59 protein-coding genes, 3 tRNA genes and 1 pseudogene (1 of these 63 running past the window's edge) are annotated in these 53993 nt (G+C 70.9%); 37 read left to right on the forward strand and 26 right to left on the reverse strand.

Going from position 1 to position 53993, the window contains the following annotated elements:
- Positions 1 to 295: 295 nt before the first annotated feature.
- From EXE48_RS15565 to EXE48_RS15580, 4 genes are all read left to right on the forward strand, one after another.
- Positions 296 to 754: a DUF5796 family protein gene (locus tag EXE48_RS15565; protein ID WP_137705297.1), complete on the forward strand. Its 459-nt coding sequence runs from the start codon at positions 296 to 298 to the stop codon at positions 752 to 754.
- A gap of 19 nt (positions 755 to 773) precedes the next feature.
- Entirely contained in the window at positions 774 to 1013 is a 240-nt protein-coding gene (locus EXE48_RS15570) for a DUF7508 domain-containing protein (protein WP_121599811.1), read from the forward strand.
- 79 nt (positions 1014 to 1092) lie between these two features.
- Entirely contained in the window at positions 1093 to 1449 is a 357-nt protein-coding gene (locus tag EXE48_RS15575; RefSeq protein WP_053770869.1) for a ferredoxin, read from the forward strand.
- A 45-nt stretch (positions 1450 to 1494) separates the two neighbouring features.
- Positions 1495 to 1579, forward strand: a tRNA-Leu gene (locus EXE48_RS15580).
- A 289-nt stretch (positions 1580 to 1868) separates the two neighbouring features.
- Here the strand turns inward: EXE48_RS15580 and EXE48_RS15585 are convergent.
- Complete coding sequence (locus EXE48_RS15585) at positions 1869 to 2087, reverse strand: hypothetical protein (RefSeq protein WP_053770867.1); 219 nt, start codon at positions 2085 to 2087, stop codon at positions 1869 to 1871.
- 57 nt (positions 2088 to 2144) lie between these two features.
- Positions 2145 to 2597, reverse strand: coding sequence for a MoaD/ThiS family protein (locus EXE48_RS15590; RefSeq protein WP_137711997.1), 453 nt, complete (start codon positions 2595 to 2597; stop codon positions 2145 to 2147).
- Between the two features lie 241 nt (positions 2598 to 2838).
- Here EXE48_RS15590 and EXE48_RS15595 point away from each other — a divergent pair, with 241 nt between their 5' ends.
- Positions 2839 to 5127, forward strand: coding sequence for a nitric-oxide reductase large subunit (locus EXE48_RS15595; RefSeq protein ID WP_137707168.1), 2289 nt, complete (start codon positions 2839 to 2841; stop codon positions 5125 to 5127).
- A 20-nt stretch (positions 5128 to 5147) separates the two neighbouring features.
- Here EXE48_RS15595 and EXE48_RS15600 read toward each other — a convergent pair whose 3' ends face one another.
- From EXE48_RS15600 to EXE48_RS15615, 4 genes are all read right to left on the reverse strand, one after another.
- Entirely contained in the window at positions 5148 to 5591 is a 444-nt protein-coding gene (locus tag EXE48_RS15600; protein ID WP_137712023.1) for a CBS domain-containing protein, read from the reverse strand.
- Between the two features lie 90 nt (positions 5592 to 5681).
- Positions 5682 to 6593 (reverse strand): 1,4-dihydroxy-2-naphthoyl-CoA synthase, encoded by a 912-nt coding sequence (locus EXE48_RS15605; protein ID WP_137711998.1) that lies wholly within the window; start codon positions 6591 to 6593, stop codon positions 5682 to 5684.
- A gap of 156 nt (positions 6594 to 6749) precedes the next feature.
- Complete coding sequence (locus tag EXE48_RS15610; protein ID WP_053770864.1) at positions 6750 to 6989, reverse strand: hypothetical protein; 240 nt, start codon at positions 6987 to 6989, stop codon at positions 6750 to 6752.
- Between the two features lie 100 nt (positions 6990 to 7089).
- Complete coding sequence (locus EXE48_RS15615) at positions 7090 to 7863, reverse strand: GTP cyclohydrolase III (RefSeq protein ID WP_053770863.1); 774 nt, start codon at positions 7861 to 7863, stop codon at positions 7090 to 7092.
- A 150-nt stretch (positions 7864 to 8013) separates the two neighbouring features.
- Here EXE48_RS15615 and EXE48_RS15620 point away from each other — a divergent pair, with 150 nt between their 5' ends.
- From EXE48_RS15620 to EXE48_RS15645, 6 genes are all read left to right on the forward strand, one after another.
- Positions 8014 to 8793: an HAD-IIA family hydrolase gene (locus tag EXE48_RS15620; protein ID WP_053770862.1), complete on the forward strand. Its 780-nt coding sequence runs from the start codon at positions 8014 to 8016 to the stop codon at positions 8791 to 8793.
- 273 nt (positions 8794 to 9066) lie between these two features.
- Entirely contained in the window at positions 9067 to 10401 is a 1335-nt protein-coding gene (locus EXE48_RS15625) for a DUF92 domain-containing protein (protein WP_053770861.1), read from the forward strand.
- A gap of 1 nt (position 10402) precedes the next feature.
- Positions 10403 to 10903, forward strand: a complete 501-nt coding sequence (locus EXE48_RS15630; RefSeq protein WP_241992029.1) for a GNAT family N-acetyltransferase — start codon at positions 10403 to 10405, stop codon at positions 10901 to 10903.
- A gap of 80 nt (positions 10904 to 10983) precedes the next feature.
- Positions 10984 to 11367 carry a phosphoribosyl-AMP cyclohydrolase gene (gene hisI / locus EXE48_RS15635; protein ID WP_053770859.1) on the forward strand — a complete coding sequence of 128 codons (384 nt, stop codon included), beginning with the start codon at positions 10984 to 10986 and terminating at the stop codon, positions 11365 to 11367.
- 3 nt (positions 11368 to 11370) lie between these two features.
- Positions 11371 to 12546 carry a DUF7118 family protein gene (locus EXE48_RS15640; RefSeq protein WP_137711999.1) on the forward strand — a complete coding sequence of 392 codons (1176 nt, stop codon included), beginning with the start codon at positions 11371 to 11373 and terminating at the stop codon, positions 12544 to 12546.
- Positions 12547 to 12617: 71 nt separating this feature from the next.
- Positions 12618 to 13016, forward strand: coding sequence for a DUF7975 family protein (locus tag EXE48_RS15645; RefSeq protein WP_053770857.1), 399 nt, complete (start codon positions 12618 to 12620; stop codon positions 13014 to 13016).
- A 60-nt stretch (positions 13017 to 13076) separates the two neighbouring features.
- Here EXE48_RS15645 and EXE48_RS18850 read toward each other — a convergent pair whose 3' ends face one another.
- Both EXE48_RS18850 and EXE48_RS15650 read right to left on the reverse strand, forming a co-directional pair.
- Positions 13077 to 13244 (reverse strand): hypothetical protein, encoded by a 168-nt coding sequence (locus EXE48_RS18850; protein WP_167551891.1) that lies wholly within the window; start codon positions 13242 to 13244, stop codon positions 13077 to 13079.
- 83 nt (positions 13245 to 13327) lie between these two features.
- The gene (locus tag EXE48_RS15650; protein WP_053770856.1) at positions 13328 to 13879 is read right to left on the reverse strand and encodes a hypothetical protein; all 552 of its coding nucleotides are present in this window, start codon (positions 13877 to 13879) and stop codon (positions 13328 to 13330) included.
- A gap of 140 nt (positions 13880 to 14019) precedes the next feature.
- Here EXE48_RS15650 and EXE48_RS15655 point away from each other — a divergent pair, with 140 nt between their 5' ends.
- The gene (locus tag EXE48_RS15655; RefSeq protein WP_137712000.1) at positions 14020 to 16740 is read left to right on the forward strand and encodes an AAA domain-containing protein; all 2721 of its coding nucleotides are present in this window, start codon (positions 14020 to 14022) and stop codon (positions 16738 to 16740) included.
- Between the two features lie 10 nt (positions 16741 to 16750).
- On the opposite strand, the gene EXE48_RS15660 is transcribed toward EXE48_RS15655, so the two are convergent.
- Both EXE48_RS15660 and EXE48_RS15665 read right to left on the reverse strand, forming a co-directional pair.
- Positions 16751 to 17467, reverse strand: a complete 717-nt coding sequence (locus EXE48_RS15660; RefSeq protein ID WP_053770854.1) for a DUF47 domain-containing protein — start codon at positions 17465 to 17467, stop codon at positions 16751 to 16753.
- 93 nt (positions 17468 to 17560) lie between these two features.
- Positions 17561 to 18607: a phosphoribosylaminoimidazolesuccinocarboxamide synthase gene (locus tag EXE48_RS15665; RefSeq protein WP_137712001.1), complete on the reverse strand. Its 1047-nt coding sequence runs from the start codon at positions 18605 to 18607 to the stop codon at positions 17561 to 17563.
- 168 nt (positions 18608 to 18775) lie between these two features.
- On the opposite strand from EXE48_RS15665, the gene EXE48_RS15670 reads away from it, so the two are divergent.
- Together EXE48_RS15670 and EXE48_RS19165 are read left to right on the forward strand one after the other, a co-directional pair.
- Entirely contained in the window at positions 18776 to 19411 is a 636-nt protein-coding gene (locus EXE48_RS15670) for a tRNA (cytidine(56)-2'-O)-methyltransferase (RefSeq protein ID WP_137712002.1), read from the forward strand.
- Positions 19412 to 19508: 97 nt separating this feature from the next.
- Positions 19509 to 19712, forward strand: a pseudogene (locus tag EXE48_RS19165) (PAS domain-containing sensor histidine kinase); the annotation flags it as partial.
- A 29-nt stretch (positions 19713 to 19741) separates the two neighbouring features.
- Here the strand turns inward: EXE48_RS19165 and EXE48_RS15680 are convergent.
- Positions 19742 to 20707, reverse strand: a complete 966-nt coding sequence (locus EXE48_RS15680; RefSeq protein ID WP_137712003.1) for a hypothetical protein — start codon at positions 20705 to 20707, stop codon at positions 19742 to 19744.
- A 150-nt stretch (positions 20708 to 20857) separates the two neighbouring features.
- Between EXE48_RS15680 and EXE48_RS15685 the strand changes: the two genes are divergently transcribed.
- The 6 genes from EXE48_RS15685 to EXE48_RS15710 all read left to right on the forward strand — a co-directional run bounded on the left by EXE48_RS15685 (position 20858) and on the right by EXE48_RS15710 (position 25975).
- Positions 20858 to 21382: a transcription factor gene (locus tag EXE48_RS15685; RefSeq protein WP_053770849.1), complete on the forward strand. Its 525-nt coding sequence runs from the start codon at positions 20858 to 20860 to the stop codon at positions 21380 to 21382.
- Positions 21382 to 22077, forward strand: coding sequence for a DUF2110 family protein (locus tag EXE48_RS15690; protein WP_053770848.1), 696 nt, complete (start codon positions 21382 to 21384; stop codon positions 22075 to 22077). The genes EXE48_RS15685 and EXE48_RS15690 overlap by 1 nt, the downstream gene beginning before the upstream one ends.
- A gap of 13 nt (positions 22078 to 22090) precedes the next feature.
- Positions 22091 to 22870: a DUF5803 family protein gene (locus tag EXE48_RS15695; RefSeq protein WP_053770847.1), complete on the forward strand. Its 780-nt coding sequence runs from the start codon at positions 22091 to 22093 to the stop codon at positions 22868 to 22870.
- Positions 22871 to 22945: 75 nt separating this feature from the next.
- Positions 22946 to 23644, forward strand: a complete 699-nt coding sequence (locus EXE48_RS15700; RefSeq protein WP_053770846.1) for a competence/damage-inducible protein A — start codon at positions 22946 to 22948, stop codon at positions 23642 to 23644.
- A 532-nt stretch (positions 23645 to 24176) separates the two neighbouring features.
- Positions 24177 to 25304, forward strand: coding sequence for an ATP-NAD kinase family protein (locus EXE48_RS15705; protein WP_137712004.1), 1128 nt, complete (start codon positions 24177 to 24179; stop codon positions 25302 to 25304).
- A gap of 107 nt (positions 25305 to 25411) precedes the next feature.
- Positions 25412 to 25975: a maltose acetyltransferase domain-containing protein gene (locus tag EXE48_RS15710; protein ID WP_137712005.1), complete on the forward strand. Its 564-nt coding sequence runs from the start codon at positions 25412 to 25414 to the stop codon at positions 25973 to 25975.
- 4 nt (positions 25976 to 25979) lie between these two features.
- Here the strand turns inward: EXE48_RS15710 and prs are convergent, their stop codons facing one another.
- Positions 25980 to 26840: a ribose-phosphate diphosphokinase gene (gene prs / locus EXE48_RS15715; RefSeq protein WP_121599828.1), complete on the reverse strand. Its 861-nt coding sequence runs from the start codon at positions 26838 to 26840 to the stop codon at positions 25980 to 25982.
- Positions 26841 to 27005: 165 nt separating this feature from the next.
- Here prs and EXE48_RS15720 point away from each other — a divergent pair, with 165 nt between their 5' ends.
- From EXE48_RS15720 to EXE48_RS15735, 4 genes are all read left to right on the forward strand, one after another.
- Positions 27006 to 27662 (forward strand): HVO_0476 family zinc finger protein, encoded by a 657-nt coding sequence (locus tag EXE48_RS15720; protein WP_053770842.1) that lies wholly within the window; start codon positions 27006 to 27008, stop codon positions 27660 to 27662.
- A 757-nt stretch (positions 27663 to 28419) separates the two neighbouring features.
- A complete protein-coding gene (locus EXE48_RS15725; RefSeq protein ID WP_053770841.1) occupies positions 28420 to 28623 on the forward strand; it encodes a hypothetical protein in 204 nt (67 codons plus the stop codon).
- 112 nt (positions 28624 to 28735) lie between these two features.
- Entirely contained in the window at positions 28736 to 30394 is a 1659-nt protein-coding gene (ggt, locus tag EXE48_RS15730; RefSeq protein ID WP_137712006.1) for a gamma-glutamyltransferase, read from the forward strand.
- Between the two features lie 210 nt (positions 30395 to 30604).
- Entirely contained in the window at positions 30605 to 32014 is a 1410-nt protein-coding gene (locus tag EXE48_RS15735) for an ABC transporter substrate-binding protein (protein ID WP_137712007.1), read from the forward strand.
- Positions 32015 to 32272: 258 nt separating this feature from the next.
- On the opposite strand, the gene EXE48_RS15740 is transcribed toward EXE48_RS15735, so the two are convergent.
- From EXE48_RS15740 to lipA, 5 genes are all read right to left on the reverse strand, one after another.
- Complete coding sequence (locus EXE48_RS15740; RefSeq protein WP_241992030.1) at positions 32273 to 33076, reverse strand: ABC transporter ATP-binding protein; 804 nt, start codon at positions 33074 to 33076, stop codon at positions 32273 to 32275.
- On the reverse strand, positions 33073 to 33984 hold the full coding sequence (locus tag EXE48_RS15745; RefSeq protein ID WP_137712008.1) for an ABC transporter ATP-binding protein: 912 nt from the start codon (positions 33982 to 33984) through the stop codon (positions 33073 to 33075). The genes EXE48_RS15740 and EXE48_RS15745 overlap by 4 nt, the downstream gene beginning before the upstream one ends.
- Entirely contained in the window at positions 33977 to 35326 is a 1350-nt protein-coding gene (locus EXE48_RS15750) for a branched-chain amino acid ABC transporter permease (protein WP_053770837.1), read from the reverse strand. Before EXE48_RS15750 ends, EXE48_RS15745 begins: the two co-directional genes overlap by 8 nt.
- Positions 35323 to 36444 (reverse strand): branched-chain amino acid ABC transporter permease, encoded by a 1122-nt coding sequence (locus tag EXE48_RS15755; protein ID WP_053770836.1) that lies wholly within the window; start codon positions 36442 to 36444, stop codon positions 35323 to 35325. The genes EXE48_RS15750 and EXE48_RS15755 overlap by 4 nt, the downstream gene beginning before the upstream one ends.
- 103 nt (positions 36445 to 36547) lie before the next feature.
- Complete coding sequence (gene lipA / locus EXE48_RS15760) at positions 36548 to 37486, reverse strand: lipoyl synthase (RefSeq protein ID WP_053770835.1); 939 nt, start codon at positions 37484 to 37486, stop codon at positions 36548 to 36550.
- Positions 37487 to 38081: 595 nt separating this feature from the next.
- On the opposite strand from lipA, the gene EXE48_RS15770 reads away from it, so the two are divergent.
- Positions 38082 to 38516 carry a hypothetical protein gene (locus EXE48_RS15770; RefSeq protein WP_137705283.1) on the forward strand — a complete coding sequence of 145 codons (435 nt, stop codon included), beginning with the start codon at positions 38082 to 38084 and terminating at the stop codon, positions 38514 to 38516.
- A gap of 193 nt (positions 38517 to 38709) precedes the next feature.
- Here the strand turns inward: EXE48_RS15770 and EXE48_RS15775 are convergent, their stop codons facing one another.
- From EXE48_RS15775 to EXE48_RS15790, 4 genes are all read right to left on the reverse strand, one after another.
- Positions 38710 to 38994: a type II toxin-antitoxin system RelE family toxin gene (locus EXE48_RS15775; RefSeq protein ID WP_053770834.1), complete on the reverse strand. Its 285-nt coding sequence runs from the start codon at positions 38992 to 38994 to the stop codon at positions 38710 to 38712.
- Positions 38987 to 39268: a ribbon-helix-helix domain-containing protein gene (locus EXE48_RS15780; protein ID WP_053770833.1), complete on the reverse strand. Its 282-nt coding sequence runs from the start codon at positions 39266 to 39268 to the stop codon at positions 38987 to 38989. Before EXE48_RS15780 ends, EXE48_RS15775 begins: the two co-directional genes overlap by 8 nt.
- A 357-nt stretch (positions 39269 to 39625) precedes the next feature.
- A tRNA-Thr gene (locus tag EXE48_RS15785) sits at positions 39626 to 39697 on the reverse strand.
- A gap of 97 nt (positions 39698 to 39794) precedes the next feature.
- The gene (locus tag EXE48_RS15790) at positions 39795 to 40460 is read right to left on the reverse strand and encodes a DUF7114 family protein (RefSeq protein ID WP_121600241.1); all 666 of its coding nucleotides are present in this window, start codon (positions 40458 to 40460) and stop codon (positions 39795 to 39797) included.
- Positions 40461 to 40519: 59 nt separating this feature from the next.
- Between EXE48_RS15790 and EXE48_RS15795 the strand changes: the two genes are divergently transcribed.
- From EXE48_RS15795 to EXE48_RS15805, 3 genes are all read left to right on the forward strand, one after another.
- The gene (locus tag EXE48_RS15795; RefSeq protein ID WP_053770828.1) at positions 40520 to 41227 is read left to right on the forward strand and encodes an enoyl-CoA hydratase/isomerase family protein; all 708 of its coding nucleotides are present in this window, start codon (positions 40520 to 40522) and stop codon (positions 41225 to 41227) included.
- Between the two features lie 89 nt (positions 41228 to 41316).
- A tRNA-Gly gene (locus tag EXE48_RS15800) sits at positions 41317 to 41387 on the forward strand.
- A gap of 154 nt (positions 41388 to 41541) precedes the next feature.
- Entirely contained in the window at positions 41542 to 42708 is a 1167-nt protein-coding gene (locus EXE48_RS15805; RefSeq protein WP_053770827.1) for an inorganic phosphate transporter, read from the forward strand.
- Between the two features lie 27 nt (positions 42709 to 42735).
- Here the strand turns inward: EXE48_RS15805 and EXE48_RS15810 are convergent, their stop codons facing one another.
- Positions 42736 to 43401 carry an undecaprenyl diphosphate synthase family protein gene (locus tag EXE48_RS15810; protein WP_053770826.1) on the reverse strand — a complete coding sequence of 222 codons (666 nt, stop codon included), beginning with the start codon at positions 43399 to 43401 and terminating at the stop codon, positions 42736 to 42738.
- Between the two features lie 79 nt (positions 43402 to 43480).
- Between EXE48_RS15810 and EXE48_RS15815 the strand changes: the two genes are divergently transcribed.
- From EXE48_RS15815 to EXE48_RS15835, 5 genes are all read left to right on the forward strand, one after another.
- Positions 43481 to 44041, forward strand: a complete 561-nt coding sequence (locus EXE48_RS15815) for a DUF8056 family protein (RefSeq protein ID WP_121600238.1) — start codon at positions 43481 to 43483, stop codon at positions 44039 to 44041.
- Between the two features lie 61 nt (positions 44042 to 44102).
- A complete protein-coding gene (locus EXE48_RS15820; RefSeq protein ID WP_053770824.1) occupies positions 44103 to 44573 on the forward strand; it encodes a DUF5812 family protein in 471 nt (156 codons plus the stop codon).
- A gap of 200 nt (positions 44574 to 44773) precedes the next feature.
- Positions 44774 to 45658: a protein translocase subunit SecF gene (gene secF, locus EXE48_RS15825; protein WP_121600237.1), complete on the forward strand. Its 885-nt coding sequence runs from the start codon at positions 44774 to 44776 to the stop codon at positions 45656 to 45658.
- Positions 45658 to 47262: a preprotein translocase subunit SecD gene (locus EXE48_RS15830; protein ID WP_137712009.1), complete on the forward strand. Its 1605-nt coding sequence runs from the start codon at positions 45658 to 45660 to the stop codon at positions 47260 to 47262. The genes secF and EXE48_RS15830 overlap by 1 nt, the downstream gene beginning before the upstream one ends.
- 62 nt (positions 47263 to 47324) lie before the next feature.
- Positions 47325 to 48026 (forward strand): TMEM165/GDT1 family protein, encoded by a 702-nt coding sequence (locus EXE48_RS15835; RefSeq protein WP_137712010.1) that lies wholly within the window; start codon positions 47325 to 47327, stop codon positions 48024 to 48026.
- Between the two features lie 277 nt (positions 48027 to 48303).
- Here EXE48_RS15835 and rnhB read toward each other — a convergent pair whose 3' ends face one another.
- From rnhB to EXE48_RS15850, 3 genes are all read right to left on the reverse strand, one after another.
- Positions 48304 to 49014 carry a ribonuclease HII gene (rnhB, locus tag EXE48_RS15840; protein WP_137712011.1) on the reverse strand — a complete coding sequence of 237 codons (711 nt, stop codon included), beginning with the start codon at positions 49012 to 49014 and terminating at the stop codon, positions 48304 to 48306.
- A gap of 50 nt (positions 49015 to 49064) precedes the next feature.
- Positions 49065 to 49436, reverse strand: coding sequence for a 30S ribosomal protein S8e (locus EXE48_RS15845; RefSeq protein WP_053770819.1), 372 nt, complete (start codon positions 49434 to 49436; stop codon positions 49065 to 49067).
- Between the two features lie 87 nt (positions 49437 to 49523).
- On the reverse strand, positions 49524 to 51161 hold the full coding sequence (locus tag EXE48_RS15850; protein ID WP_053770818.1) for a potassium channel family protein: 1638 nt from the start codon (positions 51159 to 51161) through the stop codon (positions 49524 to 49526).
- Between the two features lie 158 nt (positions 51162 to 51319).
- On the opposite strand from EXE48_RS15850, the gene EXE48_RS15855 reads away from it, so the two are divergent.
- The 4 genes from EXE48_RS15855 (at position 51320) to EXE48_RS15870 (ending at position 53366) form a co-directional block, all read left to right on the forward strand.
- Positions 51320 to 51712, forward strand: coding sequence for an ArsR/SmtB family transcription factor (locus EXE48_RS15855; protein WP_053770817.1), 393 nt, complete (start codon positions 51320 to 51322; stop codon positions 51710 to 51712).
- Positions 51709 to 51987, forward strand: coding sequence for a DUF7521 family protein (locus tag EXE48_RS15860; RefSeq protein WP_053770816.1), 279 nt, complete (start codon positions 51709 to 51711; stop codon positions 51985 to 51987). Before EXE48_RS15855 ends, EXE48_RS15860 begins: the two co-directional genes overlap by 4 nt.
- A gap of 64 nt (positions 51988 to 52051) precedes the next feature.
- Positions 52052 to 52753, forward strand: coding sequence for a helix-turn-helix domain-containing protein (locus tag EXE48_RS15865; RefSeq protein ID WP_053770815.1), 702 nt, complete (start codon positions 52052 to 52054; stop codon positions 52751 to 52753).
- A gap of 67 nt (positions 52754 to 52820) precedes the next feature.
- Entirely contained in the window at positions 52821 to 53366 is a 546-nt protein-coding gene (locus EXE48_RS15870; protein ID WP_137712012.1) for a DUF1684 domain-containing protein, read from the forward strand.
- A gap of 107 nt (positions 53367 to 53473) precedes the next feature.
- Here the strand turns inward: EXE48_RS15870 and dpsA are convergent, their stop codons facing one another.
- Positions 53474 to 53993, reverse strand: partial view of a DNA starvation/stationary phase protection protein DpsA gene (gene dpsA / locus EXE48_RS15875; RefSeq protein ID WP_053770813.1) — the 3' portion only. The gene runs 29 nt beyond the window's last position; the window shows 520 of its 549 coding nt (coding positions 30-549); its start codon lies off the right edge, out of view; it ends in the stop codon at positions 53474 to 53476.

Genomic DNA, 53993 nt, shown 5'->3' on the forward strand with positions numbered 1-53993 from the left:
TCGGGCGGGTCGCCGACGGGGTCGCCCCCGTCGCCCGCGGCGGCGTCGGGGTACTGGACGCCCTCGACGCCGAGACACCCGGCGGTCCCGGCGAGGGCGACGCCGACCCCGAGAAGCGCCCGTCGCGTCCGTTGCATGCCACGCACTCCCCGCGGCAGGAACTTAAATGTGGTACGCCGATTCTCGCGGCTGAGGCCGCCCCACCGCGCGGCGTTCGGGGCGGTTCGTCGACGGGCGCGCGTCGGCGCGAGGCCCGAGCGCGTCCCTTTTGAGGCCGGCACTCCGAGCGTCGCGTATGTCCGCGCCATCACGCAGCGACGTGCCGCCGACCTCGATCGGCGTCGACCTCCGCGAGGAGGGCGTCGTCGTCGAGTACCTCGACGGCCGAACGACCCTCTACCGGGGCGTCCCCGAGTCCGCCGAGGGGTCGGTGACCGCCGGCCCCGGCAAGGAGACCCACGTCCTCGTCACCGACCCCACGGAGACGGAGGGCGTGATGACGTACGTCAACGACTACAAGACCGACGACGAGATATTGGAGGAGTCCGGCGTCGGCCGCGTCATCGTTGAGGACGGCGAGCGTGACGAGGTGTTCCCCGGCGTGATCGTCGGTCGCGAGGGCCAGCGCAACGAGGTCGTCGCCGACCCCGAGATCGCCGGCGGGCGCGTGTTCGTCTTCGTCGAGGACGGCTGGACAGAGGGGAGCTACGAGATCGTCGCGGGCCCCGAGGACGGCCTCGACGCGCACCGGTGACGGGAGCGAGGGCGACGCCGTGAGCCTCGCGAAGCCCTGGCGCGACCTCGACCGCTCGACCGTCGGGAGCGCGCCGAGCCGCTACGCGCTGTACGAGCTAGGCGACGCCGACGGCGACACGGTCGGGTTCGGCACCGGCGTCCTCCGCGACGAGCTGAAGGAGGCGCTGGCGTACGGCGACGCCGCGAAGGTCCGGTGGGAACTCGCCGACTCGGCCGAGCACGCCGAGCGGCTGCTCGCGGACCACGTCGAGGAGTGACCGACTCGATCGCCCGGACCGTGCCGAACGAGCGGGAACGACCGACAGACGAAAGGCCCGCGACCGCCGAAGAAGCGACATGAGCGACGAGGCCGAGACCGACGGCGGCGACGAGGTGCTCCGCGCCAGCGACATCGGCGGCGAGGGACCGCCGATCGACGAGAAGCCGTACAAGATCGTCTTCGAGGCGAACAAGTGTTTCGGGGCGGGCAAGTGCGCCGAGGTCGCGGACAACTGGGTCATGGACGTGGTGAGCGGGATGGCGAAGCCCGAGGCGTACTACATCGGCGAGGAGGACCTCGAAGAGAACGTCCGCGCGGCCGAGGCGTGTCCCGCGAAGAAGGACGCGGGCGTGATCCACGTCGTCGACCGCCGCACCGACGAGGAGATCGCGCCGGACCCGCACGGCGACGGGACGCTGTCGGTCGACTGGTAGGACTTCCGAAAGGGGTTTCACCTCGCCGCGGATAGCGGGACCCGCGCGGGGGTGGCTGAGCCTGGCCAAAAGCGGCGGACTTAAGATCCGCTCCTGTAGAGGTTCGAGGGTTCGAATCCCTTCCCCCGCATGCTGTCGCGAACAATACGTGAGCGACAGCACTAGGAGCAGAAGAGATTCGAACTAGGGAGCGAGAGGTGAGCGAGCCGCGCCGCGGCGAGCGAACGGGAGCGACCGTGGTTCGAATCCCTTCCCCCGCACTCCTGCGGCGAGCACTCCGCGAGCCGCAGGTGTCTGATTAGGAAGAGATTCGAACCAGGGAGCGGGAGGTGAGCGAGCCGCGCCGCGGCGAGCGAACGGGAGCGACCGTGGTTCGAATCCCGTCCCCCGCGCTCCTGCGGCGAGAGCGCGACGCCGACTCACGACCGCTCGTTGAGCAGTCGCGTCGCGCGGCCGTACCCCTTCCGAAGCAGTCGGGCGGCGCCGATCAGCGTCAGGACGGCGGCGCCGACGACGACGCCGAGGTGAACGACCTGAAACGACGGCACCGGGGTGTACCGCCCGAGAATTAGCAGGACGGTCAACAGGAGCCACAGCAGGTACGCACCGATTCCGAGTCGGTAGAGGGCCGCGTACATAGGTCCGGATACCGGCGGCGGCCGAAAAAGCGCACCGACGGCGGCCGGGGCGGCGAGCTAACAGCAGAACATGAACGGGTACACCAGAGCGACGCGGTCGCCCTCCTCCAACTTCGTGTCGAAGCCGTTCTCGTTCTCGTTGAAGTGGCCGTTGACGAGGATCCGGGCGTAGGTCGTCGTCTGCTCGCCGACCGGGTTTTTCGTCCAGGTCCCAGGGAGCTCGTCGGGCGCGGGCGCCCAGCCGCTGTGGGTCGCGTCCTCCTCCGTCTCAGCGATCAGCATGTCCTGAAGCTGGGGGTACTCCTCGAACAGCTCGTCTAAGAGCGCGCGGAGCGTGTCGCCCGCGAAGGTGTACTCGAACTCGTACACGTCGAGTTCGGTGCGCACGTGGCCGGTACACCGCACGGTGACGGTCGTCTCCGCCTCGGTCGCCGTCGCCGCCGCCCCGTCCGCGCCGCTCGCGTCCGCGTCCGTCGGGGGCGACTCCGCCGTCTCGGTGGTCTGGGACATGCTCGACGATACGCCGCAGGGCCGTGTAAGACGGGTCGCGAACATGTTCGCGGGCGTCCGGTCCGTCGGCGAGCGGAGCCGGCCGGCTGCGCCCCTCGAACGCGCGGAGCGCGGCCGGGCGTTTCGCGATGCGCCCGGGAACGTGTCCGAAACCGCCCGACTGCGGCGGTTCCGGGCGTCGGGAACGCGACCGAACATGTTGCCGCTAACCGCATAGGGGGTTCCGACGGTACGCTCGCCCATGCGACTCACGAGAAAGACGATAGCGAAGGTGATCGTCGCGGCGTTCCTGTTGAACCTCGCCGTGATGGGCGCCGGGGCGTGGTTCGCGTACCAGGAGGCGCCGCCGATACCCGACGAGGTCGTCGGGCCCGACGGCGAGACGGTCGTCACGGCGGCCGAGGTCCAAGACGGCAAGGCGGCGTTTCAGCAGTACGGGCTGATGAACCACGGGTCGATCCTCGGCAACGGGGCGTACTACGGCGAGGACTACACCGCCGAGACGCTGGAGTTGAAGACGGAGTACATGCGCGAATACTACGCCGACGCCGAGTACGGCGCGGCGTACGAGTCGCTCGATGCCGGGGAGCGGTCGCGGGTCGACGCGCTCGTGCGCGAGGAACTGGACGCGTCGCACGACGGCGGCGACGTGGTGGAGTACTCCGCGGCGGAGCTGTACGCCCACGAGCGGGTGCGCGAGACGTACGTCGAGCGCTATCACGAGGGCGACCACGACCGCGGCGTCCCCGTCGGGATGATCGAGTCCGCGGAGGGGGCGGAGGACTTCGCCGACTTCGCGCTGTGGACCGCGTGGTTCTCGCACACCGACCGCCCGAACGCCGACCACTCGTACACCAACGAGTGGCCGTACGCGCCCGGCGCCGGCAACGACGCCACCGGGTCGGCGATGATCTGGAGCGTCATCGCCATGGTGCTGCTCGTCGGCGCCGCGGGCGCGGCGATCCTGCTGTACAAGTCGGTGAAGCTGCCGGAGCCGACCGCGGAGGGGATCTCGGTCCCCGAGCCGGGCGACGTGAGCGTCTTCCCGAGCCAGCGCGCCGCCCTCCGGTTCATCCCCATCGCGGCGGGGCTGTTCCTCGCGCAGGTACTCCTGGGCGGCCTGCTCGCGCACTTCTACATCGAGCGGGCCGGCTTCTTCGGGATCGAACGGATCTTCGGGGTCCACATCCTCCAGTTGCTCCCCTTCTCCATCGCGAAGACGTGGCACATCGACCTCGGAATCTTATGGATCGCGTCGACGTGGCTCGGCGCCGGGCTGTTCCTCCCGCCGCTGCTCACCGGCCACGAGCCGAAGCGACAGGGGACGTACGTGAGCGTCCTGCTCGGCGCGCTCGTCGTCGTCGTGGTCGGCGGCATGGGCGGCATCTGGCTCGGCGCGAACGGCTACCTCCCGGGCGAACTCTGGTGGCTGCTCGGCAACGAGGGGCTCGAATACCTCGAGGTCGGGAAGGTGTGGCAGGTCGGCCTGCTCGCCGGGTTCGTCCTCTGGGCGGTCCTCGCGATCCGCGGACTCAAGCCGCTCTTAGACCGCGAGCCGATCTACGGGCTCGCGCACATGATCCTCTACGCGGGCGGGTCGATCACCCTGCTGTTCGTCGCCGGCTTCATGTTCACGCCGTCGACCAACATCGCCGTCACGGAGTTCTGGCGCTGGTGGGTCGTCCACATGTGGGTCGAGGGGGCCTTCGAGTTCTTCATCGTCGCCATCATCGGGCTCACCCTCGTCTCGATGAACCTGCTATCGCGCCGCAGCGCGGAGAAGGCGGTCATGCTCCAGGCGCTCTTGGTGATGGGCACCGGCGTCATCGGCGTCTCGCACCACTACTGGTGGATCGGAATGCCCGACTACTGGGTGCCGATCGGCAGCGTCTTCTCGACGCTGGAGCTGCTGCCTTTGATCTTCATCCTCTACGAGGCCATCGGGCAGTACCGCGCGATGAGCGAGACCGGCTTCCCGTACAAACTGCCGTTCATGTTCATCGTCGCCAGCGGGGTCTGGAACTTCGTCGGGGCCGGCGTCCTCGGCTTCTTCATCAACCTCCCGCTGATCAACTACTACGAGCACGGCACCTACCTCACGGTCGGGCACGCGCACGCCGCGATGTTCGGCGCGTTCGGGTTCCTCGCGCTCGGCATGGTGACGTACATGCTCCAGCTGTCGATCGACCCCGACCGCTGGGACGCCTCGTGGCTCCGCGCGTCGTTCTGGTGCTGGAACGTCGGGCTCGCGCTGATGGTGTTCGTCTCCGTGCTGCCCGTCGGCTTCCTCCAGCTCGACGTCGCGTTCACCGAGAGCTACGCCGCGGCCCGCAGCCTCGGCTTCTACGAGCGCGACATCGTCCAGACGCTGTTCTGGGCGCGGCTCCCCGGCGACACGCTGATCATCGCCGGGACGGCCATCTACGTCGCCGACCTGATCCGCAAGCGGTTCGTCCTCCGCGCGTCGGAGGACGACCCCGCGGTCGAGGACATGGCGGTCGCGGAGGGGATCGTCGGCGACGACGACTGAGGGCACCTAACCGGCGGTCCTCAGTCGCGGAGCCGGTCGGACCGCTCCGACCACCCGGTCGCGTCCGTCGCGAGGTCGCGGACCTCCCGGCGGATCCCGGCGTAGTTGTCGACGATGTCCTGCGTGGTGACGATCCCCTCGGGCGTCACGCCGTCGACGACGACGAGCTTCTTGACGCCCTCCGAGCGCATGCGCTCGGTCGCGCTCCGGAGGGTCGCGCTCGGCCGAACGGTGACGAGCGGGGCGCTCGCGGCCTCCCGAACCGGGATCGAAGACAGGGGGTCGTCGGTGACGTACCCGGCGTGGAGGACGTCGCTTTCGGTGAGGATCCCGGCGGGCGTCCCGCCGTCCGTGACGACGACGCTGCCGATCCGGTTGCGGAGCATCGACTCCGTGGCGTCCCGGACCGTGGCGCCGATGTCACAGGTCACGAGGTCCGTCGTCATCACTTCCTCGACCAGCATGGGTAGCGGTACCGCGGCGGGGTACTTGTAGGTGACTGGGGCGGCCGCCCCGAGGGTCATCGCGCGAGCGGCCGCGTCTCTGTCCATTCGTCAGTAGTGCCAGGGGTAGTCGCGGAACTGCGGCTCGCGGCCCTCCAGGAAGGCGTCGCGGCCCTCCTGCGCCTCTTCGGTCATATAGGCGAGCCGCGTCGCCTCGCCCGCGAACACCTGCTGGCCGACCATGCCGTCGTCGGCCATGTTGAACGCGTACTTCAGCATCCGCATCGCGGTCGGCGACTTCCGGGTCATCTCGTCGGCCCACTCTACGGCCACGTCCTCCAGCTCCTCGTGCGGGACGACCTCGTTGACCATCCCCATGTCCGCGGCCTCCTCGGCGGAGTAGGTCTTGCCTCGGAAGAACACCTCTCGGGCCTTCTTTTGCCCGATCTGCTTCGCGAGGTACGCGGAGCCGAACCCGCCGTCGAACGATCCCACGTCGGGGTCGGTCTGGAGGAACTGCGCGTGCTCCGCGCTGGCGAGGGTCATGTCGCAGACGACGTGCAGCGAGTGGCCCCCGCCGACCGCCCAGCCGGGGACGACCGCGACCACGGGCTTCGGCATGAATCGGATCAGCCGCTGGACTTCGAGGATGTGGAGCCGGCCCGCGCGCGCCTCCCGGACGAGGTCGTCGTCGTCGTCGCCCGCCTCGTCGTCGTCGCGGTACTCGTAGCCGGAGCCGCCCCGGACGGACTGGTCGCCGCCGGAACAGAACGCCCAGCCGCCGTCCTTCTCGGAGGGGCCGTTCCCGGTGAGGAGGACGGTGCCCACGTCGGCCTGCTTGCGGGCGTGGTCGAGCGCGGCGTATAGCTCGTCGACCGTCCCGGGCCGGAAGGCGTTGCGGACCGCGGGGCGGTCGAAGGCGATCCGGACCGCGGGGACGTCGACGGCGCGGTGGTAGGTGATGTCGTCGAACTCGTCGGTGACGGGCTCCCACGTGTCGGGATCGAATATCTCCGAGACCATGCGAGCCCGTACGTCCGGGGCGCTCATAAACGGCGCCGAATCGGAAGGAGAAGGGTCCGTCAGAGAGGCGATTCCTCGCGCGCCGCGTCGACGACGGGGAGCCGCTGCCAGGGCCTGGGACGGACGCCGGGACCGCGGCCCGTCCGTCGGGACGTGTCAGTCGTTCTGCGCGTACGCACCCTTCGGGTGCCCTTTGTGCTGGAGGTTGCGGTTGTCGCGCTCCCGCGTCGCGGTCGCGGGGATCACCTCGCGGCTCGGGTCGAGCTCGGACCGCGGCATCCCCGTGTACCCGTGGTCCGGGTGCTCGGAGCAGTGCGCCATCGCGTCGTGCGAGCCCTCCCACGGGCCCTCGTCACAGCCGTCCGCCGTACAGACGAACACTATCTCCTCTGACATGCTATCCGGAGGTATCGGAGCGGTGTATAAAAACCTCGCACCGAAATTATCAGAATTGATTCGGCGAAGGGGCGGCGAGCTCGACCGACCGGCGAGCCAGTCAGTCGCTGACGGCGGGCACGCCGAACAGCTCGACGTTCGTCCCGTCGTGCCGGCAGTCTTCGAGGGCGTGCTTGGCCGCGAAGCCGGCCTCGTGAGCGGAGGCCCCCCGGCCCACGCCGACCTGGAGCTCGATGTCGACGTCGTCCTCGACGTGGGCGACCGCCGACGAGAACGCCGACTCGGGGAGGTCGGGGCAGACCGCGACGACGTTGTCGCCGCCGACGAAGAAGGAGAGCGCGCCGTGCGCCTCGCGGAGGTGGCGCATCAGCGAGCCGTACGCCCGTTCGATGTTGATGAACGTGTCGAACTCGTTGAGCCGGTCGGTGTACTTGCCGGTCGCGTTGATCACGTCGAAGTGCGCGACCTGGAGGTCGGACCGGTTCGTCTCCGAGAGGTACTCGCCGGCGAGCACCTCGGTCCGGCTCTCGTCCTGGGCGCTGCCCGCGGTCTGGAGCCGTCGGTTCGCCGCCTCGAGCGCGTCGACGGGGCGCTCGGCGACGGCGGTTCCGAGGCTCACGGTGACCGGGTAGCGGTTGCCGATCGACTCCTGGAGCGTCGCGTGGGCGGCGCCGTCGACCCCGTTGGTCACGGCGATCATGTTGTCGAAGCGAGTGAAGAAGACGTAGGCGTCGCGGTGCCCGAGGAACTGGGCGACGTCGGCGTAGAGCCGCGACTGGAGCGTCTGGAGATCCATCTCGCGACGGGGCTCCGGCGTCGTCGTCCACGGCCCGTAGTTGTCGATCTGGACGAGGGTCACCTGGGTCGTCGTCACAGTGACCACCGATATGGAACGCGGCCGCTTTACCCTTCCGTTATCCCGAAGGTGGGACCGGTACCGAGTTCGTGATCTCTGCGGCGGGTGGCTGGGAGGCACCGCTGATCCGGGCGCAACCCCTACGGCCGTGGCGCTCCCACTCCCGACATGGAATTCAGCGGCGCCGTCGTCGACGTCGACGGCACGGTCGTGCGCGGCGACGATCCGATCCCGGGCGCCCCGACGGGGTACCGCCGGCTCCGGGAGGCGGGGGTCGAGACGCTGTTCGTCTCGAACAACCCGACGAAGGCGCCCCCGGCGTACGTCGACCGCCTCGGCGCGGCGGGGTACGACGTGGGCGCCGACCGGGTGTTCACCGCCGGCAGCGTGACCACGCGGTACCTCCGAGAGCGCCACGCCGACGACGACCTCCTCTGTATCGGCGAGTCGGGGCTGCTCGACCAGTTCGCGGCCGCCGGCCTCTCGACGACCGACTCGGCCGAGGCCGCCGACGCCCTGGTCGCCTCCATCGACCGCGAGTTCGACTACGACGACCTCTGTACCGCGCTGTGGGCCTTGGAGCGCGACATCCCGTTCATCGGCACCGACCCCGACGTGGTTATCCCGGCGCCCGAGCGCGACGTGCCCGGCTCCGGGGCCGTGATCAACGCGATAGCGGGCGTCGCGGAGCGGGAGCCCGACGCCGTCCTCGGCAAGCCCTCCGACACCGCCATCGAGATGGTCCGCGAGCGACTCCCGTATCCGCCCGAGGAGTGTCTCGTCGTCGGCGACCGGCTCGACACGGACATCGCGCTCGGCGAGCGCGCCGGGATGACGTCCGTCCTCGTCCGGTCGGGCGTCACCGACGAGGCCGCCCTCGCGGCCTCGGACATCGACCCGGACCACGTGATCGACCACCTCGGAGAGATCGACCGCGTACTCGGCTGAGCGCCGCGTCGCGGAGGGCGATAACGTTCACCGCGTGGGAAACAGTTATGTACCGGCGAGCGTACCGCTCGCATATGGGAGTGGTTGACTCACACGAGGACCGGACCGCCGACGACGAGGAGGACCCCGAGGAGTCCGTCCGCGTGCTGGAGGGACACGCGGTCCAGTTCAACGAGTACCGGTACTGAGCGCGGCGTCGGGCGGGAGGCGGCGCCGAGCGACCGCCCGACGGCTGTCGGGACCGTTAAGTGGTCGTCGGGGGTAGCCGATGGTGTGATACGGAGGCTCCGACGCGCGAGTATCTTCGCCGCGGTGGCCGCCATTGCGGTCCTCGCACCGGCGCTCGACACCGCCGCCGCCGTCCCCTTCTTCGCCGTCGCCGGCGCGGCCTTCTTCGGCGTCCGCGACGGCGAGTGGTTCGAGACGCTCGCGCTGCCCGGCGACCGCGAGGCGGAGCGGCTCTACGGGCTCGTCTCCTTCGCGCTCGCCGGCGCGGGCCTCGCGCTGTTCGCGTCGCTGCCGCGCGCCCCGCTGCCGTACGAGGCGTTCGCGGCCGCGACGCTCGCGGTCGGCGTCGGCCGCCTCGGACGGACGGTCGTCTCACGGCGGACGACCGACGAGTTCCCGCTCGTCGCCGGCTACGTCGTCGCCGGAACGGCCGCCGCCCTCGTCGGGCAGGCGGGGGTGCGGCTCCAGACCGGCGCCCCCGTCGACGGCGCGACGGTCCCCCTCCTCGTCTTCCTCGCGGCGGCGGCCGCGCTCACGGCGGCGCTGGTCCGGTCGCTCGTGTTCTCCCGCGACGCACACATCACGACGATCCTCGTCGCGTTCGTGACGTGGGGGTTCCTCGCGCTGGAGCCGACCGTCGGCGTCGCGCTCATCCTCGTCGCCCTCCCGGTGACCGGCGCGCTCGGCTACGTCTCGTTCGCCATCGGCACCGCCTCGGTGGCGGGGATGCTCACCGGCGTCGTCTCGGCGTTGCTCGCGGCCGTCCTCGGCGGCGTGGGATGGTTCGCGACGCTGATGGCCTTCTACGCTATCGGCGGCCTCGCCTCGAAGTACCGGTTCGACGAGAAGGCCGCCCGGGGCGTCGCTCAGGAGAACGAGGGCGCCCGCGGCACCGGCAACGTGCTGGCGAACTCCGCGGTCGCGCTCGCGGCGGTGGTGGGCTACGCGGCCGCGCCGCACCTCGCTGTCCCGGCCGCGCCGCTCGGCTTCGCCTTCGCGGGCGCGACGGCGACCGCGATGGCCGACACGCTCTCCTCTGAGATCGGCGGCCTCTTCGACGGCCCGCGGCTGGTGACGACGCTCCGCCGCGTCGAGCCCGGCACCGACGGCGCGATCACCTGGCAGGGCGAGCTGGCGGGCCTCGCCGGCGCGCTGCTCGTCGGCCTCCTCGCCGCCGCCGGGGCGCCGGTCCTCGACCCGGTGACCCCGGGCGGGGTCGCGGCGGGCGGCGCGGTCGTCGCGGCGGGCGTCGCCGGCATGACCGTCGACAGCCTCCTCGGCGCCCTGATAGAGGGCGACCGGATCGGGAACCAGACCGTGAACTTCCTCGCGACGCTGGCCGGCGCGGCCGTCGCCGTCGCGCTCTGGGGGGTCGCGTGAGATGGCGGGCGAGAACGCCGCCGGCCCCGACCGAGACGAGCGCGGCGGCGACGACGCGGCCGCTGCCGACGACGGCGACCGCGACGGCCCGGACCCGAGGGTTCGGCCGGGGCGGACCGCGGACGCCGACCGGATCCGCGAGCTCCAGTCGCACCTTCGGCAGCCGAGCCCGGACCTGCTGGAGTACGGGCTGGCGGTCGGCGCCGCCCGGGTGACCGTCGCGGACGGGCGCGTCGTCGGCTACCTGCTCCCGGTCGACGCGCCGAACCGGCCCGGCGTCCACCTCGCCGAGCTCGTCGTCGCGCCCGGGTTCCGCCGGGAGGGGCGCGCCCGCGGGCTCCTGCGGGCGGCGATAGCGGACGCCGACGGGCCGGTGACGCTCCAGGCGCACCCGGACAACGACGCCGCGCTCGCGCTGTACGACTCGCTCGGCTTCGAGGTCGTCGAGCGGCGGCCGGACGCGTACGCCGACGGCGACGCGCTCGTGCTGCGGCGGAGATAGCGCCCCGACCGCCGGACGACGGCCTCCGCGCGGTGACCGCAGGCACAAGGACTATTCGAGCGCCACGCCTCCGGACGGACATGAGTGACGCCGACGCGGAGGCCGAGCCGATCGACGTCGACTTCGGCGAGGACGGGCTGGTGCCGGCGGTCGCCCAGGACGCCGACTCCGGCGAGGTGCTGATGCTCGCGTACGTCTCGCCCGAGGCGCTGGCGCGCACCCGCGAGACCGGCGAGGCCCACTACTACTCCCGGTCCCGCGAGGAGCTGTGGCACAAGGGAGCCACCTCCGGCCACACCCAGTCGGTCCGGGAGGTCCGGGTCGACTGCGACGCGGACGCCCTGCTGTACCTCGTTGACCAGGCGGGCGGCGCCTGCCACACCGGCCACCGGTCGTGCTTCCACCGGACGATAGACGGCGAGCACGTCGGCGAGCGCGTCTTCGACCCGGACGAGGTGTACTGACCGATGTCCGAGAGCGCCGGCGGGACCGCGGGACGGGCCAAGGGCGAGGGGGACGACCCGGTCGCCGAGGCGGGCGAGGCGGCCGCGCGCCTCCGCGAGCGCTACGACGAACTGCGTCGGATCGAGTCGCGGATCGACGGTTACGGCCGCGAGCGCGTCGAGGCGGCGGCCGACGCGTACCGGCACGCGCACCGGATCCTCGACCGGTTCGAGGAGGACGCGGTCGGCTCCGGCGACTTCGAGTCGTACGTCCGGTTCCGCGGCGAGTTCGACGACGCGGTCGACGTCGACGACGACCTCCCGGCCGCGGCGGCGTTCGACGCCGCCGACGAGGCGGTCGACAAGCGCCGGCTCTCCGAGGAGGACTTCGCGGCCGCCCGCGAGGCGCTGGAGCCGGCCGGGGAGTTCGTCGACCTCCTCGAGGCGTACGACGACGCGGTCGACGACTACCGGGCGGCCCGGAAGGCGGCCCGCGAGGCCCGCAAGCGCCTCGACGCGCGGCTCGACGGGCTCCGCGAGGTCGCCGAGATGGCCGACGCCGACCTCGACGCGGACCTCGACCGCGTCCGCGAGCCGATCGAGGCGTACGACGAGGCGGTCCGGGCGGCGTTCGAGGAGTTCTTCAAGTCGGCGTCGGCCCGCGAGGTGTTCGACTTCCTCGACCGCGCCGACGGGACGCCCTTCGTCGACGTCGACGTGCCGCCGACGGACCTCGCGGAGTACGTCGAGACGCACGCGGCCGGCGAGGAGCCGCCCGCGACGCTGCTGGAGTACGCCGACTACACGAACTCCAAGCTGGAGCACTACGTCGACGACCCGGGCGCGCTCCGCACCGCGGTCGCGGTCCACCGGACGTACCTAGAACGGCTCGACGGCGAGCCGCTGACGCTCGACTGGCCGCCGAAGTCCGGCGACGAGCTGGCCTACGAGATCGACGAGCTGGTCCCGCTCGTCGGACGGATCGCGGACGACGAGGCGGTCGCGACCCTGCGCTCCGTCCGGGAGCTGGCGCGGAGCGACGAGTACGAGCGGCTCCGCCGCGCGGCCGAGGTTCGACACGAACTCGACGACGAGGACCTGGCGCTGATCGAGGAGGGGGAGGCCGAGGCGCGGCTCGCCGAGGCCGAGCGGACGCTGTCGACCGTCGAGGACGTGCTGGCGGAGACGGAGCGAGAGTGACCGGGGACGGGCGGAGTCTCCCGCGGCCGCGGAGTGCGGATTTTTAAGCCCCGTCGCGGCCGAGCGTGGGTATGACCAGATTCGACGCCGCGGGCGAGGACGAGCGGCTGAGGCTGTTCGCCGACGCCGCGGCCGCGCACCGCGCGCGCTCCGGCGACGTGATGACCGTCGACGTCGACCCCGCCAGCGACGACACCGAGGGCGGCGAGGTGCCGCCGTGGATCCAGCTCGTGGGGACCGAGCTCATCATGGACTGTACCGACGAGGAGCTAGAGCGCCTGAAGGACCTGCTCTCGGAGTTCCCCGAGTTCCGGATCGACGAGCTCGTCAGCCCCGAGGAGGCCGAGGGGACGAACGCCGTCGTCACCGCGCGCTCGGACGCGAACCGCGTCGCGGGGTTCGTCGAGCGCGCGTTCCGCGAGGTGTACGAGCTCGACGCCGAGTACCGGGCGTGGGTGACGGCGATCTGAGGGCGTAGGTGACGGCGATCTGAGGGCGACGGTTCCGGCTCCCCCTCGCCGCTCCGCGCGTCACTTCGCGAAGTAGCTCGTGAAGAAGCCCGAGAGGAACGAGCTGATCGCGACCGCGACGAGGAGGTCAGCCGTGCTGTGGTCGCCGTCGCCGGCGGTGAGCCAGGTGACGATGACGCCGATGCCGAGCGAGATTACGCCGTTCGCGGTGTCTTCTTTGAGTCCCATACCAGACGTTGACCGCGGAGCGACAAAACCGATGCGGCGGTGGTCGGCAGGCTCGGTCCGCGCGGACCGAGCGGTCGCTCCCGTCAGTGGAACCCGCGGTCCACGTCGTCGTCTTCGATCAGGTCGTCGAGCTCGCTGGTGAGCAGCTCCTCGGCCTGCTCGAAGGTGTCGGAGAGCTCGTCGAGCTCGTCCGGGCGGCCGTCGAACTCGTACTCCATCGGGCCGAACGCGGGCGACTCGACGGCCTCCATCACGTCCTCGAAGAGGTGGTCGGGGTCGGTCGGCGCCTCCGCGTGGACCCGCAGCGTCTCCGTGAGCCGGGTCGCCATCTCCTCGGCGTGCTCCTCGTCCTCCGGGGCCGACCGAACGGCGAACCGCCCGTCGCTGTCGGCGTCCGGGAGGAGCGGGTCGAGCTCGTCGTCGACGCTGCGGGCGACCTGCGCGCCGACGCCGCGGAGGTCGCGGGGGTTCTTGGCGTACGTCTTCAGGTGGTAGAGGCCGACGCTCGGGTGGCCGAAGTAGAGGTCCTCGCCGAGGCCGCCGCGGCGGGTGCCGGCGACCGCGCGCCAGCCGTCGGGGTCGGTCGAGTCGCTCGCGACGTCCGCGAGGATGTCGTCCCAGTCTCGTACGCGCATGCTGGTGGATGCGTGGGGGTCGCGAGCGCAAGAGCGTGTCGGTGCGGGGCGAACGCGGGGGCGACGGCGAGCAGAGGAGCGCCGGCCGCGACGACCGCGCTCACCGACAGCGTTTTTCGGTGCCGCCGCCGAGCGGGGACGTGAACGTTCGGGGGCCGATCGTCTCCGTCGGGGAGGCGCGGACGGTGTCGACGTCGCACGGCGAGCGCGACCTCCGCGAGGTGCGGGTCCGGCCCGACCGCGGCGCGGGCGACCCGGTCGACGTGACGCTGTGGGGGAAGTGGACGGAGACGGCCGAGCACGCGGAGCCGGGGATGGAGCTGCTCGTCACCGACGCGGAGGAGGACGAGTACCGCGGCGAAACGGGGTACGCCACGACCGGCGAGTCGTGGGTCGTCCTCCAGCCCGACTTCCTCGTCGACGTGACGGGGATCCGGTCGTGGGTCCAGTGCCCGCGGATGTACTACCTGAACAAGCTCTCCGGGATCCCGCTCAACTACCCGGTTGTCAAGGGGACCATCGTCCACGAGGTGTTCGGCGACCTGCTCCGCGGGGTGGAGCTGGAGGCGTCCGTCGAGGACCGCGTCGCGGAGGCGGGGCTCGAACTCGGCCTCCTCGGCTACGAGACCGAGGAGGTCGAAGACGAGGTGCGCCGCAACGCCGCCGCGATCGAGGGGTGGCTCGCGCAGGGGACGCTCTCCGACGACGACACGTGGCGCTCGGAGTTCAGCCTCATCTCGCCCACCTTCGGGCTGAAGGGGCGGGCGGACGCGCTCCGGCGCGGCACGCCCGTCGAGCTGAAGACGGGGAAGAACACCAAGCGGGAGCCGCGCTTCCACGACAAGGTCCAGGCGGCCTGCTACGCGCTCATGCTCGACGAGCGGGGTGTCGACCCGGACATCGGGACGCTGCTGTACACGAAGAACACCGCCCTCGACCGCAGCGAGGCGTCGGGCGACCTCGCGCCCGCCAAGGAGTTCACGGTCGGGCGCGGCTTCCTTGAGTTCGTCGTGCGCGAGCGCAACGCCCTCGCCGCGATGGAGTGGCGCGCGCTCAACGACCCCGGCGAGCGCCCGACGGTGCCGACGGGGTACGAGGCGGACGCGACGTGCAGCTACTGCTTCGAGCAGGACGCCTGTATGGTGGTCTCCGGCCGGCTCGACCAGGAGTCGAAGGCGGGGCAGATCGGGACGCCGGTCCCCGACGCGGAGCGCGACTACTTCGACCGCTTCTACGTCGCCTTAGCGGAGGAGCGCCGCGAGACCCACGCGGAGTACCGGAAGCTGTGGGAGCAGAGCCCCGAAGAACGCGCCGCGGACGACCGCGCGCTGATCGGCCTCGAACCGGTCGCGCGGACGGAGATCGACGACGCCCGCTGGGCGCTCCGCGCCCGGAAGCCCGGCGACGCCGTCTCGAAGCTCCGCGAGGGCGACGTGGCGCTCGCGAGCGACGGCGACCCCGTCTCCGGCCACGCGGAGCTCGGCCGGATAACGTCGCTCGGAAGCGACGAGGTGATCGTCGAGACGGACGAGCCGGTCGAGCTGCGCCGGCTCGACGTGTACCCGTCCGAGATCTCCGTCGACCGGTCGCTCACCGCGCTCCACGACGCGGTCCTGAAGGGCGACCCGGAACGCAAGGACGTGCTGTTCGGCCGCCGCGAGCCCGAGTTCCGGGAGCCGAGCGAACGGCCGCCGGGCAGCCCCGGGACCGACGACCCGGACGCGCCCGACGCGTACATCGGCAACAACGCGGCCCAGAACGAGGCGGTCGAGCTCGCGGTCGACGCCGAGGACCTGGCGCTGATCCACGGCCCGCCGGGCACCGGGAAGACGTACACCATCGCGCGGGCGATCCGCGCCCTCGTCGCGGAGGGGAACCGCGTGCTGCTCTCCGCGTTCACGAACCGCGCGGTCGACAACGCGCTGGCGGCGCTCCGCGACCAGGGGTTCGACGACGTGCTCAGGGTGGGCACGGAGACGGGGGTCCGGGGCGACATGCAGGACGTGCGGCTGGTCCAGCGCGGCGAGCCGAACGCGAAGGCGGCAGAGCTGCGGGACGCCCCGGTCGTCGCCGCCACCACCGCGGCCTGCGGCTCCCGGGTCATGCGCGAGTGCGAGTTCGACGTGGCGCTCGTCGACGAGGCCTCCCAGCTCACGGAGCCGGGCACCCACGCCGCGATCACCCTCGCGGACCGGTTCGTCCTCGTCGGCGACCACGAGCAGCTCCCGCCGGTCGTCCGCGCGGAGAACGACCTCAAGACCTCCCTCTTCCAGCGCCTCATCGAGACGTACCCGGACGCGAGCGTCATGCTCGACCGCCAGTACCGGATGAGCCAGCGCATCCAGGCGTTCGCCTCCGCGGAGTTCTACGACGGCGCGCTCCGGCCCGCCACGCCCGAGGTCGCCGGGCAGACGCTCGCGGACCTCGGCGTCGACCCCGACGCGCTCGCGCCCGACCTGACCGGCGGCGTGGGGTTCGTCGACCCGGACGGCGAGCGCGACGGCAACCGGAACGTCCGCGAGGCCGAGCGCGTCGCCGCGGTCGTCGACGCCTACGTCGCCGCCGGCGTCGACCCCGACGACGTCGGCGTGATCGCGCCGTTCCGCGCGCAGGTCGCCGAGATCGGTCGCCGGACCGACGTGACGGTCGACACCGTCGACCGCTTCCAGGGCTCCTCGAAGGAAGTCATCCTCGTCTCCTTCGTCGCGACCGGCGACCTGGACGGGCCCATCTTCGAGGACCACCGCCGCGTCAACGTGGCCCTCACTCGGGCGAAAAAGCAGCTGACGATCGTCGGCGACGCGGACGCGCTCGCCTCCGACCCCTTCTACGGACGCATGCTCGACTGGGCGCGGCGGTGACGGGAGGTATTCAGTTCCCGTCCGCGTCCGACGCCGACTCGGCCACGATTCCCGGCTCCTTGCTCGCGATAACGACGATCCGATCGGTGAGGTCCTCGACGGCGTTGGCGAGTTCGTCCAGCAGGATCGCGAGCCCGCGGTAGACGAGGGGCTGATCGATCGTCTCGTCGGCGAACGCGGTCTCGATCGCGTCGTTACGGAGGTCGTCGCACTCGCTTTCCAAGCCGCGGATCGCCTCGATTCCGTCGGCCAACGTCTCCGTTCCGTCGGCGCGCGTGAGCCCCCTGACGAACCCCTCGACCACGTCGCCGAGGACCGCGACCATCTCGGCGATCCGGTCCGCCATCTCGCGCATGTCGGCGAACGGCTCGACGCTCGCGTCGGGGCGCATCATCGCCACCTCCTGAGCGATCCGTTCGGTGTGGTTCGCGACCACGTCCAGCTCGTTGTAGAAGTCGAGCAGGGCGGACTCGTTGAAGTTGATCCGCGTGTTCAACAGTCCGATGTCGTCCGGCCCCGCATCCGTGATGAGCGCCCGAACGTCGCGGACGAGGTCGTCGCACTCGCTTTCGACGGCGGCTATCTCGTCGACAGTGTCCCGGTAGGCACCCTCGTCGGCGTACTCGTCGAGGACGCGCGGCAGGAGGACGACGCAGTCGTCGATCCGGTCGAGGTACGCCGCGGTCTGGGTCTCCAACCGCTCCCCGAAGTCGGCCTCGGTGGGCATGTCTCCATCCACGCGCGTCGGCGATAAAGAGGTTCCCTCGCGTCCGATCGATGGTGACGGTCCGCCCCCCGCTTCCCGGCGATCCCCCTGACGTTACAGGCCCTCGGCCGCGTCGAGCGCGGCCTCGACGCCGGGCGCGTCGAACCACTCGCGGCCGGTGTAGGCGTTCGCCCCGGCCGCGTACAGGTCGGAGACCGCCTCGACGACCGCGGGAGGGAGTGGGTCGGGAGACTCGTCGCAGAGCTCGCGCCAGTCGTCCGTCTCGCGGCCCGCCACCGACTCCTTCGCTTCCTTCACGGCCGCGACCCAGTCGGGGTCGTTCGCCTTGTACCACTGGCGGACGACCTCCTTCGAGATCCCGCGGCCGCCGTAGGAGAACCGGTTCTCGTCGAAGGTGCCGACCACGTCGGCGACGCGCAGCTCGCCGTCGACGGAGAGGCACTCGATCTTGCCGTCCTCGTGCACGAAGCCCGCCGCCTCGGCGCGGTCGGTGACGACGCGGTTCACGTCGCGCGCGAGCGATTCGAGGGCCTCGACGTCGGCGACGCCCGCGACCTCGTCGGCCTCCGCGCGGGTCAGGTAGCGGTCCTGCTGCTCGTACTTCGTCGAGAACTCCACGACGGGCTCCGGGAGGTCGACCGGCTCGTCCGGCCACTCGCCGTCGGCGCCGGCGAGGTCGTCGAGGCCGAAGTCGGCGGGCTCCCTGCGGCGCCGCAGGCTGGACCCGACGGGGACGCGATTGCGGAAGACAACTTCGAGCGGGACGAGGTAGTTCTCTCCGCCCGCGGCGTGGAAGGCGTCGTAGTCGTAGCCGGCGTGGGGGCCCTCGTACGGGAGGTCGGGCACCTGCGTCAGGTCGATGGCCATCTCCGTCGGCGGGGCGGTCGCCTCGTCGAGCGGGACGACGCGACCGGAGTCGGGGTCCGCGACCCCTCGGTAGTGGGTCGGGACCCCCTCGCGCTCCAGCAGCTCGAAGTTGAACGCGCCCATCGCGCAGAGGCTCGCGCCCTTGTGCGGAATCGCGTCGGGCATCTGCCCCCAGTCGAACACCGAGTAGGCGTCCGTGAAGACGAACCGACCGCGGCCGAGTCCGTCGGCGGTCGCCGGCTCGTCGACGCGGAACTCCTTGACGCTCGTCATGGCGCATACCGCGACCGCCTCCCACAAGAAGGTTCCAGTTACGTGGTCACCTCGACCCGTTTTACCTCGTTTCGATCCACGTCTGCGGATCAGACCGAGCGCGGCGCGGCTCGTCGCCGGCGCGCTCGCATCGAAAGCGACACCCCGCTCGCCCGCCCAGCCCGTGGCATGAACGATGCGCGCGAGGTCGTCGTCCTCCGGTACGGCCACCGACCGGGGCGCGACGACCGCATGACGACGCACGTCGGGCTCACGGCGCGGGCGCTCGGCGCCGACCGGGTGGTCCTCCCCGACAACGCGGGGCAGTCCGCGGAGACGGTCCGCGACATCACCGACCGGTTCGGCGGGCCGTTCGCGGTCGAACTCCGCGACGACCAGGAGGCGATCGTCCGCGACTTCGAGGGCGTGGTCGTCCACCTGACGATGTACGGCGAGCGCGTCCAGGACGTGGAGGCGGCGGTCCGGGAGGCGGTCGGCCTCGACGAGCCAGCGGTGGTGGGGGAGGCGTCGCCGCCGCGCGACCTCCTCGTCGTCGTCGGCGGCGAGAAGGTGCCGTGGGCGCTGTACGAGCGCGCCGACTTCAACGTGGGCGTGACGAACCAGCCGCACTCCGAGGTCGCCGGGCTCGCGGTGTTCCTCGACCGGCTGTTCGCAGGCGCTGAGCTCGACCGCGAGTGGGCGGACGCCGACCGCCGCGTGGTGCCGGAGGCGACCGGGAAGACGGTGGTCGACGCCGACCGGGACTCGGCGGACGCGAGCGCCGACGCGGCCGGCGAGAGCGCCGAGGCCGACGACCGCGACTGAGTCGGCGCTCCGCTACTCGTCGGCGTCGTCCCGCTCCGACCGGCGCAGGTCCTCCTCGACGACCTCCGGCGTGCCGCTCAAGATGTCGCGGAGCCCGGTCACCGTCGAGGTCGACGACGACGCCCCCGGGATCCCGGACCACGGGACGCAGGTGTTGGAGGCGGGCGAGACCTCGCTGACCCACGCCGACCGCCTCGGCATCCGGCTCGTGTACTGGGTCGTGGCCGAGGCGGGCGGCGAGTTCGACGTCGAGACCGGCGAGGACGGGACGACGGTCCAGCTCCGGGTCCCGGCGCGGCCCCGAGTCGGGCCAGGACCGGCGGGCCCCTCTTACAGCGTCCGCTTCGAGCGGAGCCGCGCGAGCCGCGTCCGCGCCTCCTGCCGGCTCGTCCCGCGGACGCGGCCCGTCTCGGCGTCGGCCATGGAGACGAGCGAGAGGCGGTCGAGGAGCGGCGGCCAGTCGCCGGCGCCCGCGGCGTCGCCGGCGAACGCGACGGCGTTGCCGAGCCCCTCGCGCTCCGCGGCGCCGGCGCGCGCGACCAGCGCGTCCGCGGCGCGGCGCCCGCCGGCGACGGCGAACCGGTCGCCGACCGTCGCCGGGATCCACGCCGGGAGGAGCAGCAGCCAGCAGAGCGCGCCGGCGGCGGCGTACGCCCACGACGGGACGCGCTCGCGGTCCGGCTCGTACCCGTGGATCCGGTTGACGCGCCGGTCCGCGGCGGTGCGGTCCCCCCGGCGCCCGACGAGCAGCGTCGCGAGCAGCGCCGCGGTCTCGACGGCCGCCAGCGCCGGGAGCGTCGCGGTCGCGAGCAGCGCCTGCCGCGTCCGGAGCCTGACGAGCGCGTGGCGCAGCGCGGCGTCCCGGTCGGCCTTCGGGAGGGCGAGCAGCCGCGTCGAGACCACCAGCCGGGACCCGCGGTGGCCGTCCGCGACGGCGACGTTCGCGGCGTCGGCGCGGACCGCGGTCACCTCGGGCGGGTCGACGCCGACCTCGGCCGCGAGCGACGCGACGCGGTCGGCGACGAAGTCGGCGCGGCGCTCGTCGAGGTCGGCGTCGGGGAGCCGCGCGATCCGCCTGTCGATGAGGACCGGGCCGAGCAGCGCGGACGCGGCCGGTCCGACGACGGCCGCGGCGAGCAGGCCGCCGGCCGCGCCGAACGGGAGCGCGCCGAGCCCGCCGGGGCCGAGCAGCGCGGCGAGCGCGGCCAGCGGGACCGCCGCCAACACCGTCGGGACGGCGAGGAGCGCGAGGGCGCCGAGCGCGCGTCGCCCCCGTCCGTCCACCGAGTCAGCCATACGGGCGAGTGTGAGTCACGGCCCCTAAAGCTCTGCCGGACCGGCGGGTCGGTCGGCGGCGGATCGGACGCCGCTCGGCGGGGCGGATCGGGAGCGTCGCGACCGCGCCTTTCGGAGGTTTTAACCGGATTCCACCACCAGTTTCCCGTAATGGCTTTTGAGGATCTACTGAACGACCCCGTCATCCAGAAGTACCTCCACGAGCTGGTGGGGCCGACGGGGATGCCGGTCGCGGCCGCGCCGCCCGACGGCGAGGTCACTGACGAGGAGCTGGCCGAGGAGCTCGGCTTGGAGCTCAACGACGTGCGGCGCGCGCTGTTCATCCTGTACGAGAACGACCTCGCGACGTACCGGCGCGTCCGCGACGAGGACTCCGGGTGGCTCACGTACCTCTGGACGTTCCACTACGACAACATCCCGGAGAACCTCCAGGAGGAGATGTACCGGCTGCTCGAGGCCTTAGAGGAGCGCGAGGAGTACGAGCGCACCCACGAGTTCTACCTCTGTGAGGTGTGTTCGATCCGCTTCGAGTTCGGCGAGGCGATGGACTTCGGCTTCGAGTGCCCCGAGTGCGGCTCCCCCCTCGACGCGATGGACAACGACCGGCTCCGCGACGCGATGGACCAGCGCATCGACGAGCTCCGCAACGAGCTCAACGTGGACGTGACCGGCTGATGGTCGTCCTCGCAACCAAGTGCTACGTCGAGGGCGACGCTCGCGACCGCGCGCTCGACGGGATGAACTCGCTCGTGGCGAACGACCTCGACGAGCTCGACGTCGACTGGCAGGTGGGCGTGCGCGACGACGACTTCGTCCAGGTCGACGTGACCGGCGAGGACGCGCCGGTCGCGCGCAACGTCCTCGCGGAGACGTGGGGCGAGATAGTCGCCCACGACGGCGGACTCGACGCCGGCGAGGAGTACGTCGGCACCCTCGAGTCGTGGGACGACGTTGGGGTCACCCTCGACGCCGGGGTCGACGTGTTCGTGCCCGCCGACGAACTCGGCCTCGGCGTCGGCTCGCCGGAGCAGGTCGTCGAGCGCTTCGGCCTCGTCCAGCACCTACCCATGCGGTTCGTCTACGGGGGCGACGCCGGCGACCCGGACGCGGAGCCGTCCCGGCTGGCCGACGCCGAGCGCGACCGCCTGTACGACTGGCGGCGCGGCGACGGCCGGGTGAACGTCAACTCGGCGACGCGCGGCGAGACGCGCGCGACGGTGAACCGCGCGGGCCACGCGCAGGACATCGTCACCGTCGAGCGGCTCGGACTGCTGGAACAGAGCATCGTCTGCGGCGAAGGGACCGACCCGCCGGGGCTGCTGGCCGCCATCGGCTCGTACCTCCCGGCCGAGATGCGCTGTGTGGTCTAACCGGAGGTAACACGTGAACAGACGCTTCGCGCTCGCGGCGGCGGCGGTCGCCCTCCTCGCGGTCAGCGCCGGCTGCCTCGGCTACGCGACCGGCGGCGGCGAGGTGACGAACGAGACGCTGGACGCCGAGCCGCCCCGCGAGTACGACTTCGACACGGACCGCGACGCCGCGTTCGAGCTCTCGACCGACGCGCGCTACACCGTCGTGTACGCGGTCGGCGACAGGGAGGAGATCCGGCTGTACGAGCAGACGCCGTACGCGGGCGACCAGCCGCTCGAGTTCGAGGCGTTCCGGTACCGGTACCCCGACGGCGAGGTGATCACGGGCAGCGAGTTCCGCGCCCGCGGCGGCGAGATAGAGCGGACGACCGACGAGACGTGGATCCGCTTCGCGGACGACATGAGCGGCGGCCGGGTGGCGTTCTCGGGCGCCGGGTCGCCGCGCCGGTTCACCATGCGCGCGTACGTCGAGGGGTCGTACGCCGTGACGCTCCCGCCGGGCTTCACCACCGAGTTCCCGGTCGTCGGCCACGTGTCGCCGCGCGACCACGCGGTCGAGACGGTCGGCGACCGCGACCGGATCGTCTGGGAGGAGGTGTCCCGCGGCTCGATCGTCGTCCAGTCGTACCGCGAGGGGGACCTGCTGGTGTTCGGCGTCATCCTCCTCGTGGGCGTGATCGCCGCGGCGGCGGGGACGCTCTACTTCAGGCGACAGCTGGAGGCGCTCCGCCAGCGCCGCCGCGACCTCGGCCTGGGCGTCTACGACGACGAGGACGAGGACGGCTGGCTCTGACGCTCGCGTCGCGTCGAGCGCCGTCCGGTCGCCCCCGCCGCGGTCCTTTTCTACCGCGCGCCGCTTGGACTGGGTATGAACGCCGCCGTCGTCACCGTCGGGGACGAGCTCCTCGTCGGGGACACCGAGAACACGAACGCGACCTGGCTCTGCGACCGGCTCGACGCGCGAGGCGTCGCCGTCCGACGGGTGACAGTCGTGCCGGACGAGGTGAGCGAGATCGCGCGCGTCGTGAACGAGTACCACGCCGAGTACGACGCGGTGATCGTCACCGGCGGCCTCGGGCCGACGCACGACGACGTGACGATGGAGGCGGTCGCGGCCGCGTTCGGCCGCGACCTCGCGGCGAACGAGGAGGCGGCCGCGTGGCTCGCCGAGCGGGGGTACAGCGGCAGCGACCTCGCGGCGGAGACGACGCACCTCCCGGCGGACTGCCGCCCGCTGCCGAACGAGGCGGGGGTCGCGCCGGGCGCCGTCGTCGAGTCCGTCTACGTCCTCCCCGGGGTACCCGGCGAGATGAAGGCGATGTTCGAGCGGGTCGAAGCGGAGTTCGCGGGGACGCTCACCCACGTGCTCACGGTCGACGTCGACGAGCCGGAGAGCGAGCTGCTCGACCGGTTCGCGTCGCTGCGCGAGCGGTTCGACGTGCGCGTCGGCTCCTACCCGGGCGAGGTCGTGACGGTGAAGATCACCGCCGAGAGCGAGGGGGAGGCCGAGCGAGCGGCGGCGTGGATCCGCGAGCACGCGGACGCGGTCGAGGAGCGGTCCGCCTGAGCGGCCGAGAAGCGATCGGCAGGAGCGGTCGGTGCGACGGGAGGACGGCCGGCGAAGGGGCGGCCTAGCGGTACAGGTACGCGACCCACACGGCGACGAGCGCGAGGCTCGCGAGCAGGACCACGCCCGCGGTCGCGCTGATCGGCAACGGCTCCGTCACGGCGGCTTCGAGGATCATGTCTCGCGGTTGTTCTGGGGGCGTCTTAAGTATTGATTCTCCGAGGGAGTCCGTCGGCGCGGGACCGAGGACGGTCCCGAAACTGCGTCACAGGGGTTCGAAAACGGGACCGGAAGGCGTGGGCGTGTGGCAGCTACCGAGGGAGGGATCCAGTCCCGGTGAGACGAGCGGCTGACGTCGCCGATGGCGGGCTCGTTCCATCGGCGTCTGCTGTGATGAGCGGACGCCTGTTGGTTCCCGTGTCCGCGTGTTGAGGGGCTTTATGAACCGTTCGAGTGAGTCACCGGGGGCGGACGCCCGCGCGCCGCGGCCGGACGCGGCTCGCTTAAGAGGCCGGCGCGGTGAACGTCGGGCATGCACGTGGGGATCGCGGTGAATCCTGTCGCCGGCATGGGCGGCCGCGTCGGGCTGAAGGGCACCGACGGGAAGGTGGTGGAGGCGGTCGAGCGTGGCGCGGAACGGCGCGCGCCCGAGCGAGCGCGCCGCGCGCTGGACCGGCTGGCCGCGGTCGCGCCCGACGCCGTCGTGTCGGTGGCCGCGGACCCGATGGGCGAGTCCGTCGTCCGCGCGGCCGGCTTCGAGCCGGCGCGGGTCGTCGACCCCTTCGAGGGCGACGCGCCGGGACCGACCGACACGACCGCGGCGCACACGGCCGCCGTCGTGCGGGCGTTCGCCGGGCTCGACGGGGACGACGCGGCCGACGGCGACGGGCCCGCCGACCCCGTCGACCTCGTCTTGTTCGTCGGCGGCGACGGCACGGCCGCGGACGTCGCTGGCGCGCTGGAGGGGACCGACGTGCCGATGCTCGGCGTCCCCGCCGGCGTGAAGGTGTACTCGTCGGTGTTCGCGGTCTCGCCGGAGGACGCCGCCGAGGTGGCCGCCTCGTTCTCGCGGACGGAGCGCCGCGAGGTGATGGACATCGACGAGGACGCCTACCGGGAGGGGGAGGTGAGCCCGACGCTGCGCGGCGTCGCGCATGTCCCCGTCGCCGAGGACCTCCAGTCGTCGAAACAGACCGCGAGCGGGACCGTCGAGTCGCTGGCGGAGGGCGTCGCGGCGGACATTCGCGAGCGCGACGGGGAGGGCGTCACCTTCGTCCTCGGGCCGGGGTCGACCGTGGGCGCGATCAAGGACGAACTGGGGTTCGAGCCGTCGCCGATCGGCGTCGACGTGTGGCGCGACGGCGAGGTGATCGCCCGCGACGCGACGGAGACAGAGATCCTCGACGCGCTCGGCGAGGAGAACGTCATCGTCGTCTCCCCCATCGGCGGCCAGGGGTTCGTCTTCGGCCGCGGCAACCCCCAGATATCGCCGGCCGTGATCCGGCGTTGCGACCTCCGAATCGTCGCGTCGCGGGCGAAGCTGGACGACGTGCGCGCGCTGCGCGTCGACACCGACGACCCCGACCTCGACGACGGGCTCGCGGGCTGGGTCCGCGTCCGCGTCGGGAAGTTCGAGACGCGGATGGTGAAGATCGTCTGAGGCGGGGGGCCGCCGCCCGGCCGCCGCTCGACCACCGCTCATCCCTCGCGCCGCTCCCGGGCGCGGCGACTGACAGTCCTTTTGTCGCTCGCCGCGCCGGGAGGCGTATGGGACGCGAGAAGGAGCGGATGCTCGCCGGCGAGGCCTACGACCCGTCGGCCCCCGAACTGGTCGCCGACCGGCGGCGGGCGCAGGAGCGCTGCCGCCGGTACAACGCCACGGCCCCGACGGAGACCGACCGCCGCGAGCGGCTGCTCGGGGAGCTGTTCGGCGAGGTGCGCGGCGACGCGACCGTCGTCCCGCCGTTCCGCTGCGACTACGGGTACAACGTCGGCGTCGGCGACGGCTTCTTCGCGAACTACGGCTGCGTCTTCCTCGACGTGGCGCCGGTCGCGTTCGGCGAGAACTGCCTGCTCGGTCCGGGCGTCCACGCGTACACCGCGACCCACCCGATCGACCCCGACGAGCGGGCGGCCGGGCTGGAGTTCGGCGACCCCATCGCGGTCGGCGACGACGTCTGGATCGGCGGGCGAGCGGTGATCACGCCGGGGGTCGAGATCGGCGACGGCGCGGTCGTCGCCGCGGGCGCCGTCGTGGTCGACGACGTGCCGGCACGGACGGTGGTGGGCGGGAATCCGGCCGAGGAGATCCGCGAGATCGGTGGCGGGTGATCCGTTACAGGGAGTCGAGCGCGTCGGCCACGGCGGGCGCGGCGCTGACGACGCTACAGCCCCGCTCGACGGTGTCGCTGCCGACGATCCGGTCGACGCCGGCGGCGCGGAGCTTCGTCACCGCGTTGGCCGCGAGGACCGGGTGGACGCAGGCCGTCAGCACGCGCGCGGCGCCGCGGTCGGTGAGGACGGCGACCGACTCGCTCATCGTCGACCCGGTCGCGATGATGTCGTCGACGACGACCACGTCCCGGTCGGCGACGGGGGCGTCGGAGGGCGACACCGCGACGGCGCCCGTCTCGCGGTCGCGGCGCTTCTCGAAGTAGTCCGTCTCGCCGGCGCCGTAGGCGTCGCGGACGGTGGCGGCCACGTCGATCGCTCCCTCGTCGGGCGCGAGGAACAGGGGGTCGCCGAGGTCGGCCGGGAGCGGCGCCGCGAGGACGCCCGCGGCGTCGACCGCCTCGACCGGGACCTCGAAGAAGTCGGCGACGGTCGCCTCGTGGGGGTTGACGAGGACGACGCGGTCGGTCCCGGTAGAGATCGCGCGGGCCATCGCGCGGGCCGAGACCGGCTCCCCGTCGCCGAACGAGGCGTCCTGTCGGGCGTAGCCCATGTAGGGGACGACGGTGGTCACGTCCGTCGCGCCGGCCTCGCGGACGGCGTCTTGGAGCTGGAGCAGTTCGACCCACGCCTCGTCTGAGTCGGTCGCGGCGACGATCACGGCCTCGTCGGCGTCGAAGTCGGGCACCGCGGCGAGCCCCTCTCCGTCCGGGAACCGGTCGTATGTCGGGGTCGCGAGCGCCCGGTCCGTCTCCGCCGCGAGCGCGGCCGCGAGCTGCTGCGAGCTGGATCCGGGTACGATCATGGGCGACCGTTTTCCGGACACCGGTAAACCAGTTTCCTTACCGCGCGGCGGCTGCGGGGCCCGCGGCCGCGGAACCGCAACGGCGCCGCCGCGCGCCACGCGAGCGCGACCCACACCGCCCCCACAGGGGCGGATATTTACGGGCGCGGCGGGTACGAGCGCCCAATGAGCGACACCGAAGCCGGCGCGCGCGTCGGGCTCCCCTGCCCGTCGTGTTCGCCCGCCGAGCCGACCGTCCACGAGGTCCTGAGCCCGGGCGGGCAGGCCACCGTCCGCTGTACCGAGTGCGACCATACCCACAAAGCCGAGATTCCGGAGGAGGAGACCGTCTCCGTGACCATCGTCGTCTCGCAGGACGGCGACTCGTTCACGACGGCGATGGACGTGCCCGCCGAGGGCGACGTGGCCACCGGCGAGGAGTTCGTCGTCGACACCGACGACGCGCTGATGCAGGTGCGGATCACTGGGATCGAGCTCGGCCCCGAGAACCGCGTCGAGGAGGCCGACATCACCGACGTGGAGACGCTGTGGACCCGGGCAGTCGACAACGTCGCGGTCCCGGTCACGCTCCACCCGAAGGACGGCGACGCGGACCAGACGCGCTCGCTCCGGGTGAACGTCCCCGGCGACTACGAGTTCACCGTCGGCGAGACGACGGAGTTCGGCGACGAGGAGTTCACCGTCGAGGGGCTCCAGATCCGCGAGGACGCCCCCGAGTACCGCCACGAGAAGCTCGACCACGCCGGCGACCTCGCCTACGCGAAGGACCTCAAGCGGGTGTACGCCCGCGACGAGACGCTCACCGCGTGGTCGGCCTGGTAGGGCGGCCCGGTGGCGCGACGCGCTCGGCGCGGTCCGCCCGCCCCGTCCGCCCCGTCCGGCGATCCTCACACCAACATAAACAATTATGAAGAATACGCCCCTTGTCGGATCCGTGCCACCCGTAGTACACGACTGACGCACGCTCGACGGCGGGGACGACGACCGGTCCCGGCGGTCCGAGCACGCGCGAGGCGACGCAGACCGAACCGGCGACCGACCGATCGGGTCCATCGACCAGTCCGACCGAAGGCGGCGCGACCACCGACACCGAGGATCTCCCGACCGCCGCCGAGGCGGTCGCGAACGCGGCGGCGACGTTCGACCCGTCCGACACGCGGCGGATCGCGAACGGCACCGACCGCTGGAACGAGTACGCCGGCTCGTCGCACTGACGGCGCGGCCGGATCCTTTTATTCGACGGCGCGACTACCGACGAGCGGCCGATGACGAACCACCGCTCCGAGCCGGACTCGGCACCCGGCGACGACGAGCCCTATGAGTACCGAGGCCGACTTTCGATCACAGCGTGCCGAGACGGCCAGCGACGCCTGCGAATCGCGTCTGTCGCCCGCTGAGAGGACGGCGTCGTCCGAGCGACCCCGCAGTCCCGCCGCGTCTCGAGGTGACATCGACCGCTCCGGCCCACGCGCGGAGACGTCGTCCGCTCTGGACTGTCGCGCCGGGCGGTTTGACGGCTCCCGCTCGCTGAAGAACGGTCGAGGCAATCGTTTTCAGGCCGCCGCGTGATTCCGAGTTCATGGACCACCGCTGTCCCGATTGCGCCGTGACGATGGAAGAGGTCGAGTTCAGCATGGGCGACGCCTGGAACGCGCACGTCAAGACCGGCGAGAAGCGGTCCGGGCTGCTCGGGAAGCTCGGCATGAACGAACGCAAGGAGCTGACGACGGTGATGTGTCCCGAGTGCGGGCTGGTCCGGCACTACGCCGAGTTCGACGAGTGACGCGCCGGCGCGACCGGTCGCGGCGAGACGCCTCTGAGCCGCCCGATCTGGGCCGTAGACACCGGATAGATCCGGTCGGTGCTTTATTCTCCCGCGCGCCGGACGAGGTCGTATGGAGCCAGACTTAGACCGGTTCACGTCGCGCCGATCGACCGTGTACGGCCAGCGCGGCGTGGTGGCGACCAGTCAGCCGCTCGCCAGCGAGGCGGGGATCGAAGTCCTCCGCGAGGGCGGGAACGCGTTCGACGCGGCGGTCGCGACCGCGGCCGCGCTGAACGTCGTCGAGCCCACCTCGACCGGGCTCGGCGGCGACGTGTTCGCGCTGTACCGGACCGCGGACGGCGAGGTCGGCGCGATGCGCTCGTGCGGCGGCGCCCCAGCGGACGCGACGATAGAGAACGTCGAGGCGGCGCTCGCAGAGGACGACGACGCCGACTCGTACTACCCCGACGACGGCGGCTACGCGGTCGACGACGCCGGCGAGGCCGGGATGCCGTTCTACGGCCCGCACGCGGTCACGGTGCCCGGGACGGCCCGCGGCTGGGAGGCCACCGTCGAGGAGCTGGGCCGGCTCACCCTCGCGGACGCGCTCGCGCCCGCCGTCCGCTACGCGACCGAGGGGTACCCGGTGTCGGAGGTCATCGCCTCCCACTGGGCGAGCGCCGACGCGCTCTTCACCGACGACCACGCCCGCGAGGCGTTCCTCTTCGAGGGCGAGCCGCCGGGCGTCGGGCAGACGGTGACGCTCCCGCGGCTCGGCGAGTCGATGCGGCGGATCGCCGAGGAGGGCGCCGACGTCGTCTACGAGGGCGAGATCGCGGAGGCCATCGCCGACGAGGTCCAGTCGCGGGGGGGGTTCATGACCGTCGACGACCTCGCCGACTTCGAGGTCGAGTGGCCCGAGCCGGTGTCGACGACCTACAACGGCGCGGAGGTGTACGAGCTCCCGCCGAACAACCAGGGACTGATCGCCCTGGAGGCGCTCAACGTCGCGAGCGAGCTCGGCGCCGGCGAGTACGACTACGACTCGCCCGAGCGCGTCCACTACTTCGCCGAGGCCATGAAGCGGGCGTTCCACGACGGCCACCGCTACATCACCGACCCCGAGTACGAGGAGATCCCGCCGCTCGCGTCGAGCGAGTGGGCGAGCGAGCGCGCCGCCGGCGTCGGCGAGACGGCCTCGCACGACGTCTCCTTCGGCGTGCCGAACGCGAACGCCGAGGACGCCGACACCGTCCTCCTCACCGTCGCGGACGAGGCGGGCAACGTCGTCTCGTACATCAACTCCCGGTTCGCCGGCTTCGGCTCCGGGCTCGTCGCCGGCGACACCGGCATCGCCTTACAGAACCGCGGCGCGTCCTTCTCGCTCGACCCGGACCACCCGAACAGCCTCGAACCCGGCAAGCGCCCCTTCCACACGCTCATCCCGGGCGTCGTCCGGTTCGACGAGGACGACTGGGCGGCGTTCGGCGTGATGGGCGGGTACATGCAGCCGCAGGGCCACGTCCAGGTGGTCTCCAACCTCGTCGACTACGGGATGCCGCTCCAGCGCGCGCTCGACGAGCCGCGGTGGCGCTACCGCGAGAGCGGCGAACTGGCGCTGGAGCCGCACTTCGACGACGACGCCGCGGCGAAGCTGGTCCGCAGGGACCACGACGTGCGGACGCTCTCGCCCGTCATGTTCGGCGGCGCCCAGATCGCGCGGAGCCGGGACGGGGTCCTCTCGGCCGCCACGGAGCCCCGGAAGGACGGGAACGCGCAGGGGTACTGAGGCGGGCGCGACCGCCTCCGGCGGCGACGACCAGTCTCCTATCAGCGAGTGGGTACGACGCGCCGTTTGCGGCCGGCCGCCGATCGGCGAGTCTGTCGGTAGAGCGCGCGCGGACGCGACGAGACCGGCCTGACGCGTCCGAATCCCGGTGCTGTGGTATTTGTGACCGTGGATACACTTATAACGGCTCGTATGGTATACGGTCACAGAATGAAGCGAAGAATCCAGCGACGCGACGTACTCAAGGGCGCCGGCGCGGTCGGTATTGCGGGGCTCGCCGGCTGCTCGACGGAGAGCGGTGACGGCGGCGACGGCGGGGACGGATCCGACGGGTCCGACGGCGGCGACGGGATGGACGGCGGCGACGGAAGCGACGGAAGCGACGGGTCCGACGGCGGCGACGGCGGGGACCAGAACAACGTCCCCGACGCCGTGATGGTCGTCGGCTTCCCGCAGTCCGGGATCCAGCTGTTCCGCGACTTCTACTCGGAGTTCGCCGACAGCGCGCCCGACCTCGACATTATCGTCCCCGACGGGCTGATCGACAGCGACCTGCCGAGCGAGGTCGACAACGACATGAACAACGTCATCGGCACCGCGCCCTCCGCGGGCGGCCCCGGCGCGGAGTTCTTCACCGAGTCGTATCAGGAGGCGTACGGCGAGGAACCGGGCGTGTTCACCGCACAGGCGTACGACGCGATGGCGGTCGAGATCCTCGCGGCGACCGCCGCGGGCGAGAACAGCGGCCAGGCGATCCGCGACCGCGTCCGGACCGTCGCCAACCCCGGCGGCGAGGAGTTCGGCCCCGCTGACCTGCCCGAGGCCGTCGAGACGGTCGCCGGCGGCGACCCCGTCCACTACGTGGGGGCGTCGTCGAGCGTCAACTTCGACGCCAACGGCGACATCGCGACCGCCGCCTACGACATCATCGACTTCCAAGACGGCAGCCTCGTCACGCTCGACACCGTCGAGTTCGGGAACGAACTCAGCGAGGAGGACCGGAACGCGACCGCGGCCGCCCCCGTGGGCGTCGACTCGTTCACCGCCCGAATCGGCGTGTTGATGCCGGAGACGGGGGACCTCGGGCCGCTCGGCGTCCCGATCCGCGACGGCGCGCTGCTCGCGGCCACCCAGGTCAACGACGCCGGCATCAACGTCGACGTCGAGACGAGAGTCGAGGACACGCAGACCGACCCGCAGGCGGGGATCTCCGGCGCGAACGCCCTCGTCAACGCCGGCTTCGGCGCGGTCGTCGGCCCGGCGTCGTCGAACGTCAACCTCCAGGTCTCGGATCAGGTGTTCATCCCGAACGGCGTCGTGGGGATCTCGCCGTCCTCGACCGACCCGAACGTGACGGACTTAGAGGACAACGGCTACATCTTCCGGACCGCGCCCTCGGACCTGCTCCAGGGGCCGGCGATGGCCGACCTCGCAGTCGGCGACACCGTCGGCGCCGAGTCGTCCGGAACGCTGTACCTCAACGACGCCTACGGGCAGTCGCTGGAGGAGGCGTACGTGAGCGCCTTCCAGGAGCGCGACGGGACGATCACCCAGCGCGTCTCCTTCGAGCCGAACCAGGCGACGTACACCAGTCAGTGGTCGAGCGTGCTGAACCAGTAGGGAGTCGGCCGGCTCTTCTCCGATTTTTTCCGTCCCGCGCGAGCCGCGGCGCTCGCCTGCGCGAGCCGCGGCGCTCACCCGCGCGAGCGGACGCTTCTCGCAGGGGGTCTACGGCGGCGCCGGCGTCCGAATTGGTCGCCGGCAAGGGCCGCGCGCGACAGAGGGCGGGGCCTCACTGCGACGGCGCATCTTATAATCCTTCCCCGAGCGGCGTCGTCGACACCGTTCAGAGCCGCGCGAGCGGCGGACGACCGCGGTTCACCCGCCGAGGAAGTCGCGCCGCACGTCCTCGTCGGCGAGCAGGACGTCGCCGCGGTCGGTGTAGCGGTTCGCGCCGTTCACCAGCACGTAGCCGCGGTCGCAGCGGCGCAGCGCCTCCTTCGCGTTCTGCTCGACCATCAGCACGGCCGTCCCGCTCTCGTTGATCCGGTCGATCCGGTCGAACATGTCGGCGACGAGGTCGGGGGCGAGCCCCGCAGAGGGCTCGTCGAGCAGCAGCAGGTCCGGGTCGAGCATGAGCGCCCGGCCCATCGCGACCATCTGCCGCTGGCCGCCGGAGAGCGTCCCCGCCTTCTGCTCGCTGCGCTCCCGGAGGATCGGGAACCGGTCGTATATCGTCTCGACCTGGTCTTCGGGCACCTCGTCGAGGATGTACGCCCCCATCTCGAGGTTCTCCCGGACGCTGAGCCCGGGGAACACGTTGTCTGTCTGCGGGACGAAGCCGATCCCCTCGCGGATGATCTGCTCGGGCGCGAGCCCCTGAATCTGCGACCCCTCGAACTCGACGGTGCCGCCCATGTGCGTCGTGAGCCCGAAGACGGTCTTCATCACCGTCGACTTGCCGGCCCCGTTGGGGCCGACGATGGTGACGTACTCCTCGTCGGCGACGTCTAAGACCACGTCCGAGAGGATCTGGAGGTCGCCGTAGCCCGCGTCGAGGTCCCGGATCCGGAGGATCGCGTCGCCGTCGATCGCGTGTGTCGCTCCGGCGTCGGCGCCGGCCGCGACCGCCTCGGCGTCGGCGTCGGCCGCCGCCTCGCCCGCCGCGCCGTCGGCGGTCATAGGTCCTCCCCCAGGTACGCCTCGATGACCCGCTCGTCGTTCCGTATCTCGTCGCCGGTCCCCTCGGCGAGCACGCTGCCCTGATGCATGACGATGACGCGTTCGCAGTTGTTCATGATGACGTCCATGTCGTGTTCGACGAGCAGGAAGGTGTAGCCGTCCGCGCGCAGGTCGTGGACCCGGTCCAAAAGCTTCTCTTGGAGGGTCGGGTTGACCCCGGCGAGCGGCTCGTCGAGCAGCACCATCTCGGGGTCGGTCATCAGCGCGCGGGCCATCTCCAGCAGCTTCCGCTGGCCGCCGGAGAGGTTCCCCGCGTGCTCGTGCGCGAGGTGGTCGATCTCGAAGAACTCCAGCGTCTCCCAGGCCCGCTCGCGGATGTCGACCTCCTCCCCGATCACCGCGCCGCGGAGCCCGGGCGTCACGGCCCGGATCGCGGACTCGCCGACCTGGCCCTGCGGCGCGAGCATGAGGTTCTCCAAGACGGTCATCTCGGAGAGCTCCCGGGCGATCTGGAAGGTCCGAACCAGGCCCTTCCGCGCGATCTCGTGTGGCCTGAGCCCGGTGATGTCCTCGCCCTCGAAGGTCACCGATCCCGCGGTCGGCTCGTGGACGCCGGTGATGCAGTTGAACGTGGTCGACTTGCCGGCGCCGTTCGGTCCGATGAGGCCGGTCAGCGACCCGGCCTCGACCTCGAAGGAGGCGCCGTCGACGGCGGTGACGCCGCCGAACCGCTTGACGAGCCCCTCCACGCGGAGCGGGGGCGCCCCGGACGGGACGTGCTTCGCGGCCTCCTCGACCGCGCTGTCGTTCGCCTCGGGCTCGTCCTCTGAGGCGTCCGCCGCGTCGACCGCGTCGGCGACCCCGGTCGCGTCTGCGACGTCGGCCGCGTCGGGCGCGTCGCTACTCATCGGTCTCACCCCCGCCGGGCCGCTCCGAGAGGTCGACGGCCGCGGCCGTCTCGATCCGGTCGCCGAGGATCCCCTCCGGGCGCCGGTGGATGATGAACACCAAGACCAGCCCGAGGAAGACGAACTGGAGCGGTGCGATGTTGTCGGTCGCGTACGCGAGGAACGTCACCGGGTCGAGCGAGACGAGCGCGTCGGCGAACGACGGCGGCGTCTCCGCGTCGATGAGCCCGCGGACGACCCCGCCGACGCGGCGCGGCCCCTCGAACAGGACCGCGGCGAAGACGATGCCGCCGAGGACCGAGCCGGTGTTCGACCCCGACCCGCCGATGATCACCGCGATGAACACGTAGAACGTGAGCAGGGGGCGGAACTGCGGGGTCGGCGAGACGTTGCCCTGGCTGCCGAACCAGAGGATGCCCGCGAGCCCCATCAGCGCGCAGCCGATGACGAACACCTTGATCTTCACGAGGTTCACGTCCTTGCCGAGCGAGTCGGCGACGAGTTCGTCCTCCCGGATCGCCTTCATCGTCCGGCCGAACGGCGAGCGGCCGAGGCGTTCCACCAGGAGGTAGAACCCGATCAGGAAGGCGGCGAGGACGGCGATGTACCCCCACCCGATGAGGATCGGGTTGGAGATCCCGAGGCCGTCTGCGCCGAAGACGCCGAAGACGAACTCGCCGAACGCGGTCGGCGTCCCCGCCTGCCCGTCGACGAGGAACAGCTCTCGGACCGGATTGTCCGGCATGCCCATCCCGCGACCGCCGCCCGTTCCGGCGCCGACCGTGTCGCGCAGGAAGTTGTCGAAGGCGCTCGACTGGAGCGACAGGCGGACGATCTCCGAGAGCCCGAGCGTGACGATGGCGAGGTAGTCGGCCTTGAGCCGCAGCGCGGGCAGGGCGGCGACGGCGCCGAGCACGGCCGCCATCGCGACGCCCGCGGCGATCCCCACCGGGAGCGGCAGGCCGAGTCCGGGCGGGCCGAACGCGGGGTCCGGCGAGCGGACGACCATCCCCATCGTGTAGACGCCGACGGCCATGAAGCCGGCGACGCCGATGTTGAAGAGGCCGGTGTACCCCCACTGGAGGTTCAGGGCGAGCGCGGTGAGCGCGTAGACGAGACCGAGGAACGTCAGCGTCTCCATGAGCCCGACGACGCTGTTGAGCCCGTCGGTGAACGTCAGCAGCGTCGCGGCCGCGTAGATCGCGAGCAGCGTCCCGACGACGAGGCCGAGGTCGCTCTCTCGGGCGGCCTTGACCAGCGCCGCCGTCGCGCTCTCGGGCGCCTCGGGCGCGCTCCCGGAGGATACGGACCCGGAGTCGCCGGGGGCGTCGGCGTCGCTCATGTTGTCGTCACCCCGCCGAAGAGCCCCTCGGGGCGCAACAGCAGCATGAGGATCATCACGCCGAAGGCCGCGGCCTGGTTGAAGTCGGACGGGATCCAGATCGTCGACGTGGTGAACACGACCCCGATGACGAGGCCGCCGGCGATGGCGCCGTAGACGGAGCCGATCCCGCCTAAGATCACGGCCGCGAAGATCAACAGGAGCAGGAGCCAGCCGAAGTCGAACTGGATCGTCCCGCGGAGCAGGACGTAGAGGTAGCCGGACGCGCCCGCGAGCCCGCCGCCGATGACCCACGTCGCGGTGACGACGCGTTCGGCCGGGATGCCGGTGATGAGCGCGAGGTCCTTGTTGTCGGCCATCGCCCGCATCGCGGTCCCGAGCTTCGTGTGCTGGAGCATGGCGTGCATCGCGAGCATCAGCCCCACCGCGGCGACGAGGATGGTGAGCTCGTGCGCGTTCACCGACAGTCCGAGCGGATCGAACGCGAGGTTCGACTGCTCGACGCTGGCGGTGACACCGCGCCGGTCGGAGCCGTAGCCGAACTGGAGCAGGTACCGGACGATGAGCGCCGCGCCGATGGAGGCGATGAGCAGCGCGATCCCGTCGCGGTCGCGCATCGGCTTGTAGAACCCCCGGTCGAGCGCCACCGCGAGCAGCGCGGTGACGACAAACGCCGCCACCAGCCCGACGAGGATGGCGGCGGGCGTCGTGAGGATGTGCGCGCCGATGTCCCCCGGCGAGGCGCTCCCCGCGTCGCGGACGGTCAGGAGCGCGCGGACCGGCACGTCGCCGAACCCCGCGATCAGGAACGCCACGCCCCACCCGGAGAACGCGCCGACGCTGACGAGGTCCCCGTGCGAGAAGTTCGCGAACGAGAGGATGCTGTACGTCATCGAGAGCCCGATTCCCGCGAGCCCGATCACGAGGCCGATGACGACGCCGTTCCAGAGGTTCGAGCCGAGCCGGTCGACCGAGATCGACCCACCGACCGGGCCGAGGCCGACCCCCGCGAGCTTCGCCGCGAGGTCGACGAGGAGCAGGCCGCCGAGGAGGGTGACGAGGAGAAGCCCCGGCCGGGCCCGCGCCGAGTCGACGATCGACGAGTCAGTTGTTCCCATGTGTACGTCTCACTGTCACAGGGTGAGACACCGAGCGGTAAATAACTCGCTGTTCGGACAAGAATCCTCGAAACCGCCTGACAGCTCTGACGGGGCCGGAGCGTCAGTCGCCGCCCGCCGCCCGCGCGTGGCGCCGCGCGGCCTCCGGCGACCGCCCCTCGCGCAGCAGCGCCTCGACGAACAGCTCGCCCGCCTTGTACGACGACCGGACCATGGCGCCCGACGCGCAGTAGAGGAAGTCGAACTCCTCCTCGGCGACCCGGCGCCACGTCTCGAAGACGTCCGGGTGAACGTACTCGAACACGTCGAGGTGCGAGCGCGAGGGCTGGAGGTACTGGCCGAAGGTGACCACGTCGACGCCGACCTCGCGGAGGTCACCGAGCGTCCGGTACACCTCGTGGTCGTACTCGCCGACGCCGAGCATGAGGCTCGTCTTCGTGTGGATGTCGGACTCGCGGTCGACCTGATCGAGGACCGAGAGGGACTGCTCGTAGTTCGCGCGCCGGTCCCGGACCGGCCACTGGAGCCGCTCGACCGTCTCGACGTTGTGCGCGATCACGTCCGGCTCCGCGTCGATGATCCGCCGGATCGCCTCCGGGTCGCCCTGGAAGTCCGGGATGAGTGTCTCGACCAGCACCTCCGGGTCGCGACGCTTAATCGCCCGGATCGTCTCGGCGAACTGCGCCGACCCGCCGTCCGCGAGGTCGTCACGGTCGACGGAGGTCAAGACGACGTAGTCGAGCCCGATCTCGGCGACCGCGTCCGCGACGTTCGCGGGCTCGTCGGGGTCGAGCGGCTCCATCCCGCCCGTCTCGACGTCACAGAAGTTACACCCGCGCGAGCAGCGGTCGCCGAGCAGCATGAACGTCGCCGTGCCGGGGCCGTCCTGCCCCGACCAGCACTCGCCCATGTTCGGGCAGTTCGCCTCCTCGCAGACCGTGTGGAGGTCGTGGTCGCGGAGGGTGGACTTGATCTCGGTGAACCGACTCCCGGACGGCGGGCGCGACTTCAGCCAGTCCGGCTTTCGGCGGCCGCGTTGCATGGTCGACCCTTGGCGTCCGAGCGCAAAAGGGTGCGGGTCGGCGGGGGTCGCATACCGGGTTTCGGAAGTCGCGGCGGGTCACTGGCGGCAGTGCGGTGCGGCCACTACCGGGAGAACGCGGCCGACGGGAAGAAGAGGCTAGGCCGAGAGTTGAACTCGGGGTCTCGTCCTTCCCAAGGACGCGCTTTACCGAGGAGTCCTTCGGCCCTGAAAGCGGCTACCGTTGCCGTAACACTCCACTTTGCGTGCTTCTTATCACTCTATTAACAACTCTACTTATGAATGAATTGGGTATTCGGCCCCGTGTGCCGTCTGTGGACACCAGAAAACGACAAACGTGTTCGGATGAGCGCTGTCCTACTCGACACATCATAATTGTGAGAGGTGCTGTGCGGTTCATACGTGTGGCCCCACTTCATCGGGGGGAGTATCCCCATTCGTTTCAGAAATGCCGTGGTGAATTAGCTGGAAAGGAGAGGGTGCGTATTGAACCTGGTCATAGAGTACCTGCTCGTTTTGGATACTATCTATATGTCTAGTTTCCCACGAGATTCTCAGTGAAAAATCATATACAACCAGAGAATCACCGCGGTGTATGGACTCACGGTTAGAATCGCTTCTTCTCGGGAAGTCGTTGAACCTATCGCTTCGGTATCTCGGCTACTCGGTCATCCTCATGGCCTTGTTCTTCGGTCAACTCTATCTTGTTGGAAATTCCGGTATGGGAAACTCATTTGATTTGCTTATGAGCCCGCTTGGAGTCACGGTATCTGCGATTATTCTGGCAGGGGTACATACACACCGAAACGACGGAATACTCGTGAGTATCGCCGTCGCCGTCATCATCATGAGCGGCTCTACCCTGTATACTGTCATCTCGCTTAATCACCCCCAACCTCACTATGGGATTTTAACCGGCGTGGGGTCAGCAATTTTGTATGGCATCCCAATAGGGATTGTATCATCTACTGTTGCGTTTGCTTTACGGCGATTTTTCCCTACCCAATCGGCTGTAGCAGAGACAAAATAGAAATATAACGACTCCTCCACCCAGTAAACTCTGGGAACCGTTCCGGAGGTCTCCTGTACTGACCGAAGCGACTCACCACATCGAGGTACAGAGGGAACAGCCCCTTCGATGATGTGGCTCAGGACCGACGACAACCGGGCCAAATCCGGTGAAACCTCTACCGTATCTCGCCGCATCGAGGGTGTGTCATAACTTAGTCATCGTCGGCGGTGTACGCCCCGCCACGACGCTTGACACGTGCGACGACGAGTCGCCCGTCGTCCTGCCGGAAACTTACGGAGAGCCGGAACTCCCCGACGCGTATTTTCTTGTACGGGCTGTTCTGGAGCGGCTCACCGTAGTCCGGCGGGTCGCGCCACGGCGAGGAGACGATCTCATCGAGCTTGTCGAGTATCCGGTCTTGGTCGGCGGGGGACAGTCCGTCGAGGTCGTCTTCGGCCGTCGAGGAGAGTTCCCACGTCCACCCGTCGTCACTCATCGCTCGTGCCGAACCGCTCGCGGGCTGCCTCGGCGCTCGTCGTTCGTCCCTCGCGGACGTCCTCTTCGGCTTCGAGCAGGGCGACGAGTTCGTCGCGGTCGAACGTCGGGAACTCGACGGCGTCCCGAAGCGTGTACCGGATGAACTCGCTCCGACTGTTGAACCCGCGTCCCTGCCACGTATCGTCTATCTGTTCGAGGAACGACTCGGTGAGTTTGAAGTTCACCGTGGCGATGTCGTCTCCACCGTCGTCGTCTGTGGCCGCTTCAGACATATAGACGTAATACGCTGGTCTTACCAATAGTCGTTTCGGCGGAGCCTCACTCACCGCGTAACCGACGTGGATAGCCGCATCGAGGGGGTGTTCTATCACATTGCTGACTAAGCTTCAGTCATTCCTCTGTGAGCGTCGATTAGCGAAATCCGGGGTGTCACTTGAGGGGACGCGCTCCCGGTCGATTTCGGGGCAATCCTGCCGCTGTCTGTGACTTAGTTTGTGTGCCCTGACATTTTAGCGAATCGCATGACGGCGAGGGATGCCCTGTTTAGCGAGAGACGCGAATCTTGAACGGGTTTCGTTCAGACGAGCGTAGTCAGAAAAGTGTGCGTACAAGGAGTGGACGGCAGAAAGAGCCTAGGCCGAGATTTGAACTCGGGGTCTCGTCCTTACCAAGGACGCGCTTTACCGCTAAGCTACCCAGGCACGCAACCAGTTGTTGACCGGATTCGACTTTATGGGTTTCGATCCGGCGACGCGGCGTCGGGGGATCCCGCGCCGTCTCGGAGGGTCGCCGCGCGGATCACCGGTCGGTCGCGCTGACGGCCCGCTCCGAGATGTCGGCGATGCGGTCCGCGGTCGCCTCCGGCAGCGCGCGGCCCGCGGGCGGGAACTCGCCGTCGCAGTCGGCCGCGAGGTCGCGGGCGTATTCGAGCAACTCCGCGGGCGGGTCGCCGCCGACGGCGGTGGTGCCCGCGACGACGGCGAGCTCCATCGCGTCCACCTCCAGGTTGCGGTCGAGTTCGGCCGCCGTTTCGGCGTCCGTGCCCTCGCGGTCGCGGAGCGTCTGGTCGCGGCCGAACGCGCGCACCACGTCGACGGCTGGCCGGGCGGCGTCGGTACACGCCAGAAGCGAGAAGCCGCGGGAGACGAGCACGTCGGCGGCGAGGATGTCCATGTCCGCGTCGATGTCGGCGGCGGCGGTCGCCGCCGTCACCCACGGCTCGTCGTGAGCGACCGTCCGGGTGAGGCGCAACCCCTCGTAGATGAGCTGCACGCCCGCGGCGCGGTCGGCCACGTCCCCGAGGTCGACGGCCGGTTCCAGCGCGCGGGCGGTGACCAGCGCCAGCACGCCGGGGGTCACCGCCGCGTCGCCGATTCGGGCGTCGAGGGCCTCGCGGAGCTGTTCGGGTTCGACGTCCGCGAGCGCCTCGCGCGCGGCGTCACGCGCTCGCGCGGCATCGTCCATTGTCGTTTCGTAGACGAGCGAAGGGCAAAGACCTTTGGAAACGAACGGGATTCCGTCTCGTGATCCGAACCCGAACCGACGGCGACGTGCGCGTCGTCACGCTCGACCGCCCCGAGGCGCGCAACGCGCTTCGGCCCGCCGACCTGACCGTCCTGCGCGAGGCGTTCGAAGCGCCCGCGGACGGAGACGCCCCGCCCGTGACGTACCTCCGCGGCGCGGGCGACGCCTTCTGCGCGGGCGCCGACCTCGACGCTGTCGCCGCGCTCGACGACCCGGACGCGTTCGCGCGGCGGGGGCAGCGCGCGGTCGCCGCCGTCGAGGAGTCGCCGTCGATCGTCGTCTGCGGGGTGGACGGCCCGGCTCGGGGCGGCGGCGTCGAACTGGCCCTGGCGGCGGACGTCCGGGTCGCCACCCCGCGGGCAACGCTCGGCGAGCCCGGCGTCTCCCTCGGGCTGTTCGGCGCCTGGGGCGGCACGGTGAGGCTCCCGCGCGTCATGGGCGAGGGCGAGGCGCTCGACTTCGCGCTCTCGGGGCGAGTCCTCGACGCCGAGGCGGCCCTGCGGACCGGGCTCGTCTCCCGCGTCGTCGACGACCCCCGCTCGGTGGCCGACGAGATCGCGGCGGGCGAGGCCGACGCGCTCGCGGCGATCAAGCGTCGGATCCGCGACCGCCGCGAGGGCGAGGCGCAGGAACGGGCGGAGGCCGCGGCGTTCGCTGAACTTCACGACGCGCACGCGGAGGACATCGCCCGACGGCGCGACCGGTGATCGACCGGGCGGGCGCCGGCCGCGTCCGCCCGCCGTCCCGATGTGACAGACTTAAGTGAGTCTCCGTCTAACTGCGAGATGCGAAGCACGCACCGGTAGTGTAGTGGTATCACGCAACCTTGCCATGGTTGCAACCCGAGTTCAAATCTCGGCCGGTGCATTTTGCGAACGAAGTGAGCAAAATCACCGAGAGATATCTGTGCGCGGGCAGCGCGCCTCCTCGACCGAATCGCGCGGGCGCCGTCGCCGATCGACGGGCCGGGCAGCGGCAGACCCCGTCCGTTTAACAGCGCGTGTGTGTTCTGTTCGGGTATATGGTTGAGCCGCTTCTTCTCGTCGGCGTCGCGGTCGCGGCGTTCGTCGGATACAACATCGGTGGGGCGACGACCGGACCGGCGTTCGGGCCGGCGGTCGGCGCGGACGTGATATCGAAGGCGGGCGCGGCGGCGCTGATGTCGCTGTTCTTCTTCGTCGGGGCGGGGACGCTGGGGCAGCGCGTGGTGACCACGCTGGGCGAGGACCTCGTCACCGGCGCGAACGTGTTCACGCTGGAGACGAGCATCATCGTGCTCTTCTTCATCGGCGGCGCGCTGTTCGTCGGCAACTTCGCCGGCGTCCCGGCGTCGACGTCGATGACGGCGGTCGGCGCCATCGCCGGACTCGGGATCGCGACGAACACCCTCGACTGGGCCGTGATGGGCGAGATCGCGATCTGGTGGCTCGTCGCGCCGATCATCGGGTTCTGGGTGTCGGGCGTCGTCGGCCGCTACTTCTACTCGGCGATCGACCGCTGGGTGGCGATCGAGAGCACCGAGGGCGCGCTGTTCGAACTCGACCGGTCGGGGCTGATACCGCGGCCGGTCCTCGGCCCGAACACGACGCGACGCGAGCTGACGGGGGGGGTCGTCGTCATCTCCATCGGCTGTCTGATGGCGTTCTCCTCCGGCACCTCGAACATCGCGAACGCCATCGCGCCGCTCGTCGCGCTCGACGGCGTGGAGATGACGCCGATGATCCTCCTCGGGAGCGCGGCGGTCGCGGTCGGCGCGTTCACCATCGCCCGGCGGACGCTGGACACGCTCGGTAACGACATCACCGACCTCCCGCTGACGGCCGCCATCGTCGTCGCGGTCGTCTCCTCGGGGATCGTGATCAGCCTCTCGGCGGTCGGCATCCCCGCCTCGTTCGTCATCATCGCGACGATGTCGATCGTCGGGCTCGGCTGGGGCCGCGCGACGCGCACGGTGACCGTGCGACAGGGAATAAGCGGCGAGAAGGAGCCGGCGGTCTCCGTCGGCGCGCTGGCGGCCGACGAGATGCCGGAGATCGGCGAGGGCGACGCGAGCGACGTGCCCTCCGCGTCCGACCTGTTCAACCCCGGGACGAGCGCGCGCGTCGTGCTGATGCAGAACGTCGTGCCGATCCTCTCGACGGTCGGCGCGCTGGTGACGTTCGCCGTGCTCTTCAGGCTCGTCTGGTAGGGCGGGGTCGGCGCCCCGCGGGGTCGGTCACCTGCCGAAACGGCGCTGGCGGTCCTGGAAGTCCAGCACCGCGCGAAGGTACTCGCGCCGGCGGAAGTCGCGCCAGTTCACGTCGGTGAAGTAGAGTTCCGCGTACACCGACTGCCAGATGGCGAAGTCGGAGAGGCGCTCGGCGCCGGTCTTGATCACGAGGTCCGGCTCCTCGGGGAACAGCAGCCGCTCGGCGATGTCCGTCTCGTCGATCGCCTCGGGGCTCACCTCGCCGTCGGCGACGTCGCCGGCCAGTTCGCGGACCGCGCCGGCGAACTCCGCCTTCCCGCCGAGCCCGACCAGGATCCTCACCGGCGCGTCGATGGATTCCGGCGCCGCGTCCGCGCCCCGGTCCGTCGCCGCGCCCGAACTGCCGCCGTCGAACTCGTCGGCCTGTGGCCCGCGGACCACGGTCTGCTCCGGCGCGTCGAGCCGACGTAACTCCCGGACGAGCGTCGGGGCGACCGCGCGGTCGAGAACGGAGACCGAGACGGTGACGCGCTCCGCGCCGTACTCGAACGCCCAACGGATCGCCGACGACAGCGTGTCGAAGGCACCGTCGGCGAGGAGGTCCCGCTCGGTGAGCACGAGGGCGACGTGCGCCGGCGGCTCGGCGTCGTGGAGGCGGTGGCGCGTCGCGAGGTACGCGTCGTAGAGACCCACGTCAGGTCAATCCGGCCGCGCGTATAAATGGCTTCCCGCCGACGAGGGGTTTAATTCGCCGACGCGCATACCACGGGTGATGGCAGACAGCTACCGCGGGGTGTTCGGCGCGATCCCCTACGCGTTCCGCGCGACCGAGTCGTGGACGATGCGCGCGTACGCCGCGCTCGGCGCGCTGGCGGCCGGGTTCGTCGCGCTCGTCGTCACCCTCGCCTTGGTCGTCTGGATGGGCGAGACCGCCTCGGCGCAGGGGGGGACGTTCCTCTTCTCGCGGTCGCTGTACGTGGTCGCCGGCCTCGCGGCCGTCGGGCCGCTGCTCGCGCCGATCCTGTTCGTCGCCCGGCGCCACCGCCGCGGCGACCGCGTCGCGGCGACGTACGACCGGTGGATGGGCGTCGCCGGCTTCCTCTTCCTGCTCTCTCTGTACCTCGGGATGATCGTCTCGGCGCCCGAGGGGCTCCGGGACCCGAGCGACTCCGTGATCGTCAACGCGCTGTACGACCTCCCGCAGCTCGCCGGGTTCGTCCCGCCGGTCGCGGCCGGGCTCGCCGTCTTCGCGACGCACTTCCGGCTCCGCGGCGGCGCCGACGACGGGTCCCCCGACCGCGCCGAGTCGACCGAGGGCGGCGGCTCGGCGTGAGCCGCCCCCCGCCGGCCGCGGCTCGAAAGCCCGAAGGCGCCGGACCGACTACCCGGACGCAATGACCGACGAGAAGGAGAGCACGTTCCTCGTCACGCACGTCGAGAGCGACTCGGCCGTGCTGAAGGACGTCCACGACGGACAGGTCCACACGCTGAGTTCGAACCCCGGCCTCGACGTCGACGACGCCGTCGAGGCGACCGTCGCGCCGGACCCGCCGATGGAGGTGACCTATCAGGTGATCGAGGTCGCGGAGCGCCGGTCGCTGTCGATCGAGGAGAGCCCGGAGCCGCCGACCGTCCACGAGCGGGAGCTCGCCGCGGAGACCGCGACGGGGGAGCTCTCCCGCGAGGAGCGAGCGGGCGTCGGCGAGGTCCACGTGTTGACGCCGCCGGAATCGGAGACGGAGGCGGCGGTCGGGGACGTGATCGACGACCGCGAGGGGACGCTCTCGCGCGCGGCCCGGCTCGGCGTGAACCGCGTCGAAATCCGGTCGGAGCCCGGCGTCGTCGCCGTGCGGTACCTCCCGTAGGCCCCGCGAGCGCGCCGGTCGCTCAGTCGTCGTCAAACCCGACTGGCTCGTCGTCGGACCTGACTGACCGTTACCGCCGAGCGGGTAGGCCGTTCGAAGGCGCCGAGCGGCCGCGTTATCGAGGCCGTGGACGGTCGGACGAGAGGCCGCAGCCACCCAGATAAGAAGGCTTATTCGCGCCCGCAGAGGAAGCGGTATTTATGGTAGCGATCGAGGTGCCGGAAGTCGACTACACCGACTACTCGAACCGGCAGCTCGCGGCGGTGCCGCTCGCCTTTCTGGTCCTCGCGCTGGCGATCATCGGCGGCTGGGTCGTGGCCACCGGTGCGCCGGCGAACCTCGGACTGGAGTTCACCGGCGGCGTCGAGCTGCGAGTCGCGGACGAGGCGAACGGGGACGTCGAACAGCAGATCCGGACGGCCTTCGACCGCGAGCCCGACTCGGTCCGGACGATCCCCGGCGACGACGTGGTCGTCGTCACGTTCCAGGCGGCCGAGGACGACCCGGAGGGGCTCGCGGACGACCTCCAGGACCAGGCGGAGGCGGCTGGCCTGACGACGACCGCGGTCGACCAGGTGTCGCCGAGCTTCGCGAGCGACACCGCGCGGACCGCGCTGTTCGGCGTGGCGCTCGCGTTCCTCGGGATGAGCGTGCTGGTGTTCGCGCTGTTCCGGACGTTCGTTCCCTCGCTGGCGGTCGTCGCGTCCGCGTTCTCGGACCTCGTGATACCGATCGCGGCGATGAACCTCCTCGGCATCCAGATGACGCTCGGAACGATCGCGGCGCTGCTTATGATCATTGGGTACAGCGTCGACTCGGACATCCTGTTGAACGACTCCGTGCTGCGCCGGACCGGCGAGTTCTACGAGTCGGTCAGCCGCGCGATGCGGACCGGGGTGACGATGACGCTCACCTCCATCGCCGCGATGGTCGTGATGGCCGTCGTCGCCTCGGTGTTCGGGGTCGGGCTCCTCCGTGACATCGGGATCATCCTCTCGGTGGGGCTCTGCGCCGATCTGATGAACACGTACCTGCTGAACGTCTCGCTGCTTCGCTGGTACAAGTTCGAGGGGGTGGCCCGGTAATGCTCGAACCGATCAAGGAGAACTGGCGGATCCTGCTGCTCGTCCTCGTCGTGATCGGGTCGACGGTGACGCTGTTCGGCCCCGGGTTCGGGCCGGAGCCGGCGCCCGGCGAGAACGCGAGCGAGGCCCGCCAGGGGATCACGAACCTCCAGTACGGGCTCGACCTGGCCGGCGGGACGCGCGTCCGCGCGCCGCTGTCGGGATACACCGCGACGGACGTTGCGTTCGGGGGTGACACACCGGGGACGGTCGCCGAGGCGGTGGCGGCCGAGCTCGACAACGCGTCGGTCCGGAACGTCGGCGTCGTCCCCGAGGAGGGCGCGGTGGAGGTCACGGAGCCGTCCGTGACCGAGTCCCAGTTCCGCGCGGCGATGGACGCGAGCGGGTACGAGTACGGCGACATCCGCGAGGGCGTCACCCAGGAGACCCGCGACGAGACGATGGAGGTCATTCAGGGGAAGATCAACGAGGCGGGCCTCTCGGGCGGGAGCGTCCAGCAGGTCCAGTCGATCACCGGCGAGTACTTCATCCTCGTCGAGGTGCCCGGACAGGGGCGCCAGGAGGTGATCGACCTCCTCGAAGAGCGCGGGACCGTGCGGATCGACATCGCGTATCCCGACGGCAACGGGACCGCCGTTCAGGAGGGCGCGCTGATCCAAGACGACTTCGAGGAGATCGGGACCGCGGCACAGAGCGACCGCGGCACGGGTGCGTACGTGCCGGTCACCGTCCGGAACACCGCCGAGAACGGCCAGTCGCCCGCGCACAGCTTCCAGGACGCCGTCGCGCAGCGGGGGTTCCAGGACGCGTACCAGACCCAGGCGGACCGGTGCGGGTACAACCCCGAGACCGGCGGCATCGAGGTGGTGAACGGGGACCGGAACCCGTGTCTCCTGCTCGTCGTCGACGGGGAGGTCGTCAACTCCTTCGGGATGGATCCCGGGCTCGCCGACAGCATGGCGGCCGGCTCGTGGGCCGACACCGGGAACTTCCGCCTCACGACCGGCGAGTTCGCGGAGGCGCAGACCATCTCGCTGAACCTCCGCGCCGGCGCGCTCCCGGCCGACCTCGACATCAGCGGCGAGGGGACCTCCTCGTCTATCTCGGCCTCGCAGGGAGAGAACTTCCGGACGTACTCGCTTATCATCGGCGTCCTCTCGGTGTTCGCCGTCTCCGGAATGGTGTTCCTCCGCTACCGCGAGCCCCGCGTCGCCCTCCCGATGATCGTCACCGCGCTGACGGAGGTGTACGCGCTCCTCGGCTTCGCGGCGCTGCTCGGCTACCCGCTCGAACTCGCGGTGATCGCCGGCTTCATCGCGGTGGTCGGGACCGGGGTCGACGACCTCGTCATCATCGCCGACCAAGTGATGAGCGAGGGCGACGTGAGCTCCCGGACGGTGTTCAACTCACGGTTCCGCCAAGCGTTTTGGGTCATCGGCGCGGCCGCGGCGACGACGATCATCGCGATGTCGCCGCTGATGGTGCTGTCGCTCGGCGACCTCTCCGGGTTCGCCATCTTCACCGTCCTCGGCGTCCTCGTCGGCGTCCTGATCACCCGCCCAGCGTACGGCGACATCCTGCGCCGCCTGCTGACGGTCAGGTGAGCCGAGCCGATGTCGTCCGGGATTACACGCCGACCCGCGGGCCGGCGGGAGGCGAGTGACGCATGACCGGCTACGCCGAGATCGTCGTCATCGCCCTCGTGGCACAGCTCGCGGTGCTACCCGGCGAGAAGGTCCAACTCATGATCGCCGGGCTCGCGACGAAGTACGACCCGAAGGTCGTCGTCGCCGCCGCGAGCTCGGCGTTCGCCGGCTGGACCGCGGTCGAGATCGCGTTCGGCCGGGCGCTCCAGTCGGCGCTCCCGCCGGTCGCGCTCGACGCCGTGACCGCGACGCTGTTCTTCGTCTTCGCGGTGGCCCTGTACCGCTCCGCGCCGGCGCGCGGCGCGTCCCCCGCGGCCGAGCGCGACGGTGACGGGGGCGACCCGTTCGAGGAGCTCTCGCTCCCCGGACCGCTCGACAGGTACTCCGGGTCCTTCGGCGGCTTCCTGCCCATCTTCGCGCTCACCGCGACGGGCGAGTTCGGCGACAAGACCCAGCTGGTGACCATCGGGCTGAGCGTCCAGTACGGCGCGACCTCCGCCATCTGGGTCGGCGAGATGCTCGCGATCGTCCCGGTGAGCCTCGCGAACGCGTACTTCTTCCACACGTTCGCGGGGCGGATCGACATGCGGCTCGCGCACCTGGGCTCCGCGCTACTGTTCGCCTTCTTCGGCACGGACACCGTGTTGGCGATCGCGACCGGCTTCTCGGTGTGGGAGACGTTCGTCGGCGCGGTCGGCGGGTTCGCGGCCGGACTGTTCTGAAGCCCGCGCCTCCGCGTGCGCGATGCGGAATCGGCGTCCGGCGACCGGGACGGGCGCATCGCTGAGCTGGTTAAATACTCGCGACGCCCCGCGGCAGCAATGAAGCTCACACGCGGTCCGTTCGCGCTCGCCGTGGCGCTGCTGGTCCTCGTCGCCGCCACCGGCGGCGCGGTCGCGAACGACGACATCGTCATCAGCGGCGAGAGCGGCCAGCCGATCGAGCGGACCAAGTGGGCGGTCATCAACGCGTTCAAGCGCTTCTTCCCTGACGCAGCGGTCAGAACTCGTCGAGCGCCGACTGCTCGGCGGCGGCGAGCGCGTCCTCGCAGGTCGCCCACGACGCTCGCGCGCAGTCCGGTAGCGTCCCGTTGTCGCCGACGTACGCCGCGAGGAACGCCCTAGTGGCCGGGTCGCTCGGGTAACCGCTACCGAGGTCGTCGTAGTCCGGATACGCGGCGTCGATCTCGGCCATCGCGGCGTCTCTCTCCACCTTCGCGACGACGCTCGCCGCGCCGACGACGGGGTCGTCCTCGTCGGCGCCGTGGGCGGCCGTCACGTCGAACGGCGGGACGCGGTCGGCCCCCGCGGCGGCGTCCGCCTCGCCGCCCTCGGCGACGAAGCGCGCGAGCCGCTCCGCGAACCGCTCCTCGCTGGTGTCGCCCGCGTCGGCGACGGCGCGGACCGGTTCGGCGACGCCCGCCGGGAGACCGGCGAGCGCGGCCCGGACCGCGCGCGCCTGTCCGCGGACGGTGAGCGTGTTCATGTCGGTGTCCGCCCGGTCGATCTCGGCGGGCTCGACGCGGGCGACGCCGACGGCGACGGCCGGGTCGTCTCGGAGGGCCGCGGCCAGCTCCTCCCGCCGAGCCGGCGCGACGCGCTTCGAGTCGTCCACGTCGGCCGGCAGGCTCGCGGGGTCGGCGATCACCGCCGCGGCCACCATCGGGCCCAGTGCGGGCCCCTTGCCGGCCTCGTCGACGCCGAGGTACACGCGTGGCTGGTGGGCGTGCGGGGGGAAATACCTTCAGAAAGGACGCGGGCTCAGTCGAGCAGGACCGCGCTGACCTGGCCGGTCTGTCCCGGGCGGGAGGTGACGCGGGCGCGGCCGGCGGACGTCTCGATGATGGCGCCCTTGGTGACGATGTTCCGGCGGGCGTAGTTGACGTTCGCGGGGTTGTCGACGACGTTCTCGATCTCGGCCTCGCTGACCTCGCCGTCGGCGGCGACCTGCGCGACGTTCGTCGAGAGCGCGCGGACCTTCGTGTCCGTGCCGCGGGAGTCGATGTACTGGAGTCGCGTCTCGCCGACCGTGGTCTCGGCGGGCTCGCGGCCGAGCTGGTGGCGCTTCTTGTTCGAGGCGTGCTTGAGTCGGCCGCCGGTCCGCTTGCGCGCGGAGCGTCCCTGGTCTTTCATACGGGTACGAACAGCCAGCGAATACTTGAAGCGTTCGACTCGTCCCGGCGGAAGCGGCGGCGCGGGCGGGGCAGCGGCGCGAACCGGTCAGGCGAACGCGCGCTCGAACGACCGGACCCCCTCGTCGGTGCCGGCGAGGACGAGCTCGTCGCCGCGCTCGATCCGCGTCTCGGGGCCCACGTCGGTGATGAGGTCGCCGCCGCGCTCGATGGCGATGACGGTACAGCCGGTGGTCTCGCGGACGGCCGCCTGCCCGACGGTTCGACCGGAAAGGACCGGCGCCTCGCTCCTGACGACCTCGACGTGCGTGTCGAGCGAGAGCACGTCACGGTCGGCGAGCACCGCCGACGCGGACATGCGGCCCGTCACCGTCGAGAGGGAGAGCACGTAGTCGGCGCCCGCGCGGTGCATCTTCGGCACGCTCTCCGGGTCCTCGACCCGGGCGAGCAGCTCGACGTTCGGCGCCAGGTCGCGGATCACGAGCGTCGCGAACTCTGCCGTCGTGTCGTCCGGGAGCGCGAGGACGACGGTCCGCGCGTCGTCGACCCCCGCCTCCCGCAGCGTCTCCGGGTCGGTCGCGTCGCCGACGACGTCGATCGCCTCGCCGTCCTCGCGGTCGACGACGGTCACCGGGAGGTCGGCGTCTTCGAGGGCGGTCGCGACCGTCTGTCCGACCTGTCCGTGTCCGACGACGACCGTCTCGCCGGCGCCGAACCGGCGGGCGGCCGAGTTCGTCAGGTCGACGAGCCGCTCGACCTGTCCCTCGGTGCCCGAGACGAGGAGGACCGTCCCGGCCGACAGCGTCGCGTCCGGCGGCGGCGCCGCCTCGAACGACCCGTTGAACCACGCGCCGATCACGTCGACGCCGGTGCGCTCCCCGATCCGACTGCCCGCGAGCGTCGACCCGGCGAGGCCGCTGCCGTGGTGGACCGACACCTCGGCGATCCGGAGCGAGTCGCCCACCGCGACCGCCTCGTCGAGGTCGGTCCGCACCGCCGTCGTCACCTTCGACGCGAGGCTCTCGCCGAGCAGCGACCGCGGGGACAGCACCTCGTCCGCGCCGGCGAGGCGGTGGTAGCGTTCGCGTGACGGGTCCTCGACGACGCTTATCGCGCGGACGTCCGTCGAGAGCTCCCGCGCGGCGAGCACGATGCTCGCGTCCACGCGGTCGGAGACGTCCGTGACCAAGGCGCGGGCGGCCCCGAGGCGGGCGCTCTCGAGCCCCGCGGTCGTCTCCGGGTCGGCGCGGACCACGGTGTGGCCCGCCTCGTACAGCGCCAGCGCCCGGTCAGGGTCGGGCTCGACGACGGCGTACGGGACCGCCTCCGACTCGAACTCGTTTAACAGCGCGTCGGAGCGCGTGGTGTCGGAACACACGACGACGTGCCCCTCGACGTCGCCCTCCAGCGACCGGGGGACCGTCGTCGAGAACGCGGACTCCAGGAGCGGGGTCGCGACCACCGGGAGCGCGCCGATGAGAAGCAGCATCCCGACCAGATCCATCACGGCGACGAAGGCGTGCATCTGCTGGCTCTGCCAGTCCGAGGCGTCGCCGCCGAAGCCGGTCGTCGTGAACATCTCGATCGCGAACTGGAACGACTCGATCAGGGTCCGAGGGTCGCCCTCGTAGACCCGCATCCCCCATCGGTAGGCGACGGCGGTAACCGTGAGCACGACGCCGAGGAAGACCGTGTACAACACGACCCGCCGCTTCCACGTGTCCATCGGCCCGCGGTACGCCGCGGCCGTACAAAAACGGGCGGCCTCGCGCGGGGCGACTTCCGCGACCGGTTCCGGGCGACCGCCGGCCGCGCCCTCAGGCGATCGGTCGGCGCTCGGACCGAAGTTCGATGGTTTAAGTTCCGGGGGCCGAACCGTCAGGCATGGTGCGGGACCCGTCGCGAGAGCCGGAGCCGCCGTCGGTCGACGAGGTGCTCGACGCGCTGGCCGACGACGCGGCCCGTCGGATCGTCGCGGCGCTCACCGAGCCGAAGACCGCGAGCGAGCTCTCCGAGGAGTGCGACATCCCCCTGTCGACGACCTACCGGAAGCTGGAGAAGCTCACGGACGCCTCCCTGCTCTCGGAGTCGACTGACATCCGGCGGGACGGGCAGCACACGACGCGGTACTCGGTGTCGTTCGACGCCGTCACCGTCTCGGTCGACGGCGACGGCGACGCGGACCGCCGCGAGTTCGACGTGGAGTTCTCTCGGCCCGAGCGGACCCGAGACGAGCGACTGGCCGACCTGTGGTCGGAGCTACGAGAGGAAACATGAACCCCTACATCGACCTGACTATCATCGTCGCAAAGACCGCCATCCTGGTGCTCGGTGGCAGCATCACCTACTACGCGCTCCGCGCGTACGACCGGACCGGCGACCGGTCGCTGCGGGAGCTGGGCGTCGGCTTCGGCATCGTCACGGTCGGGGCGCTGCTGGGCGGCGTCTCCCACCAGATCATCGGCGCGAGCCTGACCGTCGGCATCGCTATCGACGGCCTCCTCACGGCGGTCGGGTTCGCGGTCATCGTCTACTCGCTGTACCTGGAGTGATCCGGGGGCGTTCGACGCGCGACGAACGGTACCCTTTTGCGGCGCTCGGCCGTCCGTTCACGCCATGAGCGACGCACGCGAGGAGCTCTCCCGCCGGATCGCCGGCGAGATAACGCTGAGCGACGATCCGGGGGCGACCCTCCGGAAGTGGCGGACCGACTTCGACGTCTCGCAGACGGAGCTGGCCGACCAGCTCGGCGTCTCCTCGTCGGTCATCTCCGACTACGAGAGCGGCCGCCGCGAGAGCCCGGGGATCGGCGTCGTCCGCCGCACCGTCGAGGGGCTACTCGACATCGACGAGCGCCGGGGCGGCGGTCGCCTCCGCCAGCACGCCAGGGTGCTCTCGGCCGGGTTCGAGAGCGACATCGTCCACGACCTCCGCGAGTACTCGACGGCGGTCCCCTTGGAGGACTTCTACGAGGCGATGGGCGCGACGGAGATCGTCCGCGGCGACCACGACCACGTGAACGGCCACACCGTCATCGACTCGATCCAGGCGATCACGCGCCTCTCCAGCGAGGAGTTCTACCGGCTGTACGGCCAGTCGACGAACCGCGCGCTCGTGTTCACGCGGGTGACGCGCGGCGAGTCGCCGCTCGTGGCGCTCCGGGTCGTGAGCCCGACGCCGAACGCGGTCGTGCTCCACGGCATCGAGGACGGCGACCTGTGGGACCACGCCGCCGACCTCGCCCGCGTCGACGGGGTCTCGCTGGCCACGTCGAACCGCGACCTCGACGACTGCCTCGCGGACCTCCAGGCGCTGTGAGGGCGTCGCGGGGCGGGAGGGCGGCCGAACCGCGGGCCTGAAACCGCCGGCGCCCGTCGGACCGGCCATGAGCGAGGACTACGCCGAGCGGCTCCGCGCGAACCGACGGGAGAAAGACGAGTTCTTCGACGACCACCCGCAGTCGCCCATCCCGCCCGAGCGGCGCGACGAGTTCGACGGGCTCGACTACTTCCCGCCGGACCCGGACTACCGCGTCGAGGCGACCGTCACGGTCCACGACGATCCCGAGCCGGTCGAGATGGAGACAACCGCGAGCAACCCGGTCCGGTACCTCCGGGTCGTCACGTTCGCGTTCGACGTCGACGGCGAGGAGCACACGCTCGCGGGGTACCGACAGGCGGGCGACGACGGCGCCATCTTCGTCCCCTTCCGCGACAAGACGACCGGCCAGCAGACGTACTACCAGGGGCGGTACATGGAGCTGGAGCCCGAGGGCGACCTCGACGACGGCGACGCCGTCACGATCGACTTCAACCTCGCGTACAGCCCCTTCTGCGCGTACAGCGACACGTTCTCCTGTCCGCTCCCGCCCGAGGAGAACTGGCTGGAGATCGTGATACCGGCCGGCGAGCGGGCGCCGGATCTGGACTGACCGGAAGCGCGGTCGGCGAGAGTGCGGCCGGCGGCGCCGCTCGGCGGTGTGGAAAAAGCGAAGAATCGGGACCTGGAACGGCCCGAAAGCGGTCCGCCGCGGCCGGCTTATTCGAGCGTCTCGCTCGTGACGAGGGTGTCGTCTTCGAGGTAGTGCTCGATGTGGTGGCCGTGTTCCTCGACGTCTTCGAGGATGTCGCGGAGCTGCTCTTCGGTGTTGTAGTCGCCGAGGTTGTTGGCGAGCTGGATGTGCTCGCGGAGCTGCTCGGTGATGTCGCCGAACATCTCGAGGTCGTGTGCGAGCGACGTCCGGATGTCGTAGGCGTCGGCGTCCTCGGGGGTCACCGGCGCGTGCTCCTCGTAGTTCGCGCCGCCCGAGAGCGGCACGCCGCCGAGCGCCTGCGCGCGCTCGGCGAGCACGTCGGCGCCCTCCTCGAGGTCGGCCGCGACCTCGCCGAGGTACTCGTGGATGTCGAGGAACTCGGCGCCCTCGACGAGCCAGTGGTGCTTTTTGATCTGGTGGTAGAGCACGTACGTCGCCGCGAGGTCACTGTTGAGCGCGTCGACGAGCTGTTCGGCCTTCTCCTCGGGGACGCGGAGCGCTTCGCTCTCGTGAACGTCGCCGTAT

Origin of the sequence: Halorubrum sp. ASP1, assembly GCF_005435135.1 — an archaeon.
Classification (GTDB): Archaea; Halobacteriota; Halobacteria; order Halobacteriales; family Haloferacaceae; genus Halorubrum; species Halorubrum tropicale.

Bases quoted from the DNA above. Each gene is read 5' to 3' on its own strand.
- EXE48_RS15565 (WP_137705297.1), top strand. From the start codon at position 296: ATGTCCGCGCCATCACGCAGCGACGTGCCGCCGACCTCGATCGGCGTC.
- EXE48_RS15575 (WP_053770869.1), top strand. From the start codon at position 1,093: ATGAGCGACGAGGCCGAGACCGACGGCGGCGACGAGGTGCTCCGCGCC.
- EXE48_RS15585 (WP_053770867.1), bottom strand. From the start codon at position 2,087: ATGTACGCGGCCCTCTACCGACTCGGAATCGGTGCGTACCTGCTGTGG.
- EXE48_RS15590 (WP_137711997.1), bottom strand. From the start codon at position 2,597: ATGTCCCAGACCACCGAGACGGCGGAGTCGCCCCCGACGGACGCGGAC.
- EXE48_RS15595 (WP_137707168.1), top strand. From the start codon at position 2,839: ATGCGACTCACGAGAAAGACGATAGCGAAGGTGATCGTCGCGGCGTTC.
- EXE48_RS15600 (WP_137712023.1), bottom strand. From the start codon at position 5,591: ATGCTGGTCGAGGAAGTGATGACGACGGACCTCGTGACCTGTGACATC.
- EXE48_RS15605 (WP_137711998.1), bottom strand. From the start codon at position 6,593: ATGGTCTCGGAGATATTCGATCCCGACACGTGGGAGCCCGTCACCGAC.
- EXE48_RS15610 (WP_053770864.1), bottom strand. From the start codon at position 6,989: ATGTCAGAGGAGATAGTGTTCGTCTGTACGGCGGACGGCTGTGACGAG.
- EXE48_RS15620 (WP_053770862.1), top strand. From the start codon at position 8,014: ATGGAATTCAGCGGCGCCGTCGTCGACGTCGACGGCACGGTCGTGCGC.
- EXE48_RS15630 (WP_241992029.1), top strand. From the start codon at position 10,403: ATGGCGGGCGAGAACGCCGCCGGCCCCGACCGAGACGAGCGCGGCGGC.
- hisI (WP_053770859.1), top strand. From the start codon at position 10,984: ATGAGTGACGCCGACGCGGAGGCCGAGCCGATCGACGTCGACTTCGGC.
- EXE48_RS15640 (WP_137711999.1), top strand. From the start codon at position 11,371: ATGTCCGAGAGCGCCGGCGGGACCGCGGGACGGGCCAAGGGCGAGGGG.
- EXE48_RS15645 (WP_053770857.1), top strand. From the start codon at position 12,618: ATGACCAGATTCGACGCCGCGGGCGAGGACGAGCGGCTGAGGCTGTTC.
- EXE48_RS18850 (WP_167551891.1), bottom strand. From the start codon at position 13,244: ATGGGACTCAAAGAAGACACCGCGAACGGCGTAATCTCGCTCGGCATC.
- EXE48_RS15650 (WP_053770856.1), bottom strand. From the start codon at position 13,879: ATGCGCGTACGAGACTGGGACGACATCCTCGCGGACGTCGCGAGCGAC.
- EXE48_RS15660 (WP_053770854.1), bottom strand. From the start codon at position 17,467: ATGCCCACCGAGGCCGACTTCGGGGAGCGGTTGGAGACCCAGACCGCG.
- EXE48_RS15665 (WP_137712001.1), bottom strand. From the start codon at position 18,607: ATGACGAGCGTCAAGGAGTTCCGCGTCGACGAGCCGGCGACCGCCGAC.
- EXE48_RS15670 (WP_137712002.1), top strand. From the start codon at position 18,776: ATGAACGATGCGCGCGAGGTCGTCGTCCTCCGGTACGGCCACCGACCG.
- EXE48_RS15680 (WP_137712003.1), bottom strand. From the start codon at position 20,707: ATGGCTGACTCGGTGGACGGACGGGGGCGACGCGCGCTCGGCGCCCTC.
- EXE48_RS15685 (WP_053770849.1), top strand. From the start codon at position 20,858: ATGGCTTTTGAGGATCTACTGAACGACCCCGTCATCCAGAAGTACCTC.
- EXE48_RS15690 (WP_053770848.1), top strand. From the start codon at position 21,382: ATGGTCGTCCTCGCAACCAAGTGCTACGTCGAGGGCGACGCTCGCGAC.
- EXE48_RS15700 (WP_053770846.1), top strand. From the start codon at position 22,946: ATGAACGCCGCCGTCGTCACCGTCGGGGACGAGCTCCTCGTCGGGGAC.
- EXE48_RS15705 (WP_137712004.1), top strand. From the start codon at position 24,177: ATGCACGTGGGGATCGCGGTGAATCCTGTCGCCGGCATGGGCGGCCGC.
- EXE48_RS15710 (WP_137712005.1), top strand. From the start codon at position 25,412: ATGGGACGCGAGAAGGAGCGGATGCTCGCCGGCGAGGCCTACGACCCG.
- prs (WP_121599828.1), bottom strand. From the start codon at position 26,840: ATGATCGTACCCGGATCCAGCTCGCAGCAGCTCGCGGCCGCGCTCGCG.
- EXE48_RS15720 (WP_053770842.1), top strand. From the start codon at position 27,006: ATGAGCGACACCGAAGCCGGCGCGCGCGTCGGGCTCCCCTGCCCGTCG.
- EXE48_RS15725 (WP_053770841.1), top strand. From the start codon at position 28,420: ATGGACCACCGCTGTCCCGATTGCGCCGTGACGATGGAAGAGGTCGAG.
- ggt (WP_137712006.1), top strand. From the start codon at position 28,736: ATGGAGCCAGACTTAGACCGGTTCACGTCGCGCCGATCGACCGTGTAC.
- EXE48_RS15735 (WP_137712007.1), top strand. From the start codon at position 30,605: ATGAAGCGAAGAATCCAGCGACGCGACGTACTCAAGGGCGCCGGCGCG.
- EXE48_RS15740 (WP_241992030.1), bottom strand. From the start codon at position 33,076: ATGACCGCCGACGGCGCGGCGGGCGAGGCGGCGGCCGACGCCGACGCC.
- EXE48_RS15745 (WP_137712008.1), bottom strand. From the start codon at position 33,984: ATGAGTAGCGACGCGCCCGACGCGGCCGACGTCGCAGACGCGACCGGG.
- EXE48_RS15750 (WP_053770837.1), bottom strand. From the start codon at position 35,326: ATGAGCGACGCCGACGCCCCCGGCGACTCCGGGTCCGTATCCTCCGGG.
- EXE48_RS15755 (WP_053770836.1), bottom strand. From the start codon at position 36,444: ATGGGAACAACTGACTCGTCGATCGTCGACTCGGCGCGGGCCCGGCCG.
- lipA (WP_053770835.1), bottom strand. From the start codon at position 37,486: ATGCAACGCGGCCGCCGAAAGCCGGACTGGCTGAAGTCGCGCCCGCCG.
- EXE48_RS15770 (WP_137705283.1), top strand. From the start codon at position 38,082: ATGGACTCACGGTTAGAATCGCTTCTTCTCGGGAAGTCGTTGAACCTA.
- EXE48_RS15775 (WP_053770834.1), bottom strand. From the start codon at position 38,994: ATGAGTGACGACGGGTGGACGTGGGAACTCTCCTCGACGGCCGAAGAC.
- EXE48_RS15780 (WP_053770833.1), bottom strand. From the start codon at position 39,268: ATGTCTGAAGCGGCCACAGACGACGACGGTGGAGACGACATCGCCACG.
- EXE48_RS15790 (WP_121600241.1), bottom strand. From the start codon at position 40,460: ATGGACGATGCCGCGCGAGCGCGTGACGCCGCGCGCGAGGCGCTCGCG.
- EXE48_RS15805 (WP_053770827.1), top strand. From the start codon at position 41,542: ATGGTTGAGCCGCTTCTTCTCGTCGGCGTCGCGGTCGCGGCGTTCGTC.
- EXE48_RS15815 (WP_121600238.1), top strand. From the start codon at position 43,481: ATGGCAGACAGCTACCGCGGGGTGTTCGGCGCGATCCCCTACGCGTTC.
- EXE48_RS15820 (WP_053770824.1), top strand. From the start codon at position 44,103: ATGACCGACGAGAAGGAGAGCACGTTCCTCGTCACGCACGTCGAGAGC.
- secF (WP_121600237.1), top strand. From the start codon at position 44,774: ATGGTAGCGATCGAGGTGCCGGAAGTCGACTACACCGACTACTCGAAC.
- EXE48_RS15830 (WP_137712009.1), top strand. From the start codon at position 45,658: ATGCTCGAACCGATCAAGGAGAACTGGCGGATCCTGCTGCTCGTCCTC.
- EXE48_RS15835 (WP_137712010.1), top strand. From the start codon at position 47,325: ATGACCGGCTACGCCGAGATCGTCGTCATCGCCCTCGTGGCACAGCTC.
- EXE48_RS15845 (WP_053770819.1), bottom strand. From the start codon at position 49,436: ATGAAAGACCAGGGACGCTCCGCGCGCAAGCGGACCGGCGGCCGACTC.
- EXE48_RS15850 (WP_053770818.1), bottom strand. From the start codon at position 51,161: ATGGACACGTGGAAGCGGCGGGTCGTGTTGTACACGGTCTTCCTCGGC.
- EXE48_RS15855 (WP_053770817.1), top strand. From the start codon at position 51,320: ATGGTGCGGGACCCGTCGCGAGAGCCGGAGCCGCCGTCGGTCGACGAG.
- EXE48_RS15860 (WP_053770816.1), top strand. From the start codon at position 51,709: ATGAACCCCTACATCGACCTGACTATCATCGTCGCAAAGACCGCCATC.
- EXE48_RS15865 (WP_053770815.1), top strand. From the start codon at position 52,052: ATGAGCGACGCACGCGAGGAGCTCTCCCGCCGGATCGCCGGCGAGATA.
- EXE48_RS15870 (WP_137712012.1), top strand. From the start codon at position 52,821: ATGAGCGAGGACTACGCCGAGCGGCTCCGCGCGAACCGACGGGAGAAA.